At 71.2% G+C, this 54,816-nt stretch carries 54 protein-coding genes; 30 read left to right on the forward strand and 24 right to left on the reverse strand.

Going from position 1 to position 54,816, the window contains the following annotated elements; genetic code table 11:
- Window positions 1-299: 299 nt before the first annotated feature.
- Complete coding sequence (locus HNR40_RS37130; protein ID WP_184969884.1) at window positions 300-869, forward strand: RNA polymerase sigma factor; 570 nt, start codon at window positions 300-302, stop codon at window positions 867-869.
- Between the two features lie 2 nt (window positions 870-871).
- Window positions 872-1,483: a hypothetical protein gene (locus HNR40_RS37135; protein ID WP_184969886.1), complete on the forward strand. Its 612-nt coding sequence runs from the start codon at window positions 872-874 to the stop codon at window positions 1,481-1,483.
- Here HNR40_RS37135 and HNR40_RS37140 read toward each other — a convergent pair.
- Window positions 1,480-2,277, reverse strand: a complete 798-nt coding sequence (locus HNR40_RS37140; protein WP_184969888.1) for an NAD(P)H-binding protein — start codon at window positions 2,275-2,277, stop codon at window positions 1,480-1,482. The genes HNR40_RS37135 and HNR40_RS37140 overlap by 4 nt on opposite strands.
- A gap of 76 nt (window positions 2,278-2,353) precedes the next feature.
- Between HNR40_RS37140 and HNR40_RS37145 the strand changes: the two genes are divergently transcribed.
- On the forward strand, window positions 2,354-2,890 hold the full coding sequence (locus tag HNR40_RS37145; RefSeq protein ID WP_184969890.1) for a TetR/AcrR family transcriptional regulator: 537 nt from the start codon (window positions 2,354-2,356) through the stop codon (window positions 2,888-2,890).
- 94 nt (window positions 2,891-2,984) lie between these two features.
- Window positions 2,985-5,270, forward strand: coding sequence for an FdhF/YdeP family oxidoreductase (locus HNR40_RS37150; protein ID WP_184969892.1), 2,286 nt, complete (start codon window positions 2,985-2,987; stop codon window positions 5,268-5,270).
- A 2-nt stretch (window positions 5,271-5,272) separates the two neighbouring features.
- Here the strand turns inward: HNR40_RS37150 and HNR40_RS37155 are convergent, their stop codons facing one another.
- From HNR40_RS37155 to HNR40_RS37165, 3 genes are read right to left on the reverse strand one after another with little or no spacing between them, the layout of a single operon-like run.
- A complete protein-coding gene (locus HNR40_RS37155) occupies window positions 5,273-6,124 on the reverse strand; it encodes an alpha/beta fold hydrolase (protein ID WP_184969894.1) in 852 nt (283 codons plus the stop codon).
- Window positions 6,117-7,298 (reverse strand): MFS transporter, encoded by a 1,182-nt coding sequence (locus tag HNR40_RS37160; protein ID WP_184969897.1) that lies wholly within the window; start codon window positions 7,296-7,298, stop codon window positions 6,117-6,119. The genes HNR40_RS37155 and HNR40_RS37160 overlap by 8 nt, the downstream gene beginning before the upstream one ends.
- Window positions 7,295-9,190: a penicillin acylase family protein gene (locus HNR40_RS37165; protein ID WP_184969899.1), complete on the reverse strand. Its 1,896-nt coding sequence runs from the start codon at window positions 9,188-9,190 to the stop codon at window positions 7,295-7,297. Before HNR40_RS37165 ends, HNR40_RS37160 begins: the two co-directional genes overlap by 4 nt.
- Before the next feature lie 195 nt (window positions 9,191-9,385).
- Between HNR40_RS37165 and HNR40_RS37170 the strand changes: the two genes are divergently transcribed.
- Window positions 9,386-10,102, forward strand: a complete 717-nt coding sequence (locus tag HNR40_RS37170) for a TetR/AcrR family transcriptional regulator (protein WP_184969901.1) — start codon at window positions 9,386-9,388, stop codon at window positions 10,100-10,102.
- On the opposite strand, the gene HNR40_RS37175 is transcribed toward HNR40_RS37170, so the two are convergent.
- The 3 genes from HNR40_RS37175 to HNR40_RS37185 all read right to left on the reverse strand — a co-directional run bounded on the left by HNR40_RS37175 (window position 10,099) and on the right by HNR40_RS37185 (window position 13,288).
- Window positions 10,099-10,413: a hypothetical protein gene (locus HNR40_RS37175; RefSeq protein WP_184969903.1), complete on the reverse strand. Its 315-nt coding sequence runs from the start codon at window positions 10,411-10,413 to the stop codon at window positions 10,099-10,101. The two genes, HNR40_RS37170 and HNR40_RS37175, sit on opposite strands and share 4 nt — an antisense overlap.
- A 117-nt stretch (window positions 10,414-10,530) precedes the next feature.
- A complete protein-coding gene (locus tag HNR40_RS37180) occupies window positions 10,531-10,803 on the reverse strand; it encodes a hypothetical protein (protein ID WP_184969905.1) in 273 nt (90 codons plus the stop codon).
- Between the two features lie 64 nt (window positions 10,804-10,867).
- Window positions 10,868-13,288 carry a M4 family metallopeptidase gene (locus HNR40_RS37185; RefSeq protein ID WP_312896661.1) on the reverse strand — a complete coding sequence of 807 codons (2,421 nt, stop codon included), beginning with the start codon at window positions 13,286-13,288 and terminating at the stop codon, window positions 10,868-10,870.
- Window positions 13,289-13,794: 506 nt separating this feature from the next.
- Between HNR40_RS37185 and HNR40_RS37190 the strand changes: the two genes are divergently transcribed.
- Window positions 13,795-14,214, forward strand: a complete 420-nt coding sequence (locus HNR40_RS37190; RefSeq protein WP_184969907.1) for a VOC family protein — start codon at window positions 13,795-13,797, stop codon at window positions 14,212-14,214.
- Between the two features lie 17 nt (window positions 14,215-14,231).
- Here the strand turns inward: HNR40_RS37190 and HNR40_RS53880 are convergent, their stop codons facing one another.
- Window positions 14,232-14,492 (reverse strand): ANTAR domain-containing protein, encoded by a 261-nt coding sequence (locus tag HNR40_RS53880; protein ID WP_221341307.1) that lies wholly within the window; start codon window positions 14,490-14,492, stop codon window positions 14,232-14,234.
- Between HNR40_RS53880 and HNR40_RS56720 the strand changes: the two genes are divergently transcribed.
- The 3 genes from HNR40_RS56720 (at window position 14,491) to HNR40_RS37205 (ending at window position 15,595) form a co-directional block, all read left to right on the forward strand.
- Window positions 14,491-14,616, forward strand: coding sequence for a hypothetical protein (locus HNR40_RS56720; RefSeq protein ID WP_281395690.1), 126 nt, complete (start codon window positions 14,491-14,493; stop codon window positions 14,614-14,616). The two genes, HNR40_RS53880 and HNR40_RS56720, sit on opposite strands and share 2 nt — an antisense overlap.
- 183 nt (window positions 14,617-14,799) lie before the next feature.
- The gene (locus HNR40_RS37200; RefSeq protein ID WP_184969911.1) at window positions 14,800-15,297 is read left to right on the forward strand and encodes an ATP-binding protein; all 498 of its coding nucleotides are present in this window, start codon (window positions 14,800-14,802) and stop codon (window positions 15,295-15,297) included.
- Between the two features lie 64 nt (window positions 15,298-15,361).
- Window positions 15,362-15,595, forward strand: a complete 234-nt coding sequence (locus HNR40_RS37205) for a DUF6289 family protein (protein ID WP_184969913.1) — start codon at window positions 15,362-15,364, stop codon at window positions 15,593-15,595.
- A gap of 12 nt (window positions 15,596-15,607) precedes the next feature.
- Here HNR40_RS37205 and HNR40_RS37210 read toward each other — a convergent pair whose 3' ends face one another.
- From HNR40_RS37210 to HNR40_RS37220, 3 genes are all read right to left on the reverse strand, one after another.
- Window positions 15,608-15,919, reverse strand: a complete 312-nt coding sequence (locus tag HNR40_RS37210) for an STAS domain-containing protein (protein ID WP_184969915.1) — start codon at window positions 15,917-15,919, stop codon at window positions 15,608-15,610.
- A gap of 34 nt (window positions 15,920-15,953) precedes the next feature.
- Window positions 15,954-16,394 (reverse strand): DUF5994 family protein, encoded by a 441-nt coding sequence (locus HNR40_RS37215; protein WP_246509857.1) that lies wholly within the window; start codon window positions 16,392-16,394, stop codon window positions 15,954-15,956.
- Between the two features lie 112 nt (window positions 16,395-16,506).
- Entirely contained in the window at window positions 16,507-17,079 is a 573-nt protein-coding gene (locus tag HNR40_RS37220; RefSeq protein ID WP_184969919.1) for a TetR/AcrR family transcriptional regulator, read from the reverse strand.
- 49 nt (window positions 17,080-17,128) lie between these two features.
- Here HNR40_RS37220 and HNR40_RS37225 point away from each other — a divergent pair, with 49 nt between their 5' ends.
- The gene (locus tag HNR40_RS37225) at window positions 17,129-17,872 is read left to right on the forward strand and encodes an SDR family oxidoreductase (RefSeq protein WP_184969920.1); all 744 of its coding nucleotides are present in this window, start codon (window positions 17,129-17,131) and stop codon (window positions 17,870-17,872) included.
- Between the two features lie 36 nt (window positions 17,873-17,908).
- Window positions 17,909-18,256, forward strand: a complete 348-nt coding sequence (locus HNR40_RS37230) for a VOC family protein (protein WP_184969922.1) — start codon at window positions 17,909-17,911, stop codon at window positions 18,254-18,256.
- On the opposite strand, the gene HNR40_RS37235 is transcribed toward HNR40_RS37230, so the two are convergent.
- Entirely contained in the window at window positions 18,247-18,711 is a 465-nt protein-coding gene (locus HNR40_RS37235) for a suppressor of fused domain protein (protein WP_184969924.1), read from the reverse strand. The two genes, HNR40_RS37230 and HNR40_RS37235, sit on opposite strands and share 10 nt — an antisense overlap.
- 94 nt (window positions 18,712-18,805) lie before the next feature.
- Here HNR40_RS37235 and HNR40_RS37240 point away from each other — a divergent pair, with 94 nt between their 5' ends.
- Both HNR40_RS37240 and HNR40_RS37245 read left to right on the forward strand, forming a co-directional pair.
- The gene (locus HNR40_RS37240) at window positions 18,806-19,939 is read left to right on the forward strand and encodes a serine hydrolase domain-containing protein (protein WP_184969926.1); all 1,134 of its coding nucleotides are present in this window, start codon (window positions 18,806-18,808) and stop codon (window positions 19,937-19,939) included.
- Window positions 19,940-19,991: 52 nt separating this feature from the next.
- The gene (locus HNR40_RS37245) at window positions 19,992-20,585 is read left to right on the forward strand and encodes a hypothetical protein (protein WP_184969928.1); all 594 of its coding nucleotides are present in this window, start codon (window positions 19,992-19,994) and stop codon (window positions 20,583-20,585) included.
- Window positions 20,586-20,590: 5 nt separating this feature from the next.
- Here HNR40_RS37245 and HNR40_RS37250 read toward each other — a convergent pair whose 3' ends face one another.
- Window positions 20,591-21,139, reverse strand: coding sequence for a TetR-like C-terminal domain-containing protein (locus tag HNR40_RS37250; protein WP_184969930.1), 549 nt, complete (start codon window positions 21,137-21,139; stop codon window positions 20,591-20,593).
- A 26-nt stretch (window positions 21,140-21,165) separates the two neighbouring features.
- On the opposite strand from HNR40_RS37250, the gene HNR40_RS37255 reads away from it, so the two are divergent.
- A complete protein-coding gene (locus HNR40_RS37255; RefSeq protein ID WP_184969932.1) occupies window positions 21,166-22,254 on the forward strand; it encodes an FAD-dependent oxidoreductase in 1,089 nt (362 codons plus the stop codon).
- A 1-nt stretch (window position 22,255) separates the two neighbouring features.
- Here the strand turns inward: HNR40_RS37255 and HNR40_RS37260 are convergent, their stop codons facing one another.
- Both HNR40_RS37260 and HNR40_RS37265 read right to left on the reverse strand, forming a co-directional pair.
- On the reverse strand, window positions 22,256-22,804 hold the full coding sequence (locus tag HNR40_RS37260; protein ID WP_184969933.1) for an NADPH-dependent F420 reductase: 549 nt from the start codon (window positions 22,802-22,804) through the stop codon (window positions 22,256-22,258).
- A 48-nt stretch (window positions 22,805-22,852) separates the two neighbouring features.
- Window positions 22,853-23,293, reverse strand: a complete 441-nt coding sequence (locus HNR40_RS37265) for a carboxymuconolactone decarboxylase family protein (protein WP_246509858.1) — start codon at window positions 23,291-23,293, stop codon at window positions 22,853-22,855.
- Between the two features lie 98 nt (window positions 23,294-23,391).
- Here HNR40_RS37265 and HNR40_RS37270 point away from each other — a divergent pair, with 98 nt between their 5' ends.
- From HNR40_RS37270 to HNR40_RS37280, 3 genes are all read left to right on the forward strand, one after another.
- Entirely contained in the window at window positions 23,392-26,166 is a 2,775-nt protein-coding gene (locus tag HNR40_RS37270) for an AfsR/SARP family transcriptional regulator (RefSeq protein ID WP_221341308.1), read from the forward strand.
- A gap of 98 nt (window positions 26,167-26,264) precedes the next feature.
- Window positions 26,265-27,446: a serine hydrolase domain-containing protein gene (locus tag HNR40_RS37275; protein ID WP_184969937.1), complete on the forward strand. Its 1,182-nt coding sequence runs from the start codon at window positions 26,265-26,267 to the stop codon at window positions 27,444-27,446.
- The gene (locus HNR40_RS37280) at window positions 27,443-29,131 is read left to right on the forward strand and encodes a CocE/NonD family hydrolase (protein WP_184969939.1); all 1,689 of its coding nucleotides are present in this window, start codon (window positions 27,443-27,445) and stop codon (window positions 29,129-29,131) included. Before HNR40_RS37275 ends, HNR40_RS37280 begins: the two co-directional genes overlap by 4 nt.
- Here HNR40_RS37280 and HNR40_RS37285 read toward each other — a convergent pair.
- From HNR40_RS37285 to HNR40_RS37295, 3 genes are all read right to left on the reverse strand, one after another.
- Complete coding sequence (locus HNR40_RS37285) at window positions 29,105-31,171, reverse strand: 3-hydroxyacyl-CoA dehydrogenase NAD-binding domain-containing protein (protein ID WP_184969941.1); 2,067 nt, start codon at window positions 31,169-31,171, stop codon at window positions 29,105-29,107. The genes HNR40_RS37280 and HNR40_RS37285 overlap by 27 nt on opposite strands.
- Window positions 31,171-32,370, reverse strand: coding sequence for an acetyl-CoA C-acetyltransferase (locus tag HNR40_RS37290; protein WP_184969943.1), 1,200 nt, complete (start codon window positions 32,368-32,370; stop codon window positions 31,171-31,173). The genes HNR40_RS37285 and HNR40_RS37290 overlap by 1 nt, the downstream gene beginning before the upstream one ends.
- Window positions 32,371-32,497: 127 nt before the next feature.
- Entirely contained in the window at window positions 32,498-33,460 is a 963-nt protein-coding gene (locus HNR40_RS37295; RefSeq protein ID WP_184969945.1) for an AraC family transcriptional regulator, read from the reverse strand.
- A 29-nt stretch (window positions 33,461-33,489) separates the two neighbouring features.
- Between HNR40_RS37295 and HNR40_RS37300 the strand changes: the two genes are divergently transcribed.
- From HNR40_RS37300 to HNR40_RS37320, 5 genes are read left to right on the forward strand one after another with little or no spacing between them, the layout of a single operon-like run.
- Entirely contained in the window at window positions 33,490-34,464 is a 975-nt protein-coding gene (locus tag HNR40_RS37300) for an amidohydrolase family protein (RefSeq protein ID WP_184969947.1), read from the forward strand.
- A gap of 35 nt (window positions 34,465-34,499) precedes the next feature.
- Window positions 34,500-35,915: an OB-fold domain-containing protein gene (locus tag HNR40_RS37305; RefSeq protein ID WP_221341310.1), complete on the forward strand. Its 1,416-nt coding sequence runs from the start codon at window positions 34,500-34,502 to the stop codon at window positions 35,913-35,915.
- A complete protein-coding gene (locus HNR40_RS37310; protein ID WP_184969949.1) occupies window positions 35,915-37,102 on the forward strand; it encodes an acetyl-CoA acetyltransferase in 1,188 nt (395 codons plus the stop codon). Before HNR40_RS37305 ends, HNR40_RS37310 begins: the two co-directional genes overlap by 1 nt.
- Window positions 37,099-38,058 (forward strand): amidohydrolase family protein, encoded by a 960-nt coding sequence (locus HNR40_RS37315; RefSeq protein ID WP_184969951.1) that lies wholly within the window; start codon window positions 37,099-37,101, stop codon window positions 38,056-38,058. The genes HNR40_RS37310 and HNR40_RS37315 overlap by 4 nt, the downstream gene beginning before the upstream one ends.
- Window positions 38,055-39,686 (forward strand): AMP-binding protein, encoded by a 1,632-nt coding sequence (locus HNR40_RS37320; protein WP_184969953.1) that lies wholly within the window; start codon window positions 38,055-38,057, stop codon window positions 39,684-39,686. The genes HNR40_RS37315 and HNR40_RS37320 overlap by 4 nt, the downstream gene beginning before the upstream one ends.
- Here the strand turns inward: HNR40_RS37320 and HNR40_RS37325 are convergent.
- Both HNR40_RS37325 and HNR40_RS37330 read right to left on the reverse strand, forming a co-directional pair.
- On the reverse strand, window positions 39,637-39,981 hold the full coding sequence (locus HNR40_RS37325) for a EutQ-related cupin domain-containing protein (protein WP_184969955.1): 345 nt from the start codon (window positions 39,979-39,981) through the stop codon (window positions 39,637-39,639). The genes HNR40_RS37320 and HNR40_RS37325 overlap by 50 nt on opposite strands.
- Window positions 39,982-39,990: 9 nt before the next feature.
- Window positions 39,991-41,319, reverse strand: a complete 1,329-nt coding sequence (locus HNR40_RS37330) for a flavin monoamine oxidase family protein (RefSeq protein ID WP_184969957.1) — start codon at window positions 41,317-41,319, stop codon at window positions 39,991-39,993.
- 124 nt (window positions 41,320-41,443) lie between these two features.
- Between HNR40_RS37330 and HNR40_RS37335 the strand changes: the two genes are divergently transcribed.
- Genes HNR40_RS37335 through HNR40_RS37345 form a run of 3 tightly spaced genes read left to right on the forward strand, consistent with a single transcriptional unit; the run spans window position 41,444 to window position 44,656 of the window.
- Entirely contained in the window at window positions 41,444-43,042 is a 1,599-nt protein-coding gene (locus tag HNR40_RS37335) for an AMP-binding protein (RefSeq protein ID WP_184969959.1), read from the forward strand.
- 22 nt (window positions 43,043-43,064) lie between these two features.
- Complete coding sequence (locus tag HNR40_RS37340; RefSeq protein ID WP_184969961.1) at window positions 43,065-43,916, forward strand: SDR family NAD(P)-dependent oxidoreductase; 852 nt, start codon at window positions 43,065-43,067, stop codon at window positions 43,914-43,916.
- Window positions 43,913-44,656, forward strand: a complete 744-nt coding sequence (locus HNR40_RS37345) for an SDR family NAD(P)-dependent oxidoreductase (RefSeq protein ID WP_184969963.1) — start codon at window positions 43,913-43,915, stop codon at window positions 44,654-44,656. The genes HNR40_RS37340 and HNR40_RS37345 overlap by 4 nt, the downstream gene beginning before the upstream one ends.
- Here the strand turns inward: HNR40_RS37345 and HNR40_RS37350 are convergent.
- Window positions 44,653-45,279, reverse strand: a complete 627-nt coding sequence (locus HNR40_RS37350; protein ID WP_221341311.1) for a TetR/AcrR family transcriptional regulator — start codon at window positions 45,277-45,279, stop codon at window positions 44,653-44,655. The genes HNR40_RS37345 and HNR40_RS37350 overlap by 4 nt on opposite strands.
- A 69-nt stretch (window positions 45,280-45,348) precedes the next feature.
- Here HNR40_RS37350 and HNR40_RS37355 point away from each other — a divergent pair, with 69 nt between their 5' ends.
- On the forward strand, window positions 45,349-46,740 hold the full coding sequence (locus HNR40_RS37355) for an MFS transporter (protein ID WP_184969966.1): 1,392 nt from the start codon (window positions 45,349-45,351) through the stop codon (window positions 46,738-46,740).
- Here the strand turns inward: HNR40_RS37355 and HNR40_RS37360 are convergent.
- Both HNR40_RS37360 and HNR40_RS37365 read right to left on the reverse strand, forming a co-directional pair.
- The gene (locus HNR40_RS37360) at window positions 46,737-47,882 is read right to left on the reverse strand and encodes a serine hydrolase domain-containing protein (protein ID WP_184969968.1); all 1,146 of its coding nucleotides are present in this window, start codon (window positions 47,880-47,882) and stop codon (window positions 46,737-46,739) included. The two genes, HNR40_RS37355 and HNR40_RS37360, sit on opposite strands and share 4 nt — an antisense overlap.
- Window positions 47,883-47,924: 42 nt before the next feature.
- The gene (locus tag HNR40_RS37365; protein ID WP_184969970.1) at window positions 47,925-48,917 is read right to left on the reverse strand and encodes a hypothetical protein; all 993 of its coding nucleotides are present in this window, start codon (window positions 48,915-48,917) and stop codon (window positions 47,925-47,927) included.
- Window positions 48,918-49,149: 232 nt separating this feature from the next.
- On the opposite strand from HNR40_RS37365, the gene HNR40_RS37370 reads away from it, so the two are divergent.
- From HNR40_RS37370 to HNR40_RS37385, 4 genes are all read left to right on the forward strand, one after another.
- Window positions 49,150-49,878 carry a GbsR/MarR family transcriptional regulator gene (locus HNR40_RS37370; RefSeq protein WP_184969972.1) on the forward strand — a complete coding sequence of 243 codons (729 nt, stop codon included), beginning with the start codon at window positions 49,150-49,152 and terminating at the stop codon, window positions 49,876-49,878.
- An 851-nt stretch (window positions 49,879-50,729) separates the two neighbouring features.
- Window positions 50,730-52,199, forward strand: coding sequence for a GEVED domain-containing protein (locus tag HNR40_RS37375; RefSeq protein WP_184969974.1), 1,470 nt, complete (start codon window positions 50,730-50,732; stop codon window positions 52,197-52,199).
- 101 nt (window positions 52,200-52,300) lie between these two features.
- Window positions 52,301-53,482, forward strand: a complete 1,182-nt coding sequence (locus HNR40_RS37380) for a S8 family peptidase (protein WP_184969976.1) — start codon at window positions 52,301-52,303, stop codon at window positions 53,480-53,482.
- Between the two features lie 257 nt (window positions 53,483-53,739).
- Window positions 53,740-54,009 (forward strand): hypothetical protein, encoded by a 270-nt coding sequence (locus tag HNR40_RS37385; protein WP_184969978.1) that lies wholly within the window; start codon window positions 53,740-53,742, stop codon window positions 54,007-54,009.
- 224 nt (window positions 54,010-54,233) lie between these two features.
- On the opposite strand, the gene HNR40_RS37390 is transcribed toward HNR40_RS37385, so the two are convergent.
- Complete coding sequence (locus tag HNR40_RS37390; protein WP_184969980.1) at window positions 54,234-54,785, reverse strand: C40 family peptidase; 552 nt, start codon at window positions 54,783-54,785, stop codon at window positions 54,234-54,236.
- Window positions 54,786-54,816: the final 31 nt, after the last annotated feature.

Consider the following 54,816-nt stretch of genomic DNA (forward strand, 5'->3'; position numbering starts at 1 on the left):
TTAGGGCCACTTCGTGACCCGCTGTTTTGATAAAGATCAAGGGCTTTGGGGAAGACCGGCGCGGGTCGGCCGCCGTTAGGGCCACTTCGTGACCCGCTGTTTTGATAAAGATCAAGGGCTTTGGGGAAGACCGGCGCGGGTCGGCCGCCGTTAGGGCCACTTCGTGACCCTGTGCGGGTCCGTCTCTTGGGATTGACGGCATTTGGGATTGACGGCGTTCCGTTCGGCTAGGGGATGAAGCTTTTCGGCCTGGGGCGGTAAGTACAGGTGACCGTACACACCAGGAAAGGCCGACATGCATGACACTCGCCCGCGAAGACGTCCACGTCGATGACGCGGTCCTCATCGAGAGATCGCTGACCGAGCCCGAGGTCTTCGCCGTGCTGTTCGACAGGTACGCCCCGTTACTGCATCGCTATGTGACCAGGCGGCTGGGGCCAGGTGAGGCGGAGGACGTCGTCGCCGACACCTTCCTGGCCGCCTTCCAGCGTCGGGGCGCATATGACAGGGGCCGCCCCGACGCCCGCCCCTGGCTGTACGGCATCGCCTCCAACGTGATCGGCAAGCGGCGGCGTACCGAGACCAGCCTCTACCGCGCCTACCTCCGCACCGGCGTGCACCCGGCGCAGACCGCGAACACGCAGGTGGAGGACGGTGTCAACACGCTGGCCGTCAACCTGCCGCTGGCGCGGGCGCTGCTGAAGCTCAAACAGGTCGATCGCGACGTGCTGCTGCTGGTCGCCTGGGCCGAGCTGAGCTACCAGGAGATCGCCGACGCGCTGGCCATCCCGCTGGGCACCGTCGGTTCCCGGCTCAACCGGGCCCGCGCCCAGATCCGCGAAGCCCTACCACCAAGAACGGGAGAATGACGGTGAACGAACTGAAGAGCATGTGGGCCACGGTCCGGCCCGGTACCGAGGAGGATCTCGCCGGAGCCAGGCGGCGGCTGATGAACGGCATGCGTCCCCGGCGCCGTTTCGCCACCGCCCCCAGGATGCTGGTCGCGGCGGGGGCCGCGGCGGCGGTCGTGGCCACGCCGTTGATCGTCGCGACCGGCACCCCGGCCTACGCGGTGACCACGAACCCGGACGGCACGATCACGCTGGCCGTCAACGAACTGCGCGACCCCGACGCGCTGGAGGCCGACCTGCGCGCGGCCGGCGTCGCGGCCGACGTGACGTTCCTGCCCACGGACACGTGGTGCGCCGAGACGCCCCGGTTCGACAGCGTGGACGCGGCGTACAACGGGAACGAGGTCCTCACGCGTGGCAAGGAGAAGGAGTGGCGCTCCTTCCAGGCCACCCGGATCCTCTCCCTGAGGGAGCTCAAGATCTCCCCTGAGCACATCCGGCCAGGCGAGACGGTCGTGCTGGAGTACTCGGAGACGCCTGCCGGTCCCGCTCCCTGGCGGCTCGGCACCTGGCTGGCCAAGGCGGGCAGCACCGTGAAGTCCTGCACGCCCGTTCCCCGCCCGGCCTCCTAGGCAAGGAACTCCCGCAGTGACCTCGGCGGCCGTCCCAGGAGGTCGGACACGGTCGTGGTCGTGTCCGCCCAGCGTCCGTCGCCGATCTGCGACATGAGTTCGGCCAGGTCACGGGCGACCTCGGCGGGCATGCCGCGCTTCTCCAGGTGGGCGGCGGCCTCCTCGACCGGCAGGTCCACGTAACGAACGGTGCGGCCGAGCGCCCGGGTCAGCTCGGCGGCGACCTCGTCGTGCGTGGGCGCCGCGGGCCCGGTGAGGTCGTAGGTGGTGTCGGCCCCGACCGGGCGGGTGAGCAGCACGGCCGCGACCGCCGCGACGTCATGGGCGTCGATGTAGCCGACGCCGCCGCTGCCGTACGAGCCGAAGATCCGCCCCTCTTCGTCGATGTCACCGGCGAGGTTCTGCATGTAGCCGACGGGCGCGAGGATCGACCACGGCACCCCTGACGCCTTGAGATGGCTGTCGACCTGCCCGTGCATGCCGAACCCGAGCAGGCTGCCCGACGTCACGCCGTACACCGAGACGGTCACCACCTGCGCCACTCCCACGGCGGCCGCGCGGTCGATGACCGCCTGGTGCGCCCGCACGAAACCCGGCCAGAGCGAGCTGTTGAGGAAGAGCCGGTCGCCGGGTTCCAGCGGGATGGTCTCCGGCCGTTCCAGGTCGCCGACCACGTAGTCGCAGCCCAGCTCCGGGCCCTGTTCGGCGCGCCGTACCACGGCTCGGGCGGCGCCGCCGAGCTCCTTGATCAGCGCGCGCCCGATCGTGCCCGTCGCGCCCGTCACCACGATCATCGCAACCTCCTAAGCGGAATGTAGGCTTCCGGTTCTATACTAAGCGGAAGCCTGTCGTCCAGTTCGGAGGAGTTCAATGCGCGCCGATGCCCGCCGCAATCGGGACAAGATCCTGGAGGCGGCCCGCGACGCGGTGGCCGAGCGCGGCGCCGACGCGCCGATGGAGCTGATCGCCCGCCGGGCCGGGGTCGGCGTCGGCACGCTCTACCGCCGCTTCCCCGACCGCTCCGTGCTGCTCGACGCGCTGGCGGAGCAGTACGTCCACGAGCTCCTCGACTCCCTCGACCGGGCCGTGGCGGCCGAGCCCGGCGCGTGGGCGGCCGTGCGCGCCTTCGTCGTCCACACCGTGGACAAGGGCCGCGGCGCCATCGCCGCGGCGCTGGCGGGAACCACCGCACCGCAGGCGAGGCAGGCGCTGGTGCTGCGTCTCGATGAGCTGGTACGGCAGGCGCAGGCGGCCGGGGCGATGCGCTCGGACGTGGGCGTCGACGACCTGATGGAGTTGCTCAGCGTGTTCGCCTGCCACCCGGGCGTCATCCCGGACCGTTTCCTGCCACTCATGCTCGACGGCTTGGAAAAACGCAGCTTGGAAAAGGCGGCCCGAAAAGCATAGTTTCCGCTAATTCCTGCCATGGAAACGCGGTCCAAGAAGTATGGAGTTAACCAGACTTTCGGGGATGAACAGGGCGCTGGGCTTAACTGGAGAAATGAGCGAAGAGCCCAGGGTGGGGCCGGTGCCGGACGGGCCGCCGCAGTCCCGTCCCTACCACCACCCGGCCGCCGGATGGGGAGCGGCCAAGGCCGTGACCGAGTTCGTGGTGCACGAGCGCGAGTTCGTCGACGGCCCCCGCGCCCTGCTGCGCATGAACCACGAGAACGGCGGCTTCGACTGCCCGGGCTGCGCGTGGCCGGACACCGAGGCCCTGAGCCTGGACATCTGCGAGAACGGCGTCAAGCACGTCACCTGGGAGATGACCGGCAAGCGGGTCGGCAGGGAGTTCTTCGCCGCCCACACGGTGAGCGAGCTGTCGCGGTGGAGCGACTTCGCGCTGGAGGACCAGGGCCGGTTGACCGAGCCGATGTCCTACGACGCCGCCTCCGACCGCTACGTCCCCATCAGCTGGGAGGAGGCGTTCGAGCTGTTCGGCCGGACGGTACGCGAGCTGGACGACCCGAACCAGGCCGCGTACTACACCTCGGGACGGCTGGGCAACGAGGCCACCTTCCTCTACCAGCTCATGGCCCGCGAACTGGGCACCAACAACCTGCCCGACTGCTCCAACATGTGCCACGAGGCCAGCGGCCGCGCCCTGCACGCCTCGCTCGGCACCGGCAAGGGCACCGCCGACCTCAAGGACTGGGACAGCGCCGACGCGCTCTTCATCATGGGGGTCAACGCGGCGTCCAACGCCCCGAGGATGCTCACCAGCCTCGCCGGGGCCTACCGCCGCGGCGCCAAGATCGTGCACATCAACCCGATGATCGAGGCGGGCGCCACCAGGACGATCATCCCGCACGAGTTCACGCAGATGGCGTTGTTCCGGGCGACCCGCACCAGCACCCTGAACCTGCAGGTGCGCATCGGCGGCGACATGGCGCTGATGCGCGGCATCGCCAAGGCGACGCTGGAGCGGGCGCAGAGCGATCCCCGGGCCGTGGACCAGGAGTTCATCGACCGGCACACGACCGGGTTCGCGGAGTACAAGGCCCTGTGCGAAGCCACCCCCTGGGAGGAGATCGAACGGCAGAGCGGCCTCCGACACGACGACATCATGCGGGCCGCCCGCGTGTATCGCGGCGCCGACCGCAGCATCATCAGCTGGTGCCTGGGCGTCACCCAGCACGAGCACGGCGTCGACACCATCCGGGAGATCGTCAACGTGCTCCTGCTCCGCGGCAACCTGGGCCGGGAGGGCGCGGGGCCGTCGCCGGTACGCGGGCACAGCAACGTCCAGGGCAACCGGACGTGCGGCATCGACCACCGGCCGCCCAAGGAGTTCCTGGACCGGCTGGCGCAGGTGTGCGGCATCGACCCGCCGCGCGCCGACGGCCTGGACACGGTGACCACCATCGAGGCGATGCACCGCGGCGAGGTGAAGGTATTCGTCGGCATGGGCGGGAACTTCGCCATGGCCGCGCCCGACACCCCCTACACCCATGCCGGACTGCGCTCGTGCGAGCTGACCGTCCACGTGAGCACCAAGCTGAACCGCAGCCACCTCGTCCACGGCCGCCGGGCGCTCATCCTGCCGTGCCTGGGCCGTACCGAGAAGGACGTGCAGCGCAGTGGCGTGCAGCAGACCTCGGTCGAGGATTCGATGAGCATGGTGCATCTGTCGGCCGGGATGAAACGCCCCGCCTCACCCCGCCTGCTGTCGGAACCGGCCATCATCGCCGGCCTGGCCCGCGCCGCCCTCCCGCGGAGCGACACCCCCTGGGACTGGTACGTCGAGGACTACGACCGCATCCGCGACACCATGGCCCAGGTCCTGGACGGATTCGAGGACTTCAACCGCCGGGTCCGCCTGCCCATGGGCTTCCGCATCAAGCAGCCCGCCCGCGAGCTGATCTTCCTGACGCCCTCGGGCCAGGCCGAGTTCTCCACCGCCCGGCTGCCCGACGTCGTCCCCGCGCCCGGCACGCTGATCCTGGGCACCATGCGCTCCCACGACCAGTGGAACACCACGATCTACTCCGACAACGACCGCTACCGCGGCATCAAGAACCTGCGCACGCTCGTCTTCATGAACGCCGACGACATGCGCGAACGCGGCATCGGCCAGCTCGATCCCGTCGACATCACCAGCACCGCCAGGGACGGCACCACCCGCTCCCTGCGCGGCTACCTGGCTGTCCAGCACAACCTGCCCAAAGGCTGCGCCGCCGGATACATGCCCGAGATGAACGTCCTGTGCTCCATCACCGACCACAGCACGCAGAGCGACCAGCCGTTGATGAAACACCTCCGGGTCACCATCAGCCCGGCCGCCTGAGGTCACGGCAGGAGGCGGACGATCTCCTCGATCACCAGCCCTGGCTCGTCCTGCGGGACCATGTGCGCGGACTTCCCGGCCACGACGTGCCTGCCGTGCGGCAGCGCCGCGACGAGCCGGCGATGGCTGGCCATCAGGTCCGGCCGTACGCGCCGCTCCATCGCGGTCGAGGTCAGCGCTCCGCTGATGGCCGTCACCGGCACCGGCGGGAGCGGTCGGGTGGAGTCGCGCAGCCGGGCCAGCCCCTCCGCGAGCGCCTCGAACTCCGCCCGGGTGGCCCGCAGCTCCGATGTCCGGGTCATCTCGGCCACCGCCTCGGCCCGCATGTCCGCCGGGAACAGGCGCAGGATGCGGCGTACCTCCGAGGTGATGGTCTTGACGCCGAGCCGGGACAGGACGATCAGCGCCGACTGCAGGGCGAGCGCGGCGGCCCTGGTGCGCCGCGCGTAGTAGATGTCCAGGTCCTCGGCCGCCTGGTCGATCAGCACGAGCGCGGCCACCCGCTCGGGGTGCGCGGCCGCGTAACCGCGGATGATCGGCCCGCCCAGGCTGTGACCGGCCAGAATGTACGGCCCCGCCCCCAGGTGATCCAGCAGGTGCCCCAGGTCGGCCACCATGCGCTCCAGGTCGCGCCGGGCCGGATCGCGGTCGCTGCGCCCGAGCCCGGCCCGGTCGTAGGCCACCACCGTCGTGTGCTTGGCCAGGTCGGGCAGCACCAGCCCCCACTCGGTACGGGTCGCCCCGAGCCCCGACTCGAACACCACGACCGGCCCGCCGGAGCCCTGGGTCACGTAGTGCAGCCGCCGCCCGTCCGGCAGAGTCGCGTACCTGGAGTCGCCGAAGACGCTAGACACTGAGGTTCTCCTTCTTCACCGGAACAAGATCATGCTGGATCGTCCGCGCCGCCGACGCGATGATCAGGCCCGCCACCAGCGCGGGGATCGCCATCCCCCGCGCGCCGCCGGACCCGATCAGCCAGGCGCCGGCCAGCCCGCCCACCGCGAGGCTGATGCCGAAGAAGCTGGCCGTGTAGGTGCGCTGCGCGGGCGCGGTCACCGAGACCATGATGAGCGTGATCAGCGGCAGGATCAGCGGCGTCAGCATCAACCCGACGAAGAACGCGATCAGGCACAGCACCACGTTAGGCGCGTTGACCCCCAGCGCGAACGCGCCGCCGCAGCAGACCAGGAGCACGGCGATCACATAGGGGACCCGGCGCGGGTCCGACGTGAAGAGCCCGTCGAGCCGCCGCCCGAGCGTCACCAGCACCACGATCGTCGCGGCGGAACAGATCGCGGTGAAGATCCCGCGCGCCTCGGTCTCCAGCCCCCAGCGTTCCTTGAGGTGCACCGACAGGAACGTCGCCGCTGGCACCAGCAGCATCCCGAACGCGACGAAGCACGCGAAGACCCTCCGCAACGTCCTGGACCGCAGCAGCCCGCCGCCACCCTCCGGGACCTCGAAGCGGCCGATGCCCGGGTCGCGCAGCCGCAGCGCGAACAGGCAGCCCAGCATCGACACGGTGCCGAGCACCACGAACACGGTCCGCCAGTCCAGGTCCAGCCATCCGGCCAGCGCCGACACGGTGAGCGGGCTCAGGATCGCGCCCGCGGGGGTGGCGGCGCCGTACAGGGCCAGCACCCGGCCGCGGACGGCGGGTTCGTACAGGTCGGCCAGGAGGGGCGAGTGCAGCGCGAGCTGGCTCCCGTTGGCCAGGCCGCTCAACACGAGCAGCACGCCGACCATCCAGACGCTGTCCGCGAACGCCATCGCGATCGTCGACAGGCTCCAGACGAAGCCGGTGACGATGGAGATCACCGCGCGCCGCGGCCGGCCGCCGACCAGCGCGGCCATCAGGAACGGCGCGGCTCCCACGGCCAGCAGCTGGATCGCCAGCAACGTGGCGAGCGCACTGGCCGAGACGCCGAGCGAGCTGGTCATGTCCGGCGCGAGCACGCTGAGCGCCTGGTTGACGAAGGCGTCGGTGATCGCCAGCATGCCGACGGCGAGGACGGGATAGAGCCTCATGATGGGTCGAACATGATCGGCTTGACCTCGCCTCGGCCGTACAGCTCGGCCTGGCCGGGCATCGACACGCTCCACGACCGCATGCCGTACGGGCCGAAAGCCACGATCCGCAGACACGGACCGCCCGCGTAGGCCCGCCCGCCGGAGAAGTAGGTGGCGCGCAGCGGCACCTCAAGCTCCAGCAGCGCACCCCCGCGACCGGGCACCCCGGGCGCGAGCCGGTGCGCCTCACCATAGGTCTCATCCGGTACGGCCGGCGCCACCTTCTCCAGCGCGTCCAGCGGATCCTCGGCCGCCGAGCGCCAGGCCAGCCAGACCATCGCGTCCACCGAATCGGGAGCGGCGTGCCCGTCGAAGCCGAGCAGCCTGCGCAGCAGCAGGCGATGCCCGCCGGGCCATCCGGCGACGCGGGCGGGGTCGGCCGCCGCGGCGTCGGCGAGCCTGGCCTGCCACAGCGGGGTGTCCATCCAGCGGTCCTCCAGCGCCCACGCGGTCACCTCCTCGACGTCGGTGGCGTAGGCCCTGCTCAACAGTTCGACGCTGCGCCGGCCTCGGCTGGTGTCGCGGCCCGCCTCGTCGTTGAAGGCGTCGCGGTGCCAGTGCCCGGGAGACAGCGCCGGGTCGGGGGCCACCGTGTCGGGCGCGGTATTGCAGTTCTGGAGATATCCGGACACGGGGTTGGCCAGCTGCACCAGCTCGGCCGCCGCGCGGATGCCCTTCCAGGCGGTCGCCGAGGTGTTGCCGTCCAGCACGCCCCGCTTGCCGTCCTGCACGCCCTGCTTGCTGTCCCGCACGCCCCGCTCGCTGTCCCGCACGCCCGGCTTGCCGTCATGCACGCCCCGCGTCTCGAAGTCGCGCACGGGCACCCGGCCGGTGCGCAGGTAGAAGCAGTCGCCCGCGGAGTCGGCCGCCAGCAGGTTCTGCGGCGGGAAGTCGCAGGCGTCCAGCGCCGCGCGCAGCGCGCCGGTGTCCCGGGCCCGCAGCATCGCCATGAACTGCCGCTCGGTCTGCCCCGCCCGTCCCATGTACGGCGTGCACACCACGTAGACGGCGGCGTCGTCCCTGGCCACGACCGGGGCGATCACGCCGTTGTGGAGCACGTAGGCATGGCCCTCGTACTCCAGGACCTCCCTGGTCTCGCCGTCGTAGCGGTAGACGTCGCCGTCCACCTCGATGCGGTAGGCGTCGGACACGCGCGGCCCGCCGGTCGTCAGGCCCCAGGCGACGTCGCGGTTGTGGGCCAGCGGCGGCAGCATCGCGCCCAGGAAGCCGAACCCGGTGTAGTGCAGGTCGCCGCCCTTGACGACGGCCTCGTACATCTCGAAGGCGCCGCCGAAGGGCAGGTGCGGGTCGCTGACCAGGATCGTCTCGCCGGCCGCTGTCCGCCACGGCCTGAGCACCCAGGCGTTGGAGCCGGGCGGGACCAGGGCGCGGTCCAGCTCGGAGGCCGGGGCCGCCGGGGTGACGCCGGCCGCGCGCAGTGCCGTGATGGCGTCGACGATGACCCAGTACAGCATCACGGTGCGGTTGACGCCGATGGGCAGCGCGGGCTCCAGCGGCGGCGCCCACGCGGGCACGTCGGCCGGGTGCTCGTCCATCCACGCCGCGATCCCGGCCATGAACGCCACGTAGCACTCGCGCAGCTCGGCCGGGAGGCTGTCGAACCCGCGCCTGGCCTCTTCGAGCACCTGCCAGCGGCGCTGGTTGGCATCGCGCTCGGGCTCGCCGAGTTCGCCGCGTACCAGCCTGTACTGGTTCAGCACGCCCCGCAGGTCGTCCTGCGCCTGGGCGTAGCCGAGGCCGAAGTAGGCGGCGGGTTCGCTGGTGGCGTCGAGCAGCGGCGTGCCGTACGGATCGCGGTGGATGCGCACCGAACCCCACGAATTGTCCATGGGCTCAACAGTGCGTGAAGAGCTTCTTCCGGACCTTGTCCGATCGGCCAAGAACCTGCCCTAACCGTTGGCCGATGGGCTCAGCGGTGCGTGGCTGACGTCGATCGTGCCCGCCCGGTGCAGGCTGTACGCGGCGGTTACGGCGGGCGACGGTAAGTTACTGGGTACCATGTACGCGTAGGGGAGGGTGAAGCGGTGACCGACGCCGAGTACGTGAACATCTGGATGCGGCCCGAACGCCCGGCCCGCGGCCCGAAACCGGCCTACAGCCGCGCCCAGATCACCGAAGCGGCGATCCACGTCGCCGACACCGAAGGCCTGGAAGCCGCCACCATGCGGCGCATCGCCGCCGAGATCGGCGCCGGCGCGATGTCCCTCTACCGCTACGTCCCCAGCCGCGACAACCTGGTCGAGCTCATGGCCGACCGGCTCCAGGGCGAGATCGACACCACCGGCATGCCCTCCGGTGACTGGCGCGCCGACCTGAGCCAATACGCCGACGGGCTACGGGCCATGTGGCTGCGCCACCCCTGGATCGCCACCGTGCAACGCTCGCTGCCCAGCTTCGGCCCCAACCAGCTCCTCCTGATCGAACGGCTGATGGCCGTGCTCGACCCCGTCGTCCCCATCGACGAGAACCTGGCCCTCATGGGCATGCTGAACACCTACATCGAGGGCGCCGTCCGCGAAGAGATCAGCACGGCCAACGAGATCCGCCGCAGCGGGCTCACCGAAGCGCAGTGGATGACGCGCAGCTACCCCTACATCGACCAGCTGGTGAAAAGCGGCGACTATCCGATCTTCACCAAGATCGTGATGGAGGCGCGCCACCCGCACCTCAGCCGCGACGACCAGTTCCGGCACGGGCTCCAGCGCGTCCTCGACTACATCGCCGCGGCCCTTCCGGATTAGAGGCTCTTCTTCTGGTAGCCGATCTTCCCCAGGTTGGGGTAGCGGCTGTTGCACCAGGCGAAGGAGTCCTTGTTGGGGCTCACCCACGTGCCGTAGTACGTGACCTTCTTGCTGTAGTCGTTCCAGCACTCGATCCGGACGCGGACCCAGCCGTAACCCGCGTTGCACCTGGCGAAGCCGCCGTCACCGGAGCCGCCCGTCATCTGGCCGCTGTAGCACTTGGAGGGCGGGGCGGGGTCGGCGTGCGCGGCGGCGGGGACCGCGACGATGCCCAGGACCAGGGCGGCTGTGACGGTGAGCTTCTTGAGCATGGGTTCTTCCCTCTTCGGCGTGATCTTGGGCGTCAGAGGCTACAGAGGGTGGCTTTGGTTTCGCTTTCGGTCCCGATCCGTGCTCCCGTGAAGCCCGGATGCGCGTTTCTCACGGGCTCAGCAGCGCTGGCCGTTCAGGAGGTTGATGGTGGTGTTGAAGTTCACCGTGATGCAGTGGTAGGTGCCGGAGGGGATCGAGACCGTGCCGCCGCCGGGGCCGGCCGGACCGGTGCATCCGCTGGCGATGATGTAGTACCCCAGCAGGTCGGACAGCAGGAAGCGGTTGCCGCTCGCGCACGTGTAGATCGCCGCTGACGCGGAGGCCGGTGGGGTGGTGATCGTGCAGGCCAGGGCGGCCGCCATGGCGACGGCCAGGATGCTCCTTCTCACGGTGTCCCTTCCTGTCGAGGTCCCGGCGCCCCAAGGAGGCGCCGGGACCGTTACGGTATGGCGGTCAGGAACGGGTGATCTTCACGTCGTCCACGCCCGCCTCGATCAGGCTGGCCGTACCCGCGTCAGCCGTCTCGACCAGCAGCCGGACGGTCTGTCCCGCGAAGGACGACAGGTTGATCGTCGCGGCCTGCCAGGCGCCGGCCCGGTTGGCGGCCGAGCCGAGCTGCTGCAACACGACGGTGTTCGTCGTCCCGGACACGACCCGGACGCGGAAGTAGTCGGCGCTGCTTGCGTTGTTGAGATGCGCCAGGTACCACGACAGCGTCAGTGTCAGCGTCCCTGTCGGCAGCGCGATCTCCGGCGAGCGGACGCTGGTGGCGCCGCCGTCGACGTCGTACGTGCCCGCACTGCTACCGGCCAGGCGGCCGGTCACCAGGTCGTTGACGCCGCTGACTGTGGTGCCGAGCTGCAGGCCGACGCCGGAGCTCGTGGCCTCCGGGTCACCCCGCTCCCAGGCGCCGGTGGTGGCGGTGTCGGTGCCCGAGGCGTTCGTGGTCCAGCCCAGCGAGGTCTCGAACGTGTCGTTGAAGACCACGTTGCCGATCGTGCCCACGTTCAGGGTGAACGGGGCGGTGCGGTCCATCGAGGTTCCGTCACCGGTGACGATGACGTTGTAGGTGGCGGTTGGCGTGCCCGCGGGCACGTTGATCGTCATCGTCGAGGACGCGCCCGAGGTCACGCTCGACGGGCTGAACGTCGCCGTCACGCCGGCGGGCAGTCCGGAGGCCGAGAAGGTGACCGTCTGCGCCGGCGGCGTGGTGGTCGTCGTGCTCACGGTCGAGGTGGCCGTCGCACCTGGTTGTACGGTCGCCGACGTCGGGTTCAGCTCCATCGAGAAGGCGGGGCCGCCACCCTGGCACGAGGCCGGCTCACCGGCGGCGGCCGGCACGCTCACGGCCAGCCAAGCGGCCTTGGTGGCGTCGAACTCGGCGCAGGAGCCGGGGAACGACTGGATCGCGGCTTCCAGCGAGGCCTTGCGGGCCAGCGAGTGGGTCCACGTCGCGGTCTTGCGCAGCAGCGTCGCCATGAAGATCTGGCCGGCCTTGCGCGGGCCCAGCCCGGTCAGCGTGGTGGAGTTGCAGGTCGGGCTCTGCGGCTGCCCGTTGGTCGGGTTGGTGCCCTCGGCCAGCAGGTAGAACCAGTGGTTCTGGACACCGGCGGCCGCGTGGACCTCCATGCCGGGCACCGAGGAGGAGAAGCAGTTGGGGTTGCCGGAGATCAGCGACGGCTGGTGCATGTAGCGGATCGGGCCGCTGCCCACCAGGTTGACCTCTTCGCCGACGCTGTAGTCGGGCGGGTCGAGGTTGGCCGGCTCGTTGGCGAACCACTCGGTCAGCGCGCCGAAGATGTCGCCGGTCGACTCGTTGAGGCCGCCCTTCTCGTTGCTGCCGGTCGAGCCGCCGGGAGTGGTCTGGAAGATGGCGTGGCCGTACTCGTGCGCGACGACGTCGATCGGGGTGACCTGGCGCTGGTTGTCCTGGGAGCGGCCGAAGCTGGTGTAGCTGCCGTTCCAGAAGGCGTTGACGGCGTTGAGCCCGACACGCGCGGGGAAGCCGCCGCCGGTGCCGTTGATGCCGTTACGGCCCAGCCACTGGCTGAGCATGTCCCATTCCTTGCCCGCCGCGAACAGCGTGTCCACGCAGGCGGTCTCCAGGTTCGTGCCGGAGCCGTTGCCCCAGTTGTCGTCGGTCCCGGTGTACGTCGCGCCGTCCTGGCCGCCGCACCGGATGCCCGTACGGACCGGGTCGGCCATCGAGAAGCTGGTGCCCGAGCCGGAGGTGCCGATGGTGACCGGGTTGCCGTTGTAGTAGCTGTTGCCGGTGCCGTCCATGACCAGGTCGGACTTCTCGATGACCTGGCCGTTCACGGCGTCGACGAACACGTGCAGCTTCGTCTCGCGCCCCTGGTTCATGCCGTCGACCCGCACCTCGTACGCCAGCCGTCCCGCACCCTCGGCGAAGACGCTGAGCTGCGGCGCGGAGACCGAGGCGACCTCGGGGACCAGAGCGCGCGCGACGTCGGCGGCCTTGTCGGCGCTGATGGCCGGTTTGGTGGCGACGTTCAGCGCCTGGGTCTGCGCGATGGACGTGCTCAGCACGCCGCCATCGGAGTTGGTCACGACGACGAAGTCGCCGCCACGGACCGGCAGGCCGGCGTGGGTGCGTTCGTAGGAGACGTAGTTCAGTCCGTTCTGGCCGGGGGTCACGCCCCGGCGCACGAAGGCGTCCTTGGCTGAGACGCGCAGAACGCCGGGCTCGGACTCCACGAGGCGGTCGGCCGCCTGGACGGCCGCGGTGGCCGGGTCCGGAGGTGCGGCGGTCTCTGCCGCCAGGGCGGTCTGGCCCGAGGCGATCGAGGCCGACATCGCCACGAGCAGGCTGGTGGTGCTCGCGACGAGCGCTAACGCGAGTTTGCGTTTCACGCGGTGCTCCTTCTGGGTGAGCGGCCGCGGCTGGGGGTACGTCGGCCGCCGGGGGGTGTGCGAGATCTCCCCAGAGATCTCTGGCATAGCTCCGCGGTGATCGATCAGGAAGGGAGGAAGACGGAGCTTCCTGCATCTGACGTGAGATCTAAAAGGGCGTCAATATGTGCGGAAATACTTGGAAATTCATCGACAACAGATGATGTATCGGTCCAAAAGCGCCCGAACCTCCCTGAGCAGGCCCTTCTTGCTCAGGGCGTCGTGGCCGTAATTCGTTACGGCCTTTCTTCGCGACAGTTTCTGGCTCCACCGAGTATTGACAAGTAAAGGCAAAGGGAATTGCGCCCCGCACCCGGGTGCTCACCGCCGCAAGACCACAATGACCGACGGCAACGTCACCGGGGCCCCTTCGCGGCCCCTTCCAGGTCGGTCTGAGAAGCGGCCACAACCTGGCCGCTTCCCTTGCGAAGGTGGTCACAGAGAAACCGACAAGCAAGGAGCGGAACATGTCCGTCAACTCTGTGACCCACCTGAACTTCCGCGGTGACGCCCAGGCGGCGCTCACCTTCTACCAGTCCGTCTTCGGCGGCCAGGTGGTGGCGATCACGTACAAGGACGCGGGAAACGTGCAGAACCCCGCCGAGGCCGACCAGGTGATGTGGGGCCAGGTGGCCGCCGACAGCGGGTTTCACGTCATGGCCTACGACGTCCCGTCGCGCCTGCCCTGGAACCAGGGGGAGAACGCGTTCTTCGTCTCGCTGCGCGGTGACACGGCCGAGGAGGTCACCGCGTACTGGGAGAAGCTGTCCGAAGGCGCGAACGTGCAGCAGCCGCTGGGCCCCGCGCAGTGGGCGCCCCTCTACGGGATGCTGACGGACCGGTTCGGGGTCACCTGGGTCGTGGACGTCGTCAGCGACTACAGCTGACCCAGGCCGTGCGGGGATCAGGGGACGAGGCCGTCTTCGATGACTCCGGCGGCGACGGCCGCGATCCTGGTGTTGGTGGTGCGGGCGTAGTTGCGCAGGGCGGCGAACGCGTCGTCGACCGAGATGTTCAGTCGGTGCGAGAGGAAGCCCTTGGCCTGCTCGATCAGGACGCGGCTGTCGAGCGCCGACTGGAGCTGATCGGCGGGGGCGAACAGGTCGATGACGTCGTAGCCATCCACGAACGTGTCGTGGAGCCGCCGGTCGTCCAGGGTGCTCATGCCGGTCCTTCCTCGCCGGGCGGGCGGGTCCTCCACCCGAATGCCCGGCCGCGCGCCCACCATGCCCGCCGCCCGCGCCGAGCGGCCCCGGCCGCTCCCGGCGGAGATCGAGTACGGTGAGTGAATTACAACCCTGGCGCCGGGCGAATTCATCCGGTAATCGTGACCTTGACCGCTGGTAAGTCAGGCCGGATAATTCACTTGCGAGCGACTGTAAGGCCGCCGCCACGGCGGAGAAAATGTGTACCGCCCCAGACCCCGGCGGGTGGGACTGTCTCATCACTTGGTGAAACGGTGAGGGTCTGTGATGACCGCAGCGAAATCGCCGCGCTCCGAACACGGTAAGCCATTCCTGCTGGCGGATCGTTTCACCGGCTCCTCCCTGCACATGATCCGGCACGCGACGGCCGAGCAAGCCGAATCCCTCGGCCTCAGCGGGCCCCGGCTGCTCGAGTTCGTGCTGGCCGTGCACGAGAGCGTCGCCAACGTGGTGAAGCACGCCGGAAATCACGGCGAGATCCAGCTGTGGCGCAGCGACGGACACGTGCACTGCACGATTTCCGACCGCGGCCCCGGCATTCCCCTCGACGGGCTGAACGTCTCCCGGATCAGTCCCGACGCGCTGGGCGGCCGCGGACTGTGGCTGATCCATCACCTGGTCAGCAGCGTCGACATCACCACCGGCGCGGACGGCACGGTCGTCCATCTGGCGGTCGAGCTCCCATCAGACGGTACCGGAATGAAGCCCGTCCGGGTGAACTCGCCCTTGCCGGAATCCGAATTCCGCACCGAATGGACCCGCTGAAAAAGCCACCCGCCGGGTTACCTTGATGTCGGATCATCCGCGTGGAAAGCCCGGGAGGGACTTCATGAAGATCAGGCGAGGGGTTTTAGCGGCGGTATTGGCCGCCGGAGTGCTCGCTCTCGGCTCGACCCCGGCGCACGCCATTCCTCCGCCTCCGCCGGGGGGCGACAACCTCATCGTCTTCACCTACTACAGCGGCGAGCAGGTCATCGGGCAGCGCTGGTTCGGCTGCAACCAGCCCGCGGGCCAGTGGGGCTCCCAGAACGGCACCCTGCGGGTCTTCTTCACGCCCTGCTGAGCCGTACCCGAATCAGGTCATCACCGGCAGACCACGGTCCAGGCCGGTGATGCGCAGCAGCCGGGACATGAACGGACGGGGCGCGGTCAGCACCACCGTGATGCCCAGTGGCCTGGCGCGGTGCTGGATCCCGACCAGGACGGCCAGGCCGGAGGCGTCGCAGAACGAGACCTGGGACAGGTCGAGGACGAGCAGGCTCGTGCTGTACTGCAGCGTGGTCAGCAGTCGCCGGCGCAGCGCCGCGCTGGTGAAGATGTCGATCTCGCCGGTCAGGTGAACGATGGTCGGCGTAGACGATTCGGCGATGCCAGACATGACGGCCATGAATGGGTCTCCTTTCGGAGAAGGTGATGCGGGATCACACCGCGGTCGGCAGGCACGTGAGGGCGAGGAGGTCGTCGTCGGTCAGGTCGGCGGTGTGCCGGGCGGTGCGCATCAGCGCGGTCTCGGCGGGTACGGCGGCGGTGTTCGGCGGGATCAGCAGCAGGGCCACCGGCTCGACGGCGGCGAAGAACAGCACGACCACGTGCGGGTCCGCGTCGCGGTAGCGGCCGACGCGGACGTGCCGTCCGGGCGCCGGAATCCGGTCCGGGATATGCGTCCACGCGTTCTCGTACAGGCCGACCAGCAGCGTCGTACGCCCCAGCCGTTGGTCGACGGCGGCGATGAGGCCGGGCAACTCGGTGGCCGCGTCGCGGGACTGGGGCCACCAGGCTCCGTCCACGACGGCTCTTCGGCTGGGCACGGGGTCGAGGGTGAGCCGCAGGACGGGGTGAAGCGCTAGAAGTGTCGGCGTCATGTTCGTCGCCTGACCTGTCCGGGCCCGCGCAAACGGGCCGGTGGTGAATCGCCGGGGGCGACGCCGACCTGACTGTCAACGCTCGAGATGTCCTCGGTAACTGCACCTTACCTTACGTCGCAAAGGCGAAGCCCAGGGCCTGGCGCATCAGTTCGGGCAGGTCCGCGTGGCCGTCGCTCTCGGCCCAGCGCACCAGCGCCACGTGGGTGGCGCCCAAACAGGCTCCGGCGGTGGCGCGTACGCGGAACTCCTCGGCGGGGTCGGGCGACGGGCCGCAGAGCGCGGTGACGATCGCGGACTGGGTGGCGTACTGGCTGTCGAGGTGGTGGGCGCGCAGCGCCGGGACGGAGATCATCAGGCTCAGCCGGGCCAGCAGCATGGCCTTCTCGGCCGCGATCGCCGTGGCGGCCATCTCGACGAGGGCCAGGCCGATCCGCTGGTGGAGCGACTCGGTCTCCGGCCGGGCGGCCACGGTGGCGGCGGTCACCTGGTCGTAGTCGTCGTAAAGCACCAGGTCCTCTTTGGTGGCGAAGTGCCGGTACACGGTCATCGCGGAGACGCCCGCCGCCTCGGCCACCTCGGTCACGGTCGTCGCGTCGTAGCCCCGGTCGAGGAAGAGGCGGATGGCGTGCGCCTGGATCGCCTGTCTTGTCTCGATACGGCGGCGGTCGCGCAGGCTCGTCATGTGGTAGACAGTACCAAAGTGGTAGTGACTAACATTTCTGGAGGGTCCGATGACACGACTGATCGGCAAGACCGCGCTGGTGACCGGAGCCTCACGCGGCATCGGCCGGGCCATCGCCGAACGGCTCGCCGCCGACGGCGCCCGCGTCGCCGTGCACTACAGCACCAGTGAGGCCGAGGTGGCCGAGACCGTCGAGCGGATCGGCGAGCGCGCGTTTCCGGTGCGGGCCGACCTCGCCACCATGGCCGGCGTGGGCGAACTGGCGGGCGCGCTGGCCGAGCGCGAGCTGGACATCCTGGTCAACAACGCCGCCGCGCCGCCCGCCGGACCGATCGAGACGGACACCCCTGAGCGGTTCGACCGGTTGTTCGCGGTCAACGTCAAAGCCCCGTACTTCCTCATCCAGCGGCTTCTGCCCCTCATGCGGAACGGCGGGCGGATCATCAGCATCTCCACCGTCGCCACCCGCATGGCCTATCCCACCCAGACCTCCTTCGCCATGACCAAGGGCGCGCTGGAGACCATGAGTCTCTCCCTGGCCCAGGCTCTCGGCAGCCGCGGCATCACGGTGAACGTCGTCGCCCCGGGCGCCACCCGGACCAGCGCCAACGCCGCCCTCTTCACCCCGGAGGCGTCGGCCTTCTTCGCCAGCCACACGGCGCTGGACCGGGTGGGCAGGGCCGAGGACGTGGCCGACGTGGTGGGATTCCTCGCCTCCGACGCGGCCCGATGGGTGACCGGCCAGGTGGTGGACGCCAGCGGCGGCGTGCACCTGGGGCCGCGCCTAGGCTGATTCGGACCGAGCTTCGCTACTGATCTGGAGTTTTCGATGTCCGTTCGCCGCGTCATGCCCGTCATCCAGTCGAACGCCGTGGAGGAGAGCCGGGAGTTCTATGAGCTGCTGGGGTTCGAGGAGGTCATGGACCACGGGTGGATCGTGACGTTCGCCTCGCCGTCCACCCCGGCGGCGCAGATCAGCTTCATGACCAGTGACAAGACCGCCCCGGTCACGCCGGACGTGAGCGTCGAGGTGGATGACGTCGACGCGGCGTACGCGGCCGTGCGTGACAGTGGCGCCGAGATCGTGCACGACCTGCGGGACGAGGACTGGGGCGTGCGGCGCTTCTTCGTGCGCGACCCCAACGGCCGGGTGATCAACGTGCTGAGTCACCGCTGAGCGGGATCGATGATGTGCAGGGGCACGTCCTGGCCGATCCGCCACAGGGTCGGGATGACGTGACCCGTGCGCGCCCGCTCGTACTCAGCCTCGGTGAGCGCGGCGACCTGCAGGAACGTGAGCGTGTCCAGGACGTCGAACTCGGGGTCCACGGTCAGGGCCAGCGCCGTCAGTGACCCTCTCGGGTGCATGCGCATCAGCCGGCCGGGGGCGAGGGGCTGTTCGCGCAGGTCGAGCAGGAGGGCGACGCACCAGTCGGGCGGGGCGGCGTCCGCCGGGCCGCGGGCCACGCGGAGGCTGAGCTCGTAGCCCTGGCCGGTCCCGATGGTGATCAGGTGCCAGTGGGGGAGCGGGAGGCCGGCCGCGTACCCGCGGATGGCGCCTCCGGCGAGGTCTCCCCATGGCTGGGCTTCGCCGTAAACCTTTTCCAGTGCTGCCTCGATCTTTCCGTGCATTCCTCTCACGTTATGGGATAGGGCTTGCGAACGTACAACCCTCGTGCGTACAGTGTTCGCATCGAGAGTAAGACGTACGCAAGGGAGTTTCCCGATGAAGGTCATGGCCATCCTCACCGCCGCGACGCTCGCGGCCCCCACGCCCGCCACGTCCGACCTGCGGCGTGACGTCGAGGCGGTGCACGCCACGGGCGCCGTGGGTGTGCTCAGCGAGGTGATCACCCCGTCCGCGCGGCAGCGCGCACGGGCCGGCGTCGGCGACCTGGCCGCCGGGAGCCCGGTGCCGTTCGACGCGCGGTTCCGGGTCGGCAGCGTGACGAAGTCGTTCGTGGCCACGGTGGTGCTGCAACTGGCCGGCGAGGGCAGGTTGACGCTGGACGACACCGTGGAGCGCTGGCTGCCCGGCCTCGTGCGGGGCAACGGCAACGACGGCTCCAAGATCACCGTCCGGCAGCTCCTGCAGCACACCAGCGGCCTGTACGACTACAACGCCGACCTCCTGCGGGGACAGCTGACCGAGGAGGGCTGGCGGGCCGAGCGGTTCCGCTCGTTCCGCCCGGAGCGGCTCATCGCCATGGCCACGGCCCACGCGCCGCACTTTCCGCCCGGCACCGGCTGGGCCTACTCCGCCACCAACTACGCCCTCGCCGGCCTGGTGATCCGCGCCGTGACCGGCCAGACCTGGGAGCAGCAGGTACGGCAGCGCGTCATCGAACCCCTGGGCCTGCGTGACACCTCCACCCCAGGCGAGTCCCCCTTCCTCCCGAGCCCGAAGGCGCACGGCTACACCCGCTTCGCCCCCGGCGCCCACCTGGTCGACGTCACCGTCCAGAACCAGACCCACGGCAACGCGGCGGGCGCGCTGACCAGCAGCCCGCGCGACCTGGCCAGGTACTTCCGCGCACTGCTGGGTGGTGAGCTGCTGGCCCCCGCGCAGCTGGGCGAGATGAAGAAGACCGTGCCGGCCAAGGGCTGGGAGGCGTTCCACCCCGGCGCGCGTTATGGGCTCGGGCTGGTGTGGCGCCCGCTCGGCTGCGGCGGCGGCTACTGGAGCCACAGCGGCACCAACCTCGGCTACCGCAACTGGGACGGCGTGACCGAGGACGGCAAGCGCTCCGTGGCGGTCTCGGCCACCATCACCCGCTCGGCCGAGGAGGTCCAGGCCGACCTGACCACGATGAAGGCCATGGACCGGCTGGTCGAGAACGCCCTGTGCGCGAAGCGGTGAGAGTGCGGCGAACCAAAAGATCGACGGCGGAGTCCAACACCACATGATCAGCATGACGCTATCCCTGGTGCTGGCGCTCTCGCCGGCGACCGCGACCGAGATCCCGAAGAACTTCCTGCTCAGCGAACCCGACGCACGCAAGATCCTTAGTCCGGATGACGCGGCCGAACAGGGCTACAAGATCAGCGACAAGCTCACCAGGCCGCTGGTGCTTAACCCGTGCGTGCACCGGCGGGCCGTCGACCGCGGCCGCCTGGCGGCCCGCACGATCACGTTCTGGAGCAGCGCACCGAGCGGCTCGGCAGAACAACTCGTCCTGTACAAGAGCCCGGGGGCCGCCCACGCCGCGTTCACCCAGCTGCGCGCCGAGGTCAAGCGGTGCGCGAGCAAGAGGGACCCGGCCGCCCCGGCTCTCAAGATCCGGTGGCGGACGAGCAAGGCCAAGGCGGGCGACGAGTCGATCGGCATGGGCTACCAGACCTGGCAGGACGGCATCGTGAACGAGACGGTCACCGGCGTCGTCGCGCGCAGGGGCAGCGCGCTGATGATCTACACGACCTCCGACGGCTACTACAACCCGGGCGGGCTGACCAAGACCGCCAGGAAGATGGCGGCCAAGGTCTGCGCGCTGCCCGGAGTCTGCTGAGCGGGTCAGTGGGGGGCGAAGCCGTGCAGCAGGGCCTCGACGACGGCTTCCACGGTGGGCAGCTCCTTCTCCAGCAGGCCCCGGTAGACGACCACGCCGACGAACATGTCGCTCAGTAGCCACAGGTCGGCGTCCTCGCGCACCTCGCCGCGGGCGAGCGCGTTGTCGTAGATCTCCCATGAGCGGGCCATCCTCGACCGCATCGCCTCGCGCAGGATCTCGGCCACACCGGGGTCGCGGCCGGCCTCGCCGTACATCTGCCTGGCGGCGGGGCCCATCGCCTTCCAGGCCTCCATCGTCTCGGTGACGACCACGCGCAGGTCACCGGCGAACGACCCGGTGTCGGGCATCGCCACTTTGGCGTCCATGGCCGAGCCGAGCGCGTCGAGCAGAAGGTCCCGTTTGGTGGCGTAGCGGCGGAACACGCTCGCCCTGCCCACGGAGGCGGCCTCGGCCACCTCGTCCATGGTGAAATCCAGGCCTTTCGTGAAGATCAGGGTGGTCGCCGCCCGCTTGATGCGGACATCCACTTCCGGATCGGGCTTGCGCGCCATAAGTGAGACTCCTAGTATCAGATACTATGCGTATCAGAATCCTCATCATAGGCGCGGGACCCGGTGGATTGGTCGCGGCGCGCTCACTCACGACTGCCGGACACGACGTGGAGATCCTTGAGCGGGCTCCGGAGCCGCGCACGGAGGGCGGCTCCGTCACCTTGTGGCCGGGCTCGATCCGCATCCTGCGCGAGCTCGGGGCGGACCCGACCGACCTGGGCAGCCGGCTGACCCAGCTGGAGGGGTGGTCGCCGGAAGGCGAACCGTTGATGAAGGTCGACCTGCTGCGCGCCGAACGCAAATACGGCGCCCCCAGCGTGCACATCTCCCGCAGAGACCTGGTCGAACGCCTGGTCGATGGGGTGCCCGTCCGCTACGGAAGCGAGGTCGTGGGGGTCGACCCCGACCGGGCCGAGGTCACGCTGGCCGACGGGAGCACCGTCAGCGGAGACATCCTGATCGGCGCCGACGGCCGCAATTCCGCGGTACGGCGGGCGCTGGGAAAGGAGGATCCGGCCCGGCGCACCGAATGGGTCACCTGGCAGACCTTCGCCGACGTTCCCCTGGAGCTGGTCGACACCGGGCGCTCCCTGGTCATCACCGGCGAGGAGGGGATGATGGGCCTGACCCCGGCGGGCCCCGGCAGGGTGCTGAACTGGTTCGAGCTGCGCACCGGGCCGGGCCGTCCGCTCTGGCTGGACGAGGTCGACCCGATCGGCCGGCTCAAGGAGGTCTTCGGCGACTGGAAGGGCCTGGTGCCCGAGGTGCTGTCGTCGGTGACCGAGATGCAGGCGTTCCCGCACTGGCGGCACAAGGTGCCGGCGGTCTGGGGACGCGGGCCCACCACGCTCCTGGGCGACTCCGCCCACACGATGCCCCCCAGCCTCGGCCAGGGCACCAACCAGGCGATCGAGGACGCCTGGCTGCTGACCCGTTCGCTGGGCGACCTGCGCGGCTACGAGCGGACCCGGGCCAAGCAGCTGCGCCTGCCCGCCAGGCTGGCCGGTGACGAGATCGCCAACCGGCCGGGCAGGAAGATGCCCGGCGGGCCGATGAGCGTCTTGTACACCTGGTGGATCCGCAAGTCGAGCGGCTACCTCTCGGCCATGGCGTGACTCAGAGGACCTTGAGCGCCAGGCGCCTGCCCCGGCCCTGGCTGTTGACGAGCGCGAACCAGAGCGTGAAGACCTGGTCGAGCACGTCGTGGCGGTCGGGGCCGAGGTGGACGGGGTTGAGGCCGACGTCGCGGACGACGCGTTCGACGATCTCGCGGTCGGCCTCCGCGGCGGAGTAGAACAGGTCGGCCACGACGCCGTCGAAGACGGGTTCGGCGAAGTTCTCCCAGCCGAGGGCATTGAAGGCCCGGGTGTAGCGGGCTTCGGGGGCCAGGGCGGCGAACTCGGCGGCATTGTGCATCGCGCCACCGTCGAACTTGTTGGCCGCGTCGATGACGACCTTGCCCGCGAGTTCGCCGGCGTGGTCTCGGGCGAAGCCGGCGACGACCTCGCCGGGGATGGCGATGATCACCGCTTCGGCGCCGTTCAGGGCGGCGCGTACCGAGCCTTCCGGGGTGCGGGAGCCGTAGCGGACGTCGTGTCCGGCCGCGGCGAGCGCCTCACCCAGTGTCCGGCCGACGTGGCCCGTGCCGATGACTGCGACATCCATGGAGAACTCCCAACGGGGTTGGCGGGGGGTGTGGCGGATCCTCGGGCTCTACCAGGTGCCGGCGACCTGGCGGATCGGGGCGTTGAGGCGGTTGAAGAGGTTCGTGGTGGCGATCATGAGCAGGATCGAGGCGAGCTGCTGCTCGTCGAAGTGGTCGGCGGCGTTGTTCCAGACCTCGTCGGAGACCGAGTCGGGGCGGTCGGCCAGCCGGGTCGCGGCCTCGGCCAGCTCCAGCGCGGCGCGCTCGGAGTCGGTGTAGTAGGGGGCCTCGCGCCAGGCGGCGACCAGGCCGATGCGCTCGTCGCTCTCGCCGAGCTTGCGCAGGTTCTTGAGACCGGCGTCGACGCAGAAGCTGCACCCGTTGACCTGGCTGACGCGCAGGTGGATCATCTCCAGCAGTTCGTGGGGCAGGCCCTGCGACTGCGCGGCCTTCATCAGCTCCATGATCGGCTTCATCGCGGCGGGGATGATCGTCGCGGGGTTCTTCATCCGGGCTTCCATTTTGTCCTCTTTCGTCGTTGTTGCTGTGAGAACAGATTGGCCGCCCGAGTTGATACATTCGCTATGCGTCGACGATGGGGTGACAAATGGTGCGATTTACGCTTCTTGGGCCGGTCCAGGTGATCGTCGATGGGGGTCCGCTGGCGGGCATCGCCCCGCGGCACCGCGCGGTCCTGGCCTATCTGCTGCTCAACGCCGGACGGGTCATCAGCATCGACCGGCTGATCGAGGCCATGTGGGGCTACGACCAGCCCGACACCGCCCGCTCGCAGGTCCACGCCTCGATCACGGCGATCCGCAAGGCGCTGCGCGGCGCTGGCGACGGCGACCTGCTGGAGACGCGGGCCGGCGGCTACGTCGTGAACCCGGCCCAGGGGCAGGTGGACGCGCAGGAGTTCACCGAGCTGGTGACGCTCGGCGACCTGCGCGGGGCGCTGAAGCTGTGGAACGGCGAAGCGCTCGAGGACGTGCACGCGCACTACGTCTCCGGAGCCCGCGACCTCTGGAACGACCGGCGGCTGACCGCCTACGAACGCCTGGCCGAGACCGAGCTCGCCGCCGGCCGCCACGCGGAACTGCTCGACGACCTGGCCGCCCAGGTCACCGCCAACCCGATCAGGGAGAAGCTGAGCGGGCACCTGGTCCTGGCGCTGCACCGCTCGGGCCGGCAGGCCGACGCCCTGGCCGCGGCCCGCGCGTACCGCACGGCGCTCGCCGACGAGCAGGGGCTGGACCCCGGGCACGCGTTCGCCGAGCTGGAGCGAGCGGTGCTGAACGACGATCCTTCACTGCGCCTGGCCGAGGTCGCCGAGCCCGTCCAGCCGCCGGCGCCGGCCGGGCCGTCGCGGCGGACCTTCCTGCCCTACGACATTCCGGATTTCTCCGGACGTACCGCTGAGCTGGAACGGCTCGCGGACGAGCAGGAGGCGGCCCTCGTCACGATCGACGGCATGGCCGGGATCGGCAAGACCACCCTCGCCGTGCACGTGGCGCACCAGCTGACCGGCCGTTACCCGGACGGCCAGCTCTTCCTCGACCTGCAGGCCCACACCGCGGGCAGCACCCCGGTCGACTCCGCCGCCGCGCTGGAGGCCCTGCTGCGCCAGCTCGGCGTGCCCGTGGACCTGATCCCGGCGACCCTGGTCGAGCGCAGCGCCCTGTGGCGGGCCGAGCTGGCCGGCCGCCGGGTGCTCGTCGTCCTGGACAACGCCCTCGACGCCGACCAGGTACGCCCCCTGCTGCCCGGCGGCTCCGACACCCTCGTCCTGGTCACCAGCAGGCGGCGGCTGGTCGGCCTGGACGGCGCCCGCGCCCTGTCCGTCGAGGTCCTGGGCGAGCAGGACGCCGTCGAGCTGTTCGGCCGGATCGTCGGCGACCGCGCGAAGGACGAGCCCGAGGCGGTCCGCGAGGTGCTGGAGCTGTGCGGCTACCTGCCGCTCGCCATCCGGATCTCGGCCGCCCGCCTGCAGCACCGCCAGCGCTGGACGGTCGCCTACCTGGCCGGCAAGCTGCGCGACCAGCGACGGCTGCTGGACGGGGTGTCGGCCGCGTTCAGCATCTCCTACGAGCAGCTCGACGAGGACGAGCAGCGGATGTTCCGCCTGCTCGGGCTGGTCCCCGGCCGCGACATCGACCCGGACGGCGCCGCCGCCCTGGCAGGCATCTCCGAGGACGACGCGGAGGAACTGCTCGAAAGCCTGCTGGACGCCCACATGCTCCTGCAGCTCGAACCCGGCAGGTACACCTTCCACGACCTGCTCCGCGAGCACGCCCGCTCGCTCGGCGGCGACGACGGCGCGATCCTGCAGCTGCTCGTCTACTACCTGCACCGCTCGCGGGCGGCGATGGACCGGCTCTTCCCCGACAGCATCGTGCAGCGCGAGGGCATCCCGCAGCCGCAGTCGCCGATCCCGCCGATCCGGGACGCCGATGAGGCGCTCACCTGGCTCGACGCCGAGCGTTCCAACATCATCGTGACCGCGTTGCACGGCCCGGAGGTCTGCCTCGGCTTCATGGGCCTGGCGCTGCGCCCGTACCTCGACCGGCAGGCGCACCACGACGACGCCCTGACCCTGCACAACCTGGTCCTGCGGCGCAGCCGCAAGCTCGGCAGCCACGGCTTCGAGGCGCAGGCGCTGACCGACCTGTCCTGGACCTACTGGCGGCTCGGCCAGTACGAGCAGGCGGAGGAGCACGCGAACCAGGCGCTGGAGGCGTGCGAGCAGCCGCACGAGGAGGCGCGGGCCCTGCTCACGCTGGGCAACGTCGCCCAGCGCAGGCGCCAGGACGAGCAGGCGGAGCAGTACCTCAAGCGGGCGCTGGACCTGACCCGCATCGGCGCTGACACGTGGGGTGAGGCGCACGTCCTCGGCTACCTCGCCCTCGTCCTCGACCGGGCCGGGCGCCCGGAGGAGGCCCGCAGGCACCTCGACGTGGCGCTGGCGCTCCACCGCAAGATCGGCAACCCGGGCGGCGAGGCGCTGGTGCTCAACCACCTCGGCGTCGTAGCCCGCCACCAGGGCCAGCTCGGCCAGGCGCGCACCCGGCACGAGGAGGCCGCCGCGCTCTACCGCAAGCTCGGCAACATCACCGACGAGGCGGTCGCGCTCAACGGGCTGGCCGAGGCGGCCGACGATCCCGCACGGGCGGCCGAGGAGCACGCGGCCGCGCTGGCGCTGGCCGACGCCTCCCGCAACCGGCCCGAGCAGGCCCGCGCGCACGACGGCCTGGCCCGCGCCCATCTCACGCTGGGCCACTCCGACCAGGCCCGCGAGCACGGCCGGCTGGCGCTCGACCTGTACGGGGAGCTCGGCGTGCCCGAGGCGGAAGAGGTGCGCGCCCTGCTCGAACGCGCGGGGTAGGGGCCCTCGGGCAGGTCTGACAGTTGCCGACCGACCGGTCGGTCGATATCGTCAAAGTATCGACCGACCGGTCGGTAGAGGCGTGGAAGGAATCTGTCATGACCCATGTCCAAGGCACCGTCGCCCCCGGCTTCGAGGCCGTCCGCGAGGCGTTCGAGCGCAACTTCACCGACAGCGGCGAGGTCGGCGCCGGGCTGGCCGTCTACCGGCACGGCAACGCCGTCGTCGACCTGTGGGGCGGCGAGGCCGACCCGGACACCCACCGCCCCTGGAACCGGGACACGCTCGCCGCCATCGCCTCCACCTGCAAGACGTTCGCGTCCGGCGCGCTGCTGCGGCTGGTCGAGCGGGGAGAGGTGAACCTGGAGACGCCGGTGGCGCACTACTGGCCCGACTTCGCCCAGAACGGCAAGGGCGACATCACCGTCCGCACCCTGCTCGCCCACCGCGCCGGACTGCCCAGCATGCACATGCGCCCCGTCACCTGGGAGGACCTGCGCGACTGGACCCCGATCACCGAGACCCTCGCCGCGGCCACCCCGGAATGGCCGCCCGGCACCCGGCACGGCTACCACGGCGTCACCATCGGCCACCTCGCCGGGGAGATCGTCCGCCGCGTGACCGGGATGACGCTGAGCGCGTTCCTCGAAGCGGAGATCACCGGCCCGCTCGGCCTCGACTGCTACGTACGCGTGCCCGACCCCGCGCTGCCGAGGCTGGCCAAGATGGTCCTGCCGGACGAGCAGGCCGTGCAACTCGGCATGCAGGTGCCGGAGATGGCGGACTTCGTCCAGGCGCTCGGCGACCCCGACACCCTGAGTTACCGCGCCTTCTACGGCAGCGTCACCCAGCAGTGGGACGACTCCAACAACCCCCGCACCTACCAGGTGGAGAGCCCCTCCATGGACGGCGTCGCCTCCGCCCACTCCCTGGCCCGCTACTTCGCCGCCATGATCGGCGAGGTCGACGGCATCCGGCTCTTCTCTCCCTGGCTGCTCGACAAGATCCGCACCCCGCAGTCGGACGGCATCGACGAGCTCCTCAAGGTCCGCACCGCCTGGGGGCTCGGCTTCCTCGTGCCAGGAGGACCCTTCTGGCCCGCGCCGGAACACCTCAAGGGCCTGTTCGGCGGCAGCGGCGCCACCGGCTCGTTCGCCTTCGCCGACCCCGAGCGCGGGCTGGGGTTCGGCTACGTGCCCAACCGCGGCTCCGAACTGCTGGAGGGCGGCGACTTCCGGGTCAAGTCGCTGGTCGAGGCCCTCTACAGGGCCGTGCTGTGAAGGCCCCGATCACGATCGTGCGCGACGCGGAGATGCCCATGCGCGACGGCGTCGTGCTGCGCGGCGACGTCTGGACGCCGGACGACGGGCGCCGCCGCCCCGCCGTGCTGATCCGCACGCCGTACGGACGGACGGGGACCAACAACGACTTCCTGCGCCCGCTCGAATGCGTGCAGGGCGACTACGCCTGCGTCGTGCAGGACACGCGCGGCCGCGCGGGCTCCGACGGCGAGTGGACGATCTTCATGGCCGAGCAGGAGGCCCGCGACACCCACGACAGCGTCGAATGGGCCGCGGCGCAGCCGTGGTGCGACGGCAACGTCGTCATGGCCGGGGCCTCCTACCTGGGGATCGTGCAGCTGCTCGGCGCCGCCGAGCGCCCGCCGCACCTGCGCGCGATCGCGCCCGGCATGACCAGCAGCGCCGAACTCGACCGCGCCGCCGGCGGCGTCATGCGGGTCAACGAGGTCATGGCGTGGCTGGCGTTCATGGCCATGGACTGGCTGGAGCGCGAGCGGGCAGCCGGGCGTCCCGCCGACCCCGGAGCCGCTCACGAGCTGTGGGAGCTCGCCACCGACCCGGCCGCCGCCCTGCGCACGCTGCCGCTGAAGGACCTGCCGCAGTTCGCCGCGGTGCCGGGCTTCCCGCTCGACGTGGGCAAGATGCTGGCGTACGGCACGCCCGGCATCGCCGAGTCGTTCGCCTACGAGGCCGTCGAGGTGCCTGCCCTGAGCGTCACCGGCTGGTTCGACAACCACTGCGACTCCACCGTCGAGAGCTTCCTGCGCCTGCGGGCGATCCACGGCGACCGGCACCGGCTCATCGTGGGCCCCTGGTCGCACGACGGCCGGCTCGGCTACTGCCAGGGCGAGGTCAGCTTCTCCGCCCGCGGCGACGCCTCGGTGCTCGGCCTGTCCGCCCAGCACCTGGCCTTCTTCGACGAACACGTGCGGGGCGTCCCCTCCGCCGCGCCCGCCGTCAGGTACTTCCTCATGGGCGCCGACGAGTGGCGCGAGGCGGACCGGTGGCCGCCGCCGGGCGAACTCAGGACGCTGTACCTGGAGGACGACGGCCGCCTGGGCCCGCGACCTCCGGCGGACGAGCACCCCGACCACTACGCCTACGACCCGGACGACCCCGTCCCCACCCGCGGCGGCCGGGTGGTCAACCTGGGCCGGCTGGTGCCGGGCCCGCTCGACCGCTCCCGACTGGAAGAACGCCCCGACGTCCTGTGCTACACCTCGCCCGTCCTGGACGAGCCGCTCGACGTGGTGGGCCAGGTGACGGTACGGCTGTTCGCCGCGTCGTCGGCCCGCGACACCGACTTCGCCGCCAAGCTCGTCGACGTCTTCCCCGACGGCCGCGCGCTGGCCGCGGCCGATGGCGTCCAGCGAGCCCGCCACCGGCACGGACCGGACATCGAGCAACTTCTGGAGCCGGGAACGGTCGAGGAATACACCATCGGCCTCGGCCACACCGCCTGGCACTTCCCGGCCGGGCACCGCGTCCGGCTGGAGATCACCAGCAGCGACTTCCCCGCCTACGACCGCAACATGAACACCGGTGAGCCGGTCGGCTCCGACGCCGCCGGGGTGGTGGCCCACCAGACCGTGCACCACAGCGTGCGGTATCCGTCGCGGCTGGAGCTGCCGGTCCTGTCAGAAGGGCACGGTCCGACCCCGTAGCAGGGTCGGCGGGCGCAGATGCTCGCCATAGACGTCCGCCAGCCGGTCGGCCCGCTCGGTGAAGGCGCGCAAGCCGTACTGGTTGACGAACTGGAGTGTGCCGCCCGACCACGGCGCGAAGGCGAGCCCGAGCACGCTGCCGACGTTCGCGTCGGCGCTGGAGGTCAGGACCCCGTCCTCCAGGGCGCGCACGCTCTCCAGCGCCTGGGCGAACAGCAGCCGCTCGCGCACGTCCCGCTCCGGAATGGGCCGGTCGCCGCCGAAGCGCTCGGCCAGCCCCGGCCACAGGCGCTTGCCCGCCCGGTCGGGGTAGTCGTAGAAGCCACCGCCTCCGGCCCGTCCAGGGCGGTTCATCTCCTCGACCATCCAGGTGAAGACGCCGTAGGCGGTGGTGTGGCCCAGCTCGCGGCCGTCGGCCGCCGCGTCCGCCTCGTTCTGGCGGCGCACCCTGAGCATGGTGGCCAGGGCGACCTCGTCGCTGACCGCCAGCGGGCCCACGGCCATGCCCGCCTTGCGGGCGGCGTTCTCCACGAGCGCCGCCGGCACGCCCTCCGCGAGCATGGCCGCGCCCTCGGCCGTGTAGGAGACGAACACCCGCGAGGTGTAGAAGCCGGGGCCGTCGTTGACGAGGATCGGCGTCTTGCCGATCTGCCGGGCGAAGGCGAAGGCCAGCGCGAGCGCAGCGTCCCCGGTCCGCTCGCCGCGCACGACCTCCAGCAGGGGTACGCGCTCCACGGGCGAGATGAAGTGCAGACCCACCAGGTCACCGGGGGCCCGCAGCCCCTCGGCCAGCCCGGTGATCGGCAGCGTTGAGGTGTTGGAGGCCAGCACGGCGGCGCCGTCCTCGGCGGCGGCCAGCACGCGGCGCTTGAGCGCGCGGTCCTCGAAGACGGCCTCGACCACGAGGTCGCACCCGGCGATCGCGCTGCCCGGCGCGGCGAGGTGGTCGACGGCCGTGCCGCAGGCGGCGGCGCTCATCCGGCCCTGGGCGACCTGCCGCCGCAGCCGGCGCACGACCTCGTCGTGCCCCCGCTCGGTCGCCTCCTCGTTCACGTCGGTGAGCACCACCTCGATGCCCGCCGCGGCGGCGACCGCCGCGATCCCGGCGCCCATCATCCCGGCGCCGATCACGCCGAGCCGCCGTACCCCGCCGGTGGACCTGGCCCGCCTGGTGACCTCGTTGCGGCCGTACCAGTGGCAGCCGATCATGTTCTTGGCCACCTGGCCGGTGGCGAGCGCGACCAGGTGCCGGGTCTCGGTGCGCAGGGCGGTGTCCACGTCCACCCGGACGGCCTCCGCCGCGCAGGCCAGGATCCGCTCATGGGCGGGCAGGGTGCCGTGGGTCCTGGCGTACAGGCGGGCGGCGGCGATCTCGAAGAAGCGCGGGGGTGCGGCGGGCGCCGGGTCGTCCCATGGTTGTTTCGCATCGGGGTGGGCGGCTATCCACGCGCGGGCCTCGCCGATCAGCTCGCGGGCCGGGACGAGCCGGTCCACGAGCCCGGCGTCGAGCGCCCGGCGTGGCGGCAGCCGTTCTCCCTCCATGAGAAGCGGCAGGGCGGCGGCGGGGCCCAGCAGGCGGACGGTCCGCACCACCCCGCCACCGCCGGGCAGTAGCCCGAGCGTGACCTCGGGCAGGCCGAGACGGATCGCCGGGTCGTCGGCGCAGAGGCGGTGGTGGCAGGCGAGGGCCAGTTCCAGCCCGCCGCCGAGCGCGGAGCCGCCGATCACGGCCACCACGGGCCGGCCGAGGCGCTCCAGCCTGCGGAAGGCGTCCTTGGTGCGGCCGAGTTGCTCGGCGAACCCGGGCGCGTCGGCGGGGGTGAGGGAGTAGATCTGGTCGAGGTCGGCGCCGACGGCGAAGGTGGTCTTGGCGGAGGCGACGATCACGCCGGTGACGTGCTCGCGCTCCGACTCCAGGCGGTCGAGCGCCGCGGCCAGGGCGGTGCCGAAGACGGCGTCCAGCGTGTTGACCGGGCGGTCGGGCCGGTCGAGCGTGAGCGTGACGATGCCGTCGTCGTCGCGGTGGTAGCCGATCGCCATCACACGTCCCTCTCGATGATCGTGGCGATGCCCATGCCGGCGCCCACGCACAGCGTGGCCAGGCCGCGCCGCAGGTTCCGGCGCTCCAGCTCGTCCAGCAGGGTGCCGAGGATGACGCAGCCGGTGGCGCCGAGCGGGTGCCCGAGCGCGATCGCGCCGCCGTTGACGTTGATCCGGTCGGGGGAGAGGCCGAGGTCGCGGGCGTACTTGAGCACCACGGCCGCGAACGCCTCGTTGACCTCGAAGAGGTCGATGTCGTCGAGCGTGAGCCCGGCCCTGGCCAGCGCCTTGCGGGTGGCGGGGACCGGGCCGGTGAACATCAGCGTCGGCTCGGTGCCGACCACCGCGGTCGCGACGATCCTTGCGCGTGGCGTCAGGCCCAGCCGTTCGCCCGCGCCCGCACTGCCGATCAGCATGACGGCGGCGCCGTCCACGATCTGGGAGGAGTTGCCCGCGGTGTGGATGTGCTCGACCCGCTCGACCTGGGGATAGCGGCCGATGGCGACCGCGTCGAACGTCTCGCCGGCCTGGGCGAAGCTCGGCGACAGCCCGGCCAGCCCCTCCATCGTGGTCTGCGGTCTGATCGCGTCGTCATGATCCAGTACGGCGAGGCCGTCGGCACCGGTCACCGCGACGAGCGAGCGGTCGAAGTACCCCTTGTCCCTGGCCCGCGTGGCACGGCGCTGCGACGACAGCGCGTAGGCGTCCACCTCGCCGCGGGTGTAGCCCTCCAGCGTCGCCAGCAGGTCGATGGCCACTCCTTGGGGCACGTACCCGGTGCGCAGCGCCGTCTCCGGATCGTCCATCCAGGCGCCGCCGGCCGAGCCCATCGGCACCCGGGACATCGACTCCACACCGCCCGCCACCACCAGGTCCTCGAACCCTGACCGGATCTTCATGGCCGCCAGGTTCACCGCCTCCAGGCCCGACCCGCAGAACCGGTCGATCTGCACACCGGGGGTGTCGAGGTCGAGCCCGGCCACCAGGGCGGCGATGCGGGCGATGTCGCTGCCCTGCTCGCCGACGGGGCTGACACAGCCGAGGACGACGTCGTCGACCTGCGGGCCGTCCAGGTGGTTGCGGTCGGCCAGGGCGCGCAGAACCTGCGCGGCGAGGTCGACGGGGCGGATGCCGCGCAGCGCGCCGCGTTTGCTGAGGCCGCGCGGCGTGCGCACGGCGTCGAAGATGAGGGCTTCCACGGTGCCGACGCTAGGAACGGCGGCGGACCCGGCCAATGACCCTGCCGTCCGCGATCCCTGACCCTGCCGTCCCAAAGCAGCCGGCGGGCACGCCGGTGACCGCGCGCCCGGGATGGGCGCGCTGGTCTTATGGCCGGTAGGCGCGCGGGGTGGTGCCGGTCCAGCGTTTGAAGGCGCGGTGGAACGCGCTCGGCTCCGAGAAGCCGAGCCGCCTGCTCAGCTCCTCAATGGACAGGTCGCCTCGGGCCAGCGCTGACACCGCGGCGTCCCGCCTGAACCGGTCGCGTACGCGCTGGTAGGAGGTGCCTTCGGCGCGCAGGCGGTGCCGTAGGCCGGCGGGGCTGACGGCCAGCCGGGCGGCGGTCGCGGCCAGGTCGGGACCGCCCTCGGCGAGCACCTTCCTGACCTGCCCGGCCACGTCGCCGGAGTAGTCACCGCGCTCCACCAGCTCGGCCGGGTACCGGCGCAGGAACGGCGTCAGCGCCGCCTCGTCGCGCAGCACCGGCCGGTCGAGCGCCGCCCGGTCGAACCCGATCGCGGGCCGCGCCCGCCCGAACAGGCACCCGCACCCGTAGAACGCGTCGTACTCCAGCACGTACGGCGGCCGCCCATGCGGAAACTCCGCCCGCCGCAGCTCCAGCCCACCCCCCACCAGCCAGCTGGCGAACCGGTGCCACGCCCCCAGCACGAGCTCGACCAGGTGGTCGGCAGGCTGCGGGAACCCGGTCAGCGTGAACTCCAGCCGCGCCACCCGCCCGCTCTCCACCAGCCTGATCGTCACCCCGATGGCGAAGAGGTCGTAGAAGGCGGCCCCGCGCAGCAGCGCGGTGCGCAGGTCGGGGCCGTGCACGGCGAGCGCCGCCATGGTCGCGAAGGTGCCGAGCCGGCTCGGGGCCGGGCCGAACCCGAGCAACTCGTCGTCGAGCGCGGTCCAGAGGTGCCGGACCAGGCGGGCGTACTGCTGTGTGGTGACCGTGCGGGCCTCCGGCTCGATGCCCGAGCGGGCGAGCGCCCGGCCGACGTCGAGGCCGCGGCGGCGGGCGCCGGCGAGGCAGGCGTGCACGAGCCGTCCCGAGATCCGTCTGTCCATGTCGGCCCCTTTCTGCCACCATCATATGAATGAGTGTTCATACAGAACAGCCCGTCATCGACATCTGTGACGGCGTCCACGACTCCGGCTCATGGCTGGCGCTGCTGCGCGGGCTGTCGGCGGACGCGCCGCACTTCCTGGAGTTCCTGGCCGGCGCCATGAGCGTGGTAGCCGGCCTCGACCCCGCGCGCACCCGCGATCAGCTCGCCCGCGATCCCGCGACGGCACTCGCCGCGCTGGCCGACGGGCTGGCCGTCGACGACGGCGCCCACGTGGAACGGCTGCGCGCCGCCGGCGTCCGCCACCAGGTGCTGCACGGCTCCCACTACCGCCTGCCCGGCGGCGAGAGCGTGAACGACCGGGTGGCCGCGCGCGCCGCCCGGCATCCGGGCCTGCTGAGCGGCTGGTGCGGTGTCGACGCGCGCGATCCGGCGGCGGCGGTCGCCGAGATCGACCGGTGTGCGGCGCTCGGCATGCGCGGGGTGGTCATGCTGCCCTTCGCCTCGGGCGTGCCCGCCGACGACCCCGCCAGTCACCTGATCTACCGGCACGTCGCCGGGCTGGGGCTGCCGCTGTGGCTGCACTGCGGGCTGAACCTGTCGCGCACCAGCCCGATGACCACCCCGGCCGAGCTGGACCTGGTCGCCGGGCGTTATCCGCGGATGCCGGTGGTGGCCGGGCACGGCGGCTGGCCTTACGTGGGAGAGCTGGTGGCGGTGATGATGCGCCAGCCCAACGTCTATCTCGACACCTCAGGGCACGATCCGCGGGCGATGGCGGCCCCGGGCTCCGGGTGGGAGCCGCTGCTGTTCCATCTGCGGGGGGCGTTGCGCCGCCGGGTGGTGTTCGGCAGCGCGGCCTGGACCCACGCCTCCACCCAGGAGCGCTCGGTCGCCGCCGTGCGTGGGCTGGGCCTGGAGGAACGGCACGAGCGGGCCTGGCTGCACGACAACGCGGCGGCTCTTCTCGGCCTTCCCCTGGCCATCTCGGCTTCTGATGCTTAATATGAATGAACGTTCATAGAGCAAGGAGTTGAATCTTGGCTGGAATCATGGCGTACGGGGGCTACCTCCCTGCGCACCGGATCCGCCGCTCGCGCATCGGGGAGGCGCTCGGCACCAGGCCGGGGGCCGGCACCAGGACGGTCGCCTCCTACGACGAGGACACCACCACCATGGGCGCGGAGGCGGCCAGGGTCGCGCTGCACGGCCTGCCGGGGCCGGAGGAGGTGAGGGGCCTCTTCTTCGCCACCTCTGACCCGGTCTACCTGGACAGGTCCAACGCCGCCGCCGTACACGCGGTGCTGTCGCTCGACCCGTCCGTGCCCGCGGTCGACATGTGCGGCGCGGTGCGCTCCGGCGTCGGCGCCCTGCGCGCCGGACTGCACGCGGGCGCGCCCACACTCGTCGTCCTGTCCGACATCCGCGCCGGCCTGCCCGGCGGCGCCGACGAACGCGACGGCGGCGACGGCGCCGCGGCGCTCGTCGTGGGCACGGACGGGGAGGTCGTGGCGGAGTGGATCGGCGACGCGGCCAGGACCGAGGAGTTCCTGAGCCGCTGGCGCGAGCCCGGCGAGCGGCACTCCCGCCACTGGGAGGACCGCTTCGTCGAGGAGGTCCACGTGCCCGCCGGGCGGCTGGTGCTGGAGGAGGCGCTGAAGTCCGCCGGCCTGACCGCGGCCGACGTCGACCACCTCGTCGTCGCCGGCGCGAGCAGGAGGATCGCCGCCGCGGTCCGCGCCGCCGCGGGCGTCGATGAGCACGCGGCGGCCGACGACCTGCTCGACTCGGTCGGCGAGACCGGCACCGCCCACCTGGCGCTGCGCCTGGCCGCGATCCTGGACCGGGCCGGGCCGGACGAGGTGATCGCGCTCGTGGTCCTCACGGAAGGCGCCGACGCGCTGCTGTTCCGCACCACCGGCCTGCTCGCCGGAAGGCGCAGCGCCTGGCCGACCGCCGCCCAGATCGAGCACTCCAGCGACGACCTGAGCTACGCCACCTACGTCTCCTGGCGCGGATTCCTGCCGCGCGAGCCCATGCGCCGCCCGCTGCCGCCACAGCTCGCCGCCCCCGCCACCCGGCGGATCGGCGCGTGGAAGCTCGGCCTCGTCGGCTCGCGCTGCCTCGCCTGCGACACCCGCCACCTGCCGCCCCAGCGGGTGTGCGGCGCCTGCCGCGCGCTCGACCAGATGCGGCCCGACCCGGTGGCCGGCCTGCCCGCCACCGTCTCGATCGCCACCGTGGACCGGCTGGCCTGGTCGCCGAACCCGCCGCTGATCTACGGGACCGTCGACTTCGACGGCGGCGGCCGGCTGCAGTGCGAGTTCACCGACACGGGGCCGGACGGCGCGCGGACCGGGCTGCGGGTGCGCATGGCCGTACGCAGGACGCACAGCCGCGACGGCGTGCACAACTACTACTGGAAGGCCCGCCCGGAACGAGGGGAGCAATACTGATGGCCGACAGAGGAATCACCGGCAGAGTGGCCGTGGTGGGCGCCGGATGCACACGCTTCGGCGAGCGCCGCGACGCCGGGGCCGACGACCTGCTCATCGCCGCCGCCAACGAGGCCGCCGCGTCCGCGGGCATCGACCTGGCCGACGTGGACGCGTTCTGGCTGGGCACGTTCGGCTCCGGGCACGCGGGCACCGCGCTGTCCAAGCCGCTCAAGCTGGACAACAAGCCCGTCACCCGGGTCGAGAACTTCTGCGCCACCGGCTCCGACGCCTTCCGCAACGCCTGCTACGCCGTGGCCGCCGGCGCGTACGACGTGGTCATGGCGATCGGCGTGGAGAAGGTCATGGACTCGGGACAGGCCGGCATCCCGTTCTTCGAGTTCTTCGACGACGGTACGGCGGTGCCGCACACGCCCCCCGGCACGTTCGGCTACCTGGCCACCGGCTACGCGCAGCGGCACGGCGTGGCCGACGCCGACCTGCGCGCGGCCATGACCCACGTCGCGTGGAAGAACCACCGCAACGGCGCGCTCAACCCCCGCGCCTACTTCCAGCGGGAGATCCCCAAGGAGGTGATCGACCGGCAGCCGCTGCTGGCCGGGAAGCTGAGCCTGCTCGACTGCGGCGGGCTGGCCGACGGCGCGGCCGCCGTCGTGATCACCAGGGCGGAGGACGCGCGCCGCTACACCGGTAAGCCGGTCCTGGTGAAGGCGCTGGCCCTGGCTGCCGGTCCGGGCACCGGCGCCATGGATCCCGGCCACGACTTCTCCTCCTTCCCCGAGGCGGTGGCCGCCGCGCGCAGCGCGTACGCGCAGGCCGGAATCCACGACCCGAGGGCGGAGCTGTCCTTCGCCGAGGTGCACGACTGCTTCACCATCACCGAGATCGTCCTGATGGAGGACCTGGGCTTCTCCGTCCGGGGTACCGCCTGGAAGGACATGGTGGGCGGGGTCTTCGACCGCGACGGCGCGCTGCCGGTCAACCCGGACGGCGGGCTGAAGGCGTTCGGGCACCCGCTCGGCGCCTCCGGCATCAGGATGATCTTCGAGAGCTGGCTGCAGCTACGCGGCGAGGCCGGGGAGCGGCAGATCGACAACGGGCGCACGCTCGCGCTCACCCAGAACATCGGCGGCGATCCCGGCGAATGCGTCTGCCTCATCACCATCCTCGAAGGGCCTTCCCGGTGAGCGGCGACGCGGTCATCGACATGGCCGGGGTCGTGCTCGACGCCGAGTCGTGGGAGTCGTACCTGAGCTGGTTCGCCGCCGACTGCCCGAACTATCTGCGGCTGTTCGGGCGGCGGTTCTGCGGGCTGGCGGGGGTCGAGCACGCGGCGTACCAGAAGGCGCTGGAGCGCGGACCGGACGAGGTGGTGCGGCTGCTGTTGTCGACCGGCCGCCTGGACGTGGACATCGACCGGTATGTCGAGGAACTGGCCGCCGGTGGGGTGGCGCTGCAGGTGATCCACGGCGGCATGACGCCGCTGCGCTCGGGCGGGCTGCTCAACGACCGGGCGGCCGCCTTCGCCCGCCGCCACCCGGAACGGCTGCGCGCATGGGCGGGGCTGAGCATGCGCGACGAGCAGGCGGCGCTGAAGGAGATGCGCAGATGCGTCGGCGACCTCGGCATGGGCGGGGTGTCGGTGACGCACTTCACCGACGTCGCCGACCCGCTCTCGGCCGCCAGCCGGGCGGTCTACGCCGAGGCCGAGCGCCTGGGCGTGCCGGTCTGGATCCACGCCGGGCACAACCTGTCGCCCCGGGTGCCGGTGGACCACTGCGCGTGGCGGCAACTGGACGCGATCGCGCGGGCCCACCCGGACCTGGTGATCGTCGCCGGTCACGGCGGCTGGCCCTGGATGATGGAGATGGTCGCGCTCTGCCAGCGCCATCCCAACGTCTACCTGGAGTTCTCCACCCACCGGCCGTCGCACATGGCGGCCGCGGGGTCCGGCTGGGAGCCGCTGCTGGCCCACGGCCGGGCCACGATCAGGAACAAGGTCCTGTTCGGCAGCGTCGGCTGGGTGCACGAGATGTCCGCGGGCGAACTCGCCGACGAGGTACGCGCGCTGCCGCTCGACGAGGGCACCGTGCGCCGCTGGCTTTACTCCAACGCCGCCCGCGTGCTGGGCACGGCGGCATGAGCACCGCCTTCGCCACGACTCCCGAGGCCGCGGAGTGCGTGGTGCCCCTGGTGCTGCGCCGCCACGCCGAGGAGCGCCCCGGCGAGGTCTTCGCCGTCTTCCAGGACGGCGAGGCGTGGACGGGCGTGCGGGTGCTCCGCGAGACCCTGGCCATGGCCGAGATCCTGCACGAGCACGGCGTACGGCCCGGCGACCTCGTCGTCTCCTGGCTGCCCAACGGACCGGACGCCCTGCGCACCTGGTTCGGGCTCAACGAGCTCGGCGCCGTCTACGTGCCGGTCAACACGGCCCTGCGCGGCAGGTTCCTGGAGCACGTGCTGGCCAACTCCGGGGCCCGGCTCGCGGTCGTCCATCCCTCCCTGGCGCCCCGGCTGGCCTCGGTGGAGACGGCGGCGCTGCGTACCGTCCTGGTCCCCGGTCACACCGCGCCCGAGGTCACCGGCCTCGACGTGACGCCGATCGGTGACCTTCCGGCCGCCCCGCGCCGGGTCTCGACGTACACGCCGCGACCCTGGGACACCTACGGCGTGCTCTACACCTCCGGCACGACCGGGGCGAGCAAGGGCGTGCTGTGCTCGTACGCGCACCTGTGGACGACGGCGGTGGCCTCGTCCGCCGGCGTCATCGGCGCGGGCGACCGATACCTGGTCCAGCTGCCGCTCTTCCACGGCGGCGGCACGATCGGCGTCGCCCTGGCCCTCTACGTCGGCGCCTCGGTGGCGGTGGTGGACGGCTTCGACACCCGCTCGTTCTGGGACCTGGTCCGCCGGACCGGCACCACCGCCTGCACGCTGCTGGGCGCCATGACCTCGTTCCTGTCCGCGCGCGAGCCCGGACCGGACGACCTGGGACACCCGCTGCGCACCGTCTGCATGGTGCCGCTCGGCGAGAACGCCCGGGACTTCGCCCGGCGCTTCGGCGTCGACGTCTACACGCTGTTCAACATGACCGAGGTCAGCACGCCGCTGCTGTCGGAGCGCAACCCGGACAGGGCGGGGGCCTGCGGCCGGGTGCGCCCCGGCGCGGAGGTGCGGCTGGTGGACGCGCACGACCGGGAGGTGCCCGACGGCGAGACCGGCGAGATGATCGTCAGAACGGCCGCGCCCTGGGCGATGAACCACGGCTACCACGCGATGCCCGAGGCGAGCGCGGCGGCCTGGCGCAACGGCTGGTTCCACACCGGCGACGCCTTCCGCCGTGAGCCGGACGGCGAGTACTTCTTCGTCGACCGGGTCAAGGACGCCATCCGCCGCCGGGGGGAGAACATCTCCTCGTTCGAGCTGGAGACCGGCGCGGCCGCGTACCCGGGAGTCAGGGAGGTGGCGGCCGTCGCGGTGCCGAGCGAGCACGGCGAGGACGAGGTGCTCGTGGTCGTGGCGCCGGTCCCCGGCCAGGCCCTCGACCCCGCCGGGTTCGTGGCCTTCTGCGTGGAGCACATGCCGCACTACATGGTGCCGCGCTATGTCCGCGTCGTGGCCGAGCTGCCCAAGACGCCGACGAACAAGGTGCGCAAGCACCTGCTGCGCGCCGCCGGGATCACCGCCGACACCTGGGACCGCGAGGCGGCCGGCATCCGGGTCAGGCGGGAGCGCCTCCCGGCCGCTGACGGTCGACCCGCGGCCGGATGACGAAGAAGGCGCGGGTGCCGGCGGTCGCCTGGTAGTCGACCGTCGCGCCCGCGCCGATGTAGCAGGCGGAACCGGCGGCGACCCGCACCGCCCGTCCGCCCCCGGTCACGGTCAGCTCGCCCTCGATGACATACAGCGTCTCGTCGTAGGTGAGCGTCCAGTCGCGCAGATGCCCGTCCGCCGGGAAGCGCAGGAAGCCCGCGGTGTCCGTGGGGAAGGACACCGCGAGGTTGCTGGCGAAGGGCACCTCGCGGTAGCCCGACGGGTCGTCGCCGAACAACAGGACCTCGGTCATGATCTCTCCTCAGAGCCGGTCGAGGACCTCACGCGCGCAGCGCTCGCCCGCCTGGACCGCGCCGTTCATCCAGCCCGTCCACCGGTCGGCGCTCTCCGTCCCGGCCCAGTGCAGGCCGTCCACGGGCGCGTGCGGTGACGGTCCCGCGGCGGTGAGCGCGCCGGGCCGCAGCCCGCCCTGACAGCCGAAGACGTACGGCTGCCGCCGCCAGTCGGTCTCCAGGTACGCCACCGGCCGGGCCGCCTCGGGACCCAGGCAGGCGGCCAGGGCTTCCAGGGTGGCGGCGCGCCGTACCTGATGGTCGTTGGTGAAGGCCGGAGGGTTGCCGCGGAAATACCGCTCGGAGAAGGTGAAGGCGGTGAGCGCGAGCACCCCGGGCGAGCCGTCCGGCGGGGAGGCGTCCAGGAAGCCGGGCACCGCGCCGAGATCGGTGAACCCGGAGCCCGACAGCCCCATGTCCCGCCAGAACGGCTCGTCGTAGACCACGTTGGTCTTGATGAGCGGCCCCCGCACCCAGCCGTTGGCCAGCGCCGCCCGCGCGCGCGGCAGTCCGGGACGGAAGGCGACGGGCGCGGTCGCGGCCGGCCCGATCGCCATGATCACCCGGCGGGCCCGTACGCGCAGGCCGGGCGTGCTGACCACGACGCAGCTGTCGTCCCGCTCGACCTCGCGGACCGGCTCGCCGAGACACACCCGCCCGCCCAGGTACGCCGCCAGCGCGCCGGGCAGCGCCTGCGACCCGGCGGCGAACCTCAGGACGGCGTCCTGGTCGCGCAGCATCGGCCGGATCCCGCCGCAGGTGGCCGTGGCGTGCAGGGCGTAGGCGAAGGAGATCTCACCCGGCGGCGCGGCGAACCACGCGGAGACCGAGCAGTCGAACAACTGCCTGGCCAGCGGGTCGTGGATCTGCTCGTCCCGCCAGGCGGCGAGGTCGAGGGCATCGAGGCGCGGGTCGCCGGGCTCGGTGCGTTCCATGGCCCTGAGCGCGGCGGCGTACTCGCGGACCGGGTCGTGGGGCAGGCCGGGCAGGCCGTCGGTGTACTGGAGGCGGCGGCCGCCCAGGTGGGCGACGCCGATGCCGTCCTTGAAGGAGGGGAAGAGCTCGACGCCCAGCTCGGCCGCGAGGGTGCGGATCTCGTGCTGGCTCGCGCACACGTACATGGCGCCGGCCTCGGTGGGCTTGCCGCCGGGGAGGGGGATGTTCCACACACGGCCGCCGACGCGCTCGCCCGCCTCCAGGACGACCGTGTCCACGCCGCCGGAAGCCAGCCGGTAGGCGGCGGTGAGGCCGGACAGGCCGCCGCCGACCACGACGGCGTCAGCGGTCTTCTCGATCATCCAGGACTCCTCAATATGAACGATCGTACATGAGTAGTTGAGGGTTATTTGGCCAGGTATTGTCTGTCTGAATGGCAGCATGCTATACAAACGTTCATACATTTGCCACCGTTCAGGGAGAGCGATGACAGCGAAGCTCCCACCCCGCGAACAGTGCGTGCTTCCGCTGCTTCTGCGGGAGCGGGCACGCCAGGAGCCCGACCGGCCCTTCGTCTCCTTCGCCGACGGCACCGCGTGGACGTACGGCGACGCCTGGCACGAGACGCTCTCCGCCGCGAGCGGGCTGCGCTCACTGGGCGTGCACGCGGGTGACCACGTGCTCGTGTGGCTGCCCAACGGGCCGGAGATCCTGCGCGTGTGGTTCGGCGCCAACCAGCTCGGCGCCGTGTTCGTCCCCGTCAACACCGCCTACCGCGGCGACATCCTGGCCCACGTGCTCACGCTCGTGCGGCCGAAGGTCGTCGTCGTGCACGCGGACCTGGCCGACCGGCTGCCCGGCCTCGACCTGGCCGGGGTGGAGCACGTCGTCGTGGCCGGCGGGCCGGGCGCGCCGCTGCCGGGGGTCGGCGCGCACGGCGCCGCCGTACTGCATCCCACGGAGTTCGCGGTTGAGGAGTGCCCGGCCCAGCCCTGGGACCCGTACGCGGTGATCTTCACCTCGGGCACCACCGGCCCGTCCAAGGGCGTGATCTCCTCCTACGTCCACCTGTGGGCCACCGTCACCGCCGTCGAGGAGCACCTGTCGGGCGAGGACCGCTGTCTCACCAGCCTGCCGATCTTCCACGGCGGTGGGCTGCAGGACATCGCGGGCGCGCTGATCGTGGGGGCGTCTGTCGTGCTGGTCGAGTCCTTCGACACCAGCACGTTCTGGGACGTCATCGAGCGCACCGGCGCCACCTGCTGCACGCTCCTCGGCGTCATGGCGACCTTCCTGCTCAAGCAGCCGCCCAGGCCGGGCGAGCGCGACACCACGCTCCGGCTGGTCTACCTGGTCCCGCTCACGGACAACGCGGGGGAGTTCGCCCGCCGCTTCGGCTGCGACATCCTCACGGTGTTCAACATGACCGAGGTGAGCGTGCCGCTCGTCTCCGAGCTCAACCCGGCCACGCCGGGCAGCTGCGGCCGGCCGCGGCCGGGCGTCCAGGTACGCGTGGTCGACGCCCACGACCAGGAGGTCCCGCGGGGGGAGACCGGCGAGCTCGTCATCCGCACCGACCTGCCCTGGGCGATGACCAGCGGTTACCTCGGCGCCCCCGAGGCGACGGCGGCGGCCTGGCGCAACGGCTGGTTCCACACCGGCGACGCCTTCCGCACGGACGAGCACGGCGACTACTTCTTCGTCGACCGGATCAAGGACGCGATCAGGCGGCGCGGGGAGAACATCTCCTCCAGCGAGGTCGAGGCGGAGATCCTGCGCCATCCGGCGGTCCGGGAGGCCGCGGCCGTCGCGGTGCCGAGCGGCGACGGCGAGGACGACGTGCTCGCGGCCGTGGCGCCCGTGGACGGCGCGTGTCTCGACCCGCGCGACCTTCTGGAGTTTCTCCTGGAACGGCTCCCGCACTTCATGGTGCCCAGGTACGTGCGCGTGCTGGGCGAACTGCCCAAGACCCCCACCAGCAAGATCGAGAAGCGGCGCCTGCGCCGCGAGGGCGTCACGCCCGACACCTGGGACCGCGAGGCCGCCGGGCTCAAAGTCCGCCGCACCCGCCTCAAGCAAGTATGAACGATTATTCATGGAGACGCTTATGGAAACCCCACTGCGCGACCGGGTCGCGCTGATCACCGGCGGCGCCGGCGGGATCGGCGCCGCCACCGCGCGCAAGCTCGCCGGACAGGGAGCCGCGGTCGTCGTCGCCGACCGGGACGCCGCTGCCGCGGACCGCGTGGCCGCCGGCCTGCGCGGCGAAGGCCTCGACGTGCGCGCAGCCGCGATGGACCAGACCGACCCCGAGCAGGTCGAGCGGGTATTCACCGAGACGGCGCAGGCTCACGGCAGGCTCGACGTCTGCTTCGCCAACGCCGGATGGGGCCGCGTCGACGCCTTCCTCGACCTGCCGCTCGACACCTGGAACCGGCACGTCGCCGTCAACCTGACCGGCACCTTCCTGGTGTGCCAGACCGCCGCCCGGCACATGGTCGACGGCGGCCGCGGCGGATCGATCATCGTCAACTCCTCCAACGGCGCGGTCGCTCCCGCCGCCCTGTTCTCCGCCTACTGCGCCACCAAGGCCGCGCTCAACATGCTGGTCCAGGTCATGGCCGGTGAGCTCGGCGCCCACGGCGTGCGGGTCAACGCGGTGATGCCGGGGGTCACCGCCACCGCGATGACCAAGGACCTGCTGGACCAGGGCATGGACCGGCTCATCGAGGCGCAGACGCCGCTCGGCCGGGTCGGCCGACCGGAGGACGTGGCCGCCGCGGTGGCGTTCCTCGCCGGGGACGACAGCTCTTACGTCACCGGGACCGCGCAACTCGTGGACGGCGGCGCCACCCACAACGTGCCGCGCTGGTTCAGCACCGACTACCGGCGCCGCGGGCGGACCGAATGGCGGCTGCGCCACCTGGAGACACCGATCACGGAAGGAGGCGGGGCATGACTCTGGCCGGCCGTACCGCATTGATCACGGGAGCGGCGCGCGGCATCGGCGCCGCCATCGCCACCCGGATGGCGGCGGAGGGCGCGCAGGTGGCGCTGTGCGACCTCGACGCCGAGGGCGCGCGGGCGACGCTCGCGCGGATCGAGCGCGACGGCGGGAAGGGGATCGTCCAGGAGGCCGACGTCTCCGACGCGGGCGCGGCCAGGGCCGTGGTCGCGCAGGCGGCCGAACGCCTCGGCGGCCTCGACATCCTGGTCAACAACGCCGCCACCGGCGCCCGCGCCAAGATCCGTGACTACACGCTGGAGGACTGGGACCGGGTGCTCGCGGTCAACCTGCGCGCCCCGTTCGTCCTCAGCCAGGCGGCGCTCGACCACCTCGCGCGCTCGGGCACGGGCGCGATCGTCAACATCTGCTCCGTGGCCGTGATCGGCTTCTTCGGGCAGATCGCCTACGACGCCTCCAAGGGCGGCCTGCTCTCGCTGACCAGGGCGCTCGCCGTCGAGCTGGGCCGCAGCGGCATCCGCGCCAACGCCGTCTGCCCCGGCTTCGTCGACACCGCGATGGCCGACCACGGCAACCTCAGGGAGCTGGCCGCCAAACAGACGGCGACCCAGCCCATCGCCAGGATGGGGCAGCCGGAGGAGATCGCGAACGCGGTCTGCTGGCTGGCCTCCGACGAGGCCCGTTACGTGACGGGCCAGGCCCTCTTCGTCGACGGCGGGTGGGTACGCGCCTAGCGCGCCAGCACCATCCGGCAGGCCAGGTCGGCGTGGAGCCCGGCCAGCTCCTCGTCCTTGACCGCCGGGAACGGGCCGAAGAACTCGGTCGCCCGCAGGACCAGGTTGACGATCGCCGTGGCGGTGAGCTTCGTGGCGTCACCGCGCACGGCGGGCAGTTCGAAGACCCCCGAACGCACGCCGTGCTCCAGCGTGCGCTCCAGCCGGGTCCGCAGGCCGCGGCGGCGCTCGACGATGACCGCCCGCTGGGCCTCGGGCAGATGGACGTACTCGAACGTGGCGATCATGGCCGAGGCGCGGTGGCGGGCGTGGAAGAGGGCCGAGGCGTACGCCAGCGCCCTCAGCTGGCTCTCCGGGTCGGCGGCCGCGGCCGCGACGGCGTCGTTGAGCATCCGCTCACCCTCGTCCGTCGCCCGGCTGACCAGCGTGAACAGGACCTCTTCCTTGGAGGGGAAGTGGTTGTAGAGCGCGGCGGGCGTCAGGCCGCTGGCCGCCGTGATGTCCCTGACGCTCGTGCCCTTGAAGCCCTGGGTGAAGAACAGCTGCTCCGCGGCGGCCAGGATGCGCTCCGCCGGCGGAATTTTGGCGGGCGTCGCGACGGTGGCGCGCGAACGAGGCGGCACGGACTCTCCTCGGATTCCTGGGTGACCTCTCCATCGTAGTGCATAAACGTTCATACAGGAGGCCTTCGCATGCCGACGCTACTCGTTCTGCTGGCCGGGGTGCTGATCTACACGACGCTGGGCTCGGCCATCGTGCCCGGCCTCGTCCGCTTCCAGGCCGATCTCGGCGCCTCGCCGTCCGCCGCCGCGTGGCTGTTCACCGGCTTCCTCCTCGCCGCCTCCATCGCGACCCCGGTCGCCGGGCGTCTGGGCGACATGTACGGCAAGCGGCGCGTGGTCACCTGGACCTTCGCCGTCATGGCCATCGGCGCCCTGGTGTCGGGCCTGGCCCCCGGCCTGCCGTTGATGATCACCGGTCAGCTCCTGCTGGGTGTGGGAGCCGGGATCTACCCGCTGGCGTACGGGCTGGCCCGCGAGGTTCTGCCGGCACACTCCGTCGGCGTCGCGATCGGCACGATCGGCGGTGTGGCCACCGCGGGCGGGCTCATCGGCTACCTGGTCGGCGGCGCCCTGGCCGACGCCTTCTCGCACCGCTGGCTGCTCGGCGCCGGGGCGGCGATGCTCGTCGCCACGGTGGCCGCGCGGCTGGTCATCCCCGGCTCCGACCTCCGCCTCGGCGGCGCGCTCGACGTCGTCGGGGTCCTGCTGTTCGCCGCCTCGGTCGTGGCACTGCTGCTGTCGGTCACCTACGCGGCCGACGACGGCTGGCTGTCCTGGCGCGTCACGCCGCTGCTCGTGCTCGCCGTGGCCGGGGCCGCCGGATGGATCCGCTACGAGTCCCGTCACCCGCGGCCGTTCGTCGACATGGCGCTGCTGCGCCGCCGGGTGGTGCTGGCGCCGTCGCTCATCGCCCTGGCGGTCGGCTTCTCCAGCGTGGTGGTCTTCGTCGTGGTTCCCCAGCTGGTGACGCTGCCCGTCGAGACGGGGTACGGCTTCGGCGGCACGACCGCCCAGGCCGGGCTCTACCTGTTGCCCACCGCCCTGGCCTTCCTCGTCGCCGGCCCGGCCGCCGGGGCGCTGGAGCGGGTCCTGCCGCCCCGGGCCGTGATCATCGCCGGCGCTCTCGTCATGGCGCTGTCCGTCGCCGCGCTGGCCCTGTGGCACCGCGAGCCGTGGCAGCTCATGGCCGCCAGCGCCGTCATGGGAGTCGGGTACGGCCTCGCGTTCACCGCCATGACCAGCCTGGTCGTCCGGGCGGTCGCCCCTGGCGAGACCGGGGTGTCCACCGGCATCAGCACTCTGGCCAGGACGCTGGGGGAGACGCTGGGCAGCCAGACCGGGCTGTCGATCCTGGCCGCCCGCCTCGACCCGGCGACCGGCGTGCCCGCCGAGGCGGGGTTCGGCCTGGCCTTCGTGCTCGGGGCCGGGGCGGCTGCCCTTGCTCTGGCCGGGGCGTTCGCCGTGCCCAAAGCGGGAAGACCCGCTGAGATGCTCAGCGGGTCTTCAGGGGATGCGGGCTAGCTGAATTCGGCGGTGAACAGGTCGTCGAAGGGGGCCAGGCCGCTCCAGTCGCCGTTGATCTGGGTGGTGAGCAGGTGGCTGCCGTCGCGGGTGCCCATGGCGAAGGTCCAGGAGCCGTAGGTGGCGCCGCCGTTCCCCCAGATCGTGACGCCGCCCGGGAGGTCCTGGGAGAAGACGCCGAGCCCGTAGCGGGTGTTGGGGATCCACTGGGGGCCGCCCTGTGTGGCCACGGTGGTGAACATCTCGCGCTGCTGCGCGGCGGGCAGCAGCTTGCCGGCCAGCAGCGGGCCGAAGAAGCGCTGCAGGTCGCCCGTGGTGGAGACGATGCCGCCGGCGGCCCAGGCGAAGGACTGGTTCATCTCGGTGGCGTCGTGGATCTCGGGGTCGGCGTCCATGGAGAACAACGTGGAGTGGTGGACGGGGTGCTCGCCGCGGATCTTCGTGTCCCGGCCGGGCAGGTAGGTGGAGGACATGCCCAGCGGGCGGAGGACGCGGCGCTCGAGCTCGTCGCGGTAGCTCCGGCCGGTGATCTTCTCGATGATCAGGGCGGCGAGGTAGTAGTTGGTGTTGGAATAGCCGAACCCGGCGCCAGGGGTGAAGTAGGGCGGGTTGGACAGGCCGATCTTCACCAGCTGCATGGGCGTGTAGTTGTCGAAGCGGTGCTCGTACCAGGCGGCGCCCACGGCCGTCTTCATCAGCTCGGCGTCGTTGCCGTAGTTGAAGATGCCGCTGGTGTGGTTGAGCAGCTGCCGGATGGTGATCTTTCGCCCGTCGTAGCCGTTGCCCCGCACCAGGCCGGGCAGCCACCTGTCCACGCTGTCGTCCAGGCTCAGCCGGCCCTCGGCGGCCAGTTGCAGCACCATCACCGAGGTGAACGTCTTGGTCGTGCTCCCGATCCGGAACCTCTCGCCCGAGCGGCGCTTCTCACCCGTCTTGAGGTCGGCCACGCCCGCCGAGCCGAACCAGCGTCCGCGCCGGTCGCGGACCTCGGCGACGATGCCGGGCGCACCGCCCTCGACGGCCTTCTCGAGCGAGCGCCGCGCGCCGGCGTGGTCGTGGGCGGCCGCCGCCGCGGGGGCGGTGAGCGCGGTCGCGGTGATCATCACAGCGGAGACAAGCAGTCCGGCCTTGAAGAAGGTCATGTCAGTTTCCTTTCGAGTGTTTCTCTGGTGATCTGTCTTGTTTCAGCGGGCGAGGTGGTGCGGTGCGGGCATCTCAGCCGGTACGGCTGCCGCCCGCCTTCCGGCCACGACCGACCCGGCGGCGGCCAGCGCCGCGACCAGCAGCACCGCGGCCAGGGCGAGGAGGGTGGAGGCGTCAGGGTGGATCAGGGACTGGCCGCGTAGCGCCTGCCAGGTCACCACCGCGACCAGCCCCGTGTAGCCGAGGGCGGCGCTGCCGACGAGCCGGGCGCGGACCTTCTCGGGGCGCAGCCAGGCGCGCTTGGCGGCCAGCGCGGACAACACCGCGGCGAGCAGGAGGAGCACCTGGATGCCGTGCAGGGCGAAGAAGTGGGGCACCCGGAAGTCGCCGCCGGTCACGCTCCAGCCGGTGAGGAACATGCCGTTGCCGTCGGGGTCGCCGATGCCGTGGCCCTGGTGCATGGGCACCTGCCTGCCGTTGGCGTCGGTGACCGTACGGGGGGTGACCTGGGCGACCAGCCAGTAGATGGGCAGGATCATGCCGAAGGTGGCCAGTCCGAGCCCGGTGCGGATGGCCCGGTCCAGGGCGGCGCCGCCGGTGCGCTGGATCAGCACGACGACCCCGAGTATCAGCTGCGCGATCAGAATGATCATGACGCCGTAGGTGAGGATCGGCACCAGCGCCGCGGTGACCGGATCGGTCAGGTCGGCGTTGAAGTGGCTGAAGGTGCCGCGTGCCGCCTGGACCGTGATGGCGCCGACCTCCACGATCGAGGTCACCGCGAACACGTTGCCCACCCACCGGCCGAGCCGCCTGCCCCTGGTCAGCTTGGTGGAGAGCCAGGCCAGCGTGAGGGCGTACAGGCAGAAGGCGAAGCCGAACTTGAGCGGCTTGATCCACACCGACTCGTTCAGCAGGGTCCGGTCGTCCACCACCAGCCCGACGCCGGCGGCCAGCGTCAGACCCAGCATGAGCGCCGCGCACACCATCAACGGACGGTGCCAGGTGCGCACGGGGGCGAGGAGGGAAGTCATCGGGGGCTCCGTTCACTGTCGTTCACTGTTTCGCGAACAACTGAAAGCTATCTTGCGTTTGATACTTCGTCAACGCGGAAATCGCCTGAAGGTTCGATATAGCAGGTAGATAGCCTGAAGTCTTGCAATGAAGGTGGAGCTAAATGCAAGAGTGTGTGTGGATGATTTGCAATGGAGTGAAGGCGAACGCAAGAATGGGTTCCGACGGACACGACATGGAAGGCGGGGACCGATGCCCGGAGGCAGGCTGACCCAGGAGGACCGGCAGAAGATCGCCGACGGCTTGGCGAAGGGGCTCACCTACACGGAGATCGCGGGCGCGCTGGACCGCCCCATCTCCACCGTCACCAGGGAGGTCGGCCGCAACGGCGGCCCGTCCGGCTACCGGGCGGCCCAGGCCCAGCGGGCCACCCAGGGCCGGGCCCGCCGCGGCAAGCCCACCCCGCCCCCTCCCGCGCGCGTGGACGACAGGCTCGCCCCCGGCCGCGATCCCCAGGCTGTGCACGACCTGGAGGAGAAGTTCACCGGCATCATGGTCGCCACGGGTCTGCCCCGGATGACCGCCAGGGTCCTGACCTGCCTGTACGTGACCGACAGCGGCAGCCTGACCGCCGCTGAGCTGGTCCAGCGCCTCCAGGTGAGCCCGGCGTCCATCTCCAAGGCCGTCGGCGAACTGGAGCAGCAGGAGCTCATCCGCCGCGAACGCGACCCCCGCCGGCGGCGCGACCGCTACGTCATCGACGCCGACGCGTGGTTCCGCGGCTGGACGGCCAGCGCCCGCCAGAACATGCTGCTGGCCGACTTCGCCCGCGAGGGCTCCCAGGTCCTGGGCGACACCACCCCGGCCGGCACCCGCCTCCAGGACATCGGCCAGTTCTTCGGCCACGTGGGCCAGGCCATGATCGAAGCCGCCGAACAATGGCGCCACGACTACGCCACCCGCCAACCCCCCAAGCCCTAACCGCCCACCAGAGGGCGATCTCAGCGGGTTCGTCGCTTGGGAGGAAGCACCGTCAGGTCAACGGCACGGAGTGGGGCGCCCGGCAGGGTTACGCGGCGAGCCCGGCTCCACACGGCCATGAGGCGGGGCTCCGCCGTGGGCCGGGGCTCGCGGGGTCTGGCGGCCGCACGGGCTGACGGCTCGGCGGGGGTGTGCCGTGGGGCGGAGCCCACGCGGCTGGGTTGGGCGGTCTTGGGGGTGTGGTTCTCGGGGTTTGAATGGCGGGTCACGGCAATAGGGGGAATCCCGAGACACGGCGACGACGCGTAGTGGAATGGGCGCGACCGGGTCGATAGCTTGGCCGGTCTGAAAAGCGGCCCGCGGTGCCCTCCCGAGCCCGGTGTAAAGGCTCATGTACGGGGGCAGAGCACCGCCGTCACCCGCTGCCGTCGATATGTGGGCATTTCTGGATATGTGTGGCGCATCGCCGGGAACTGAAGATGTTTTTGATCTGGATATGCTTTCGGCCGGTTCTCCACGTGTTCCGCGCTGGCAGGATTCGTCAGGGCGATCCGCCGTACTGGCGGCGCTGATCGCGCCTCTGTGAGGCCAGCTGATATCGGAGCTCACTTTCTCTGCTGATCCGCAGTAGTGCCTCCTTGGTCTGCCTCCGCAAGAGCGCGCGAAAGTAGAGAACCTGCGTCGAGGACGGAAGGGTAATAAGTGTGGATTCCGTATGGGGTGGATTGCGGCGTGTCGCGGTGGTCAACGTCATGGCGGCGATGCTAATCAGCACGCTGGGCTCCCCGGGGGCACTTGCCGTAGATCAGGAAAGACCCTCGACTGGCCACGGGACGGGGCTTGCCGGCGCGATGGCGTCGAAGGGCAAGCGCAACACCTGGACCATGGCCAACACGGTCGAGAGCGCCCGCGGCGTCGCGCCGTCGGGCATCATCATGACGGTCGAGAAGAAGATGGCGTACGGCACGCGCGTCGCCAAGGCCGAGACGCTGCGGGCCGACCCCGGCGCCCCGGCCGACGAGTACCTGGACCCGGTCAACGCCAAGGCCGCCGCCGGGATCAGCGACCTCTACGAGGGGTTCGCGGTCCGGCCGAACGGCTGGAGTGACGTCGCCACCCTGACGTTCAGGTTCTCCAGCCCGGTGCGCAACCCGCGCCTGCACGTCGCGGGCACCGGCGGCGCCACGGTGGACTCCTCCGGCAACCGGGAGGAGTACTGGACCGGGCTGCGCCTGTCGGGCGGCACCCCGTCCCGGCCGACGTTCAGCAAGATCGCGGGGTTCCCCGGCTTCGAGGTGGACCAGCAGGCCATCGTGCCCGACGTCGGCGGCCGCCAGCGCGAGACCACCTGCGGCGTCGTCTACATGTGCGGCACCGCGCAGGTCAACGGCATGGTCTCGTCGTTCACCGTCGACGTGCGCGCGCGCAACGTGCGCCGGACGCTGCCGGCCGGCGACCCGTTCATGTGGGGCGTCTTCCGCGTCACCTTCGAGCAGGACGACTCCGACGCCCCCGCCTCGTACGGCGCCGCGTCCCACTCGATCTCCGACCAGTCGATCGGCAACTCGGCCACGTCCGACCGGCCGGGCACGGTGAGCTTCACCCCGCGCCGGCTCGACGACGACCAGGACGACGCGGCTTCCGCGCTGCCCTCGTCCGGGCGGCTGGAGGCCTGGCAGGACCGCCGCCTCCAGCTCACGGTGCCCGTGCGGACCGCGTCGTCGGGCGTGCTGGCCGGATGGGTGGACTTCGACCGCGACGGCCGGTTCCAGCCCGCCGAGCGGGCCACGGCCGTGCTTCCGGCCAACTCCGCGCGCGGGGTGCTGACCTGGGCGCTGCCGCACGACGCCAAGCCGGGCCCGACGTGGCTGCGCCTGCGCCTGGCCGAGGCCGCCGCCGAGGTGAGCGTGCCCACCGGCTGGGCGGCCACCGGCGAGGTGGAGGACCACCGCATCGACCTCCTGACCCCCGGACAGGTACGCCTCTCGCACTCCGCCCCCAACCGCATCGGCAAGGGAGAGCGCCTGACGTTCACCACGCGCGTCCACAACAGCGGCCAGACGGCGCTGCCGTACCACCTGTCGATGCGCCTGGACGACGTGCTCGACGACGCGCGGGTGCGGGCGATCAACCCTCGCCCCGCAGCCCGTACGCGCTCCGCCCTCACCTGGCAGGGCACGCTCGAACCCGGAGCCACACGCGAGATCCGCGTGCGCGTCCAGGTCAAGCGCGGCGACCTCGGCAACGGCAAGGTGGCCACGCGCTGGCCGGGCACGTGCGAGGGCGAGAGGTGCGGCGCCTCGGTGGCCGTGCGCGACTGACAAACTCCCCGAAAAACCCCCAGACCATCACGTGAAACGCAGGCGCGGTGCGGGCCCCCAGGGCCGGCGCCGCGCCTGCCGATCGTAGAAATGAGACGCATGTGATCTGGGCCAGATTCTCCGCAGCCTGCCTCGCCCTGTGCCTGGGGCTGCTCGCCGCGCCGCCCGTGCGCGGCGCCGTCGACCCCGCCGCGCCGCCCGTGCGCGGCGCCGCCGACCGCGACGTGTTCATCGTGGCGCTACGGCTCCCGCCGGACGGCGACGAGGCGGGCGTCGAGAGCCAGGCCGCCGCCCTGGCGAAGCAGTACGGCGGCGAGGTTCACCACATCTACGCCTCCGCCCTTCGGGGGTTCTCCGTGTCCATGAGCGCCCAGCAGGCGGCTGAGCTGGCCGCCGACCGGCGCGTGGCCACGATCGAGCACAACCAGGTGTTCACCTCCCAGGCGGCCCCGTGGGGCCTCGACCGGGTCAACCAGCGGGCCCTGCCCCTGGACGGGATCGGCGTGCGCGGGGGCAGCGCCGCCGGGGTCACGGCGTACGTCATCGACAGCGGCCTGCGGCTCACGCACGCGGAGTTCGGCGGCCGGGCCCGCTACGGCTACGACGCCGTCGACTCCGACCTCGTCGCCCAGGACTGCTACGGCCACGGCACACACGTGGCGGGCATCCTCGGCGGCGCCACCTACGGCGTGGCCAAGGACGTCAGCCTGGTCGGCGTGCGCGTGCTCGACTGCGCCGGGTATGGCACCACCGCCGAGATCGTGGCCGGGATCGACTGGGTGACCGCCAACGCCCAGCGCCCCGCCGTGGTGAACATCAGCCTGCAGAGCGGCCGGAGCTCGGCCATCGACCGCGCCGTGCGCAGCTCGATCGCGACCGGCATCCCGTACGTGGTGTCGGCGGGCAACCAGAACGCCGACGCCTGCGAGGCCTCGCCGTCGGGCGCCAGGGAGGCCATCACGGTCGGGGCCACCACCCGCGCTGACGAGCGGGCCACGTTCTCCAACGGCGGCCGGTGCGTGGACCTGTCCGCTCCGGGGGTCGCCGTCGAGTCGGCGTGGTTCACCGACGACACCTCGGCGCGTTCGGCGAGCGGCACCTCGATGGCCGCACCGCACGTCTCGGGAGCCGTCGCGTTGTTGCTGGCCACAAGCCCGCGGGCGACTCCTGCCGACATCGCGTCGGTGCTCCTGGAGACGTCGACGAGAAACGTCGTATCGGGACTCCGGCGTGATACGCCCAACAGGCTGCTTTACGTCGGGGATACCGAACCCAAGCGCTGACTCTGGGGTGCGATATGGCCCGATTTGGACATATATCGGGCGGGGGTGAACGGCCTTTCTTGAGGCTCTGAGAAAAGGCCGAATGGCTGATTGTATTCCGTCAGCTGTGCCAAGGAATCCATGGCGGTCTTTGACTTTAATACGGCAAGGATCGGTGGAATTAGTATGCGTGGCGCGGCAAGGTAGTCATGCATGGCGCAGCTGCCAACTCAACAGGCGGCGCCACCAATTCCATTCGCACACTGGAGGAAGTAAACATGCTTCGTCGCATTGTCATCGGTGCGCTCGCCGCAGGCGCTTTCCTGGCTGCCTCGTCCACCGCAGCTTCTGCGGCCACGTGGGAGAAGGGCAACGACGACAACGTCGGCAACGCCCACAGCCCGGCGTCGATCGTCGTTCCGGTGCTCAACCACGCCCTCAACAACAACGAGGTTGACGTCCTGACGATCGCGCACCTGGAGCGCATCAACCTGCAGCTCCTGACCAACAACACCAGCCTGACCGACATCGAGGGTAACGACGGCTGAGCCGGACGCTAGACAGTCCGTGTGAAGCGCCGGCGCGCTGGCAGTGATGACAGCGCGCCGGCATTCGCGCGGACCTCGAGTGACGGCAGGTCAGGAGGCCGCACGCGAACCGACTGGTGAGCGGTAGACGGGCACTCTCCCTCACCTACAGTCGACGCTGCCCCTGGTGCGGCTCCCAACTCCCGAGGAGCCGGATCAGGGGCATTTCTTTTTGCCCGTGAAGATCATCCGGGCTTGTGCCGCGCGGGCCTGACAAGCCCGACGAAATTGCGCCGGTCGATCGCCTCTATGCGCACGACGGCGCCGGTGAATGGCGCGACCACCATCTGGTTCGCTTTGATGGCGACGCCCACGTGGTCAGGACCTGGGCGCTTGGAATCGGTCTCGAAGAAGGCCAGGTCGCCGACCTGAATTCGGGTCCTGGGAATCTTGGTTCCCGAGCGCCACTGTTCATAGGTGCTTGAACCGATTCCCACACCGGCCTGAGACCACGCGTACTCGGTCAGTCCGGCGCAGTCGAAGCCTTTGACGCGCTTTCCCCTGCCGGTCCCGTATGTGGCTCCTGAGGGCCCGCCGCCGCCCCATGAATAGGGGGTGCCGAGCGTGCTGAGCGCGGTGTTGGCGGCCATTCGGCCGCGGGCGACTCCCACCGACCGCTCACAGGCCGAGGTGTACCAGGACGCGCACCACTGGAAGAGCTCGGGGACGGGGTCGAGCGGAAACGGGGGGACCGCGCCCACGAACAGAGCTCCGCCGATGATGAACTCGAGCTTCATGGCACCTGTCCCCGTGAACGTAGTTGACCGG

This window comes from Nonomuraea endophytica, assembly GCF_014203235.1.
GTDB classification, from domain to species: domain Bacteria; phylum Actinomycetota; class Actinomycetes; order Streptosporangiales; family Streptosporangiaceae; genus Nonomuraea; species Nonomuraea endophytica.

What these genes read in the sequence shown, in the direction of transcription:
- HNR40_RS37145 (WP_184969890.1), top strand. Translation starts at nt 2,354, where the DNA reads ATGCGCGCCGATGCCCGCCGCAATCGGGACAAGATCCTGGAGGCGGCC.
- HNR40_RS37150 (WP_184969892.1), top strand. Translation starts at nt 2,985, where the DNA reads ATGAGCGAAGAGCCCAGGGTGGGGCCGGTGCCGGACGGGCCGCCGCAG.
- HNR40_RS37225 (WP_184969920.1), top strand. Translation starts at nt 17,129, where the DNA reads ATGACACGACTGATCGGCAAGACCGCGCTGGTGACCGGAGCCTCACGC.
- HNR40_RS37250 (WP_184969930.1), bottom strand. Translation starts at nt 21,139, where the DNA reads ATGGCGCGCAAGCCCGATCCGGAAGTGGATGTCCGCATCAAGCGGGCG.
- HNR40_RS37220 (WP_184969919.1), bottom strand. Translation starts at nt 17,079, where the DNA reads ATGACGAGCCTGCGCGACCGCCGCCGTATCGAGACAAGACAGGCGATC.
- HNR40_RS37205 (WP_184969913.1), top strand. Translation starts at nt 15,362, where the DNA reads ATGAAGATCAGGCGAGGGGTTTTAGCGGCGGTATTGGCCGCCGGAGTG.
- HNR40_RS37190 (WP_184969907.1), top strand. Translation starts at nt 13,795, where the DNA reads ATGTCCGTCAACTCTGTGACCCACCTGAACTTCCGCGGTGACGCCCAG.
- HNR40_RS37310 (WP_184969949.1), top strand. Translation starts at nt 35,915, where the DNA reads ATGGCCGACAGAGGAATCACCGGCAGAGTGGCCGTGGTGGGCGCCGGA.
- HNR40_RS37345 (WP_184969963.1), top strand. Translation starts at nt 43,913, where the DNA reads ATGACTCTGGCCGGCCGTACCGCATTGATCACGGGAGCGGCGCGCGGC.
- HNR40_RS37255 (WP_184969932.1), top strand. Translation starts at nt 21,166, where the DNA reads ATGCGTATCAGAATCCTCATCATAGGCGCGGGACCCGGTGGATTGGTC.
- HNR40_RS37325 (WP_184969955.1), bottom strand. Translation starts at nt 39,981, where the DNA reads ATGACCGAGGTCCTGTTGTTCGGCGACGACCCGTCGGGCTACCGCGAG.
- HNR40_RS37260 (WP_184969933.1), bottom strand. Translation starts at nt 22,804, where the DNA reads ATGGATGTCGCAGTCATCGGCACGGGCCACGTCGGCCGGACACTGGGT.
- HNR40_RS37235 (WP_184969924.1), bottom strand. Translation starts at nt 18,711, where the DNA reads ATGCACGGAAAGATCGAGGCAGCACTGGAAAAGGTTTACGGCGAAGCC.
- HNR40_RS37270 (WP_221341308.1), top strand. Translation starts at nt 23,392, where the DNA reads ATGGTGCGATTTACGCTTCTTGGGCCGGTCCAGGTGATCGTCGATGGG.
- HNR40_RS56720 (WP_281395690.1), top strand. Translation starts at nt 14,491, where the DNA reads ATGCCGGTCCTTCCTCGCCGGGCGGGCGGGTCCTCCACCCGAATGCCC.
- HNR40_RS37385 (WP_184969978.1), top strand. Translation starts at nt 53,740, where the DNA reads ATGCTTCGTCGCATTGTCATCGGTGCGCTCGCCGCAGGCGCTTTCCTG.
- HNR40_RS37300 (WP_184969947.1), top strand. Translation starts at nt 33,490, where the DNA reads ATGAGTGTTCATACAGAACAGCCCGTCATCGACATCTGTGACGGCGTC.
- HNR40_RS37375 (WP_184969974.1), top strand. Translation starts at nt 50,730, where the DNA reads ATGGCGTCGAAGGGCAAGCGCAACACCTGGACCATGGCCAACACGGTC.
- HNR40_RS37360 (WP_184969968.1), bottom strand. Translation starts at nt 47,882, where the DNA reads ATGACCTTCTTCAAGGCCGGACTGCTTGTCTCCGCTGTGATGATCACC.
- HNR40_RS37240 (WP_184969926.1), top strand. Translation starts at nt 18,806, where the DNA reads ATGAAGGTCATGGCCATCCTCACCGCCGCGACGCTCGCGGCCCCCACG.
- HNR40_RS37130 (WP_184969884.1), top strand. Translation starts at nt 300, where the DNA reads ATGACACTCGCCCGCGAAGACGTCCACGTCGATGACGCGGTCCTCATC.
- HNR40_RS37210 (WP_184969915.1), bottom strand. Translation starts at nt 15,919, where the DNA reads ATGGCCGTCATGTCTGGCATCGCCGAATCGTCTACGCCGACCATCGTT.
- HNR40_RS37245 (WP_184969928.1), top strand. Translation starts at nt 19,992, where the DNA reads ATGACGCTATCCCTGGTGCTGGCGCTCTCGCCGGCGACCGCGACCGAG.
- HNR40_RS37285 (WP_184969941.1), bottom strand. Translation starts at nt 31,171, where the DNA reads ATGGCGATCGGCTACCACCGCGACGACGACGGCATCGTCACGCTCACG.
- HNR40_RS37215 (WP_246509857.1), bottom strand. Translation starts at nt 16,394, where the DNA reads ATGACGCCGACACTTCTAGCGCTTCACCCCGTCCTGCGGCTCACCCTC.
- HNR40_RS37140 (WP_184969888.1), bottom strand. Translation starts at nt 2,277, where the DNA reads ATGATCGTGGTGACGGGCGCGACGGGCACGATCGGGCGCGCGCTGATC.
- HNR40_RS37370 (WP_184969972.1), top strand. Translation starts at nt 49,150, where the DNA reads ATGCCCGGAGGCAGGCTGACCCAGGAGGACCGGCAGAAGATCGCCGAC.
- HNR40_RS37165 (WP_184969899.1), bottom strand. Translation starts at nt 9,190, where the DNA reads ATGGACAATTCGTGGGGTTCGGTGCGCATCCACCGCGATCCGTACGGC.
- HNR40_RS37335 (WP_184969959.1), top strand. Translation starts at nt 41,444, where the DNA reads ATGACAGCGAAGCTCCCACCCCGCGAACAGTGCGTGCTTCCGCTGCTT.
- HNR40_RS37320 (WP_184969953.1), top strand. Translation starts at nt 38,055, where the DNA reads ATGAGCACCGCCTTCGCCACGACTCCCGAGGCCGCGGAGTGCGTGGTG.
- HNR40_RS37275 (WP_184969937.1), top strand. Translation starts at nt 26,265, where the DNA reads ATGACCCATGTCCAAGGCACCGTCGCCCCCGGCTTCGAGGCCGTCCGC.
- HNR40_RS37160 (WP_184969897.1), bottom strand. Translation starts at nt 7,298, where the DNA reads ATGAGGCTCTATCCCGTCCTCGCCGTCGGCATGCTGGCGATCACCGAC.
- HNR40_RS37340 (WP_184969961.1), top strand. Translation starts at nt 43,065, where the DNA reads ATGGAAACCCCACTGCGCGACCGGGTCGCGCTGATCACCGGCGGCGCC.
- HNR40_RS37230 (WP_184969922.1), top strand. Translation starts at nt 17,909, where the DNA reads ATGTCCGTTCGCCGCGTCATGCCCGTCATCCAGTCGAACGCCGTGGAG.
- HNR40_RS37295 (WP_184969945.1), bottom strand. Translation starts at nt 33,460, where the DNA reads ATGGACAGACGGATCTCGGGACGGCTCGTGCACGCCTGCCTCGCCGGC.
- HNR40_RS37390 (WP_184969980.1), bottom strand. Translation starts at nt 54,785, where the DNA reads ATGAAGCTCGAGTTCATCATCGGCGGAGCTCTGTTCGTGGGCGCGGTC.
- HNR40_RS37330 (WP_184969957.1), bottom strand. Translation starts at nt 41,319, where the DNA reads ATGATCGAGAAGACCGCTGACGCCGTCGTGGTCGGCGGCGGCCTGTCC.
- HNR40_RS37265 (WP_246509858.1), bottom strand. Translation starts at nt 23,293, where the DNA reads ATGAAGAACCCCGCGACGATCATCCCCGCCGCGATGAAGCCGATCATG.
- HNR40_RS37200 (WP_184969911.1), top strand. Translation starts at nt 14,800, where the DNA reads ATGACCGCAGCGAAATCGCCGCGCTCCGAACACGGTAAGCCATTCCTG.
- HNR40_RS37175 (WP_184969903.1), bottom strand. Translation starts at nt 10,413, where the DNA reads ATGCTCAAGAAGCTCACCGTCACAGCCGCCCTGGTCCTGGGCATCGTC.
- HNR40_RS53880 (WP_221341307.1), bottom strand. Translation starts at nt 14,492, where the DNA reads ATGAGCACCCTGGACGACCGGCGGCTCCACGACACGTTCGTGGATGGC.
- HNR40_RS37355 (WP_184969966.1), top strand. Translation starts at nt 45,349, where the DNA reads ATGCCGACGCTACTCGTTCTGCTGGCCGGGGTGCTGATCTACACGACG.
- HNR40_RS37365 (WP_184969970.1), bottom strand. Translation starts at nt 48,917, where the DNA reads ATGACTTCCCTCCTCGCCCCCGTGCGCACCTGGCACCGTCCGTTGATG.